The sequence below is a fragment of the Vibrio sp. CDRSL-10 TSBA genome (genome assembly GCA_039696685.1).
Lineage (GTDB): Bacteria > Pseudomonadota > Gammaproteobacteria > Enterobacterales > Vibrionaceae > Vibrio.
On record CP155566.1, the window covers coordinates 1 to 57,671 of the forward strand.

43 protein-coding genes and 9 pseudogenes (1 of these 52 running past the window's edge) are annotated in these 57,671 nt (G+C 49.4%); 32 read left to right on the forward strand and 20 right to left on the reverse strand.

What is annotated here, in order from left to right; translation table 11 throughout:
• The 5 genes and pseudogenes from dnaA to ABDK09_07350 all read left to right on the forward strand — a co-directional run bounded on the left by dnaA (window position 1) and on the right by ABDK09_07350 (window position 6,928).
• Window positions 1-1,407 carry a chromosomal replication initiator protein DnaA gene (dnaA, locus tag ABDK09_07330; protein ID XAW89536.1) on the forward strand — a complete coding sequence of 469 codons (1,407 nt, stop codon included), beginning with the start codon at window positions 1-3 and terminating at the stop codon, window positions 1,405-1,407.
• Between the two features lie 62 nt (window positions 1,408-1,469).
• Complete coding sequence (dnaN, locus tag ABDK09_07335; protein ID XAW89537.1) at window positions 1,470-2,570, forward strand: DNA polymerase III subunit beta; 1,101 nt, start codon at window positions 1,470-1,472, stop codon at window positions 2,568-2,570.
• Between the two features lie 19 nt (window positions 2,571-2,589).
• Window positions 2,590-3,669 (forward strand): DNA replication/repair protein RecF, encoded by a 1,080-nt coding sequence (gene recF, locus ABDK09_07340; protein ID XAW89538.1) that lies wholly within the window; start codon window positions 2,590-2,592, stop codon window positions 3,667-3,669.
• A gap of 18 nt (window positions 3,670-3,687) precedes the next feature.
• Window positions 3,688-6,103 (forward strand): annotated as a pseudogene (gyrB, locus tag ABDK09_07345) (DNA topoisomerase (ATP-hydrolyzing) subunit B).
• A 387-nt stretch (window positions 6,104-6,490) separates the two neighbouring features.
• A complete protein-coding gene (locus ABDK09_07350) occupies window positions 6,491-6,928 on the forward strand; it encodes an Hsp20 family protein (protein XAW89539.1) in 438 nt (145 codons plus the stop codon).
• Between the two features lie 85 nt (window positions 6,929-7,013).
• On the opposite strand, the gene ABDK09_07355 is transcribed toward ABDK09_07350, so the two are convergent.
• The 3 genes from ABDK09_07355 to glyQ all read right to left on the reverse strand — a co-directional run bounded on the left by ABDK09_07355 (window position 7,014) and on the right by glyQ (window position 11,448).
• On the reverse strand, window positions 7,014-8,264 hold the full coding sequence (locus tag ABDK09_07355) for a valine--pyruvate transaminase (GenBank protein ID XAW89540.1): 1,251 nt from the start codon (window positions 8,262-8,264) through the stop codon (window positions 7,014-7,016).
• A gap of 185 nt (window positions 8,265-8,449) precedes the next feature.
• Window positions 8,450-10,516: a glycine--tRNA ligase subunit beta gene (gene glyS, locus ABDK09_07360; GenBank protein XAW89541.1), complete on the reverse strand. Its 2,067-nt coding sequence runs from the start codon at window positions 10,514-10,516 to the stop codon at window positions 8,450-8,452.
• Window positions 10,517-10,530: 14 nt separating this feature from the next.
• Complete coding sequence (gene glyQ / locus ABDK09_07365; protein ID XAW89542.1) at window positions 10,531-11,448, reverse strand: glycine--tRNA ligase subunit alpha; 918 nt, start codon at window positions 11,446-11,448, stop codon at window positions 10,531-10,533.
• A gap of 415 nt (window positions 11,449-11,863) precedes the next feature.
• Between glyQ and ABDK09_07370 the strand changes: the two genes are divergently transcribed.
• Both ABDK09_07370 and ABDK09_07375 read left to right on the forward strand, forming a co-directional pair.
• Entirely contained in the window at window positions 11,864-12,418 is a 555-nt protein-coding gene (locus tag ABDK09_07370; protein ID XAW89543.1) for a TMEM165/GDT1 family protein, read from the forward strand.
• A gap of 97 nt (window positions 12,419-12,515) precedes the next feature.
• Window positions 12,516-12,776, forward strand: a complete 261-nt coding sequence (locus tag ABDK09_07375; protein ID XAW89544.1) for a hypothetical protein — start codon at window positions 12,516-12,518, stop codon at window positions 12,774-12,776.
• 112 nt (window positions 12,777-12,888) lie between these two features.
• Here ABDK09_07375 and tusA read toward each other — a convergent pair whose 3' ends face one another.
• A complete protein-coding gene (tusA, locus tag ABDK09_07380; GenBank protein XAW89545.1) occupies window positions 12,889-13,137 on the reverse strand; it encodes a sulfurtransferase TusA in 249 nt (82 codons plus the stop codon).
• Window positions 13,138-13,274: 137 nt separating this feature from the next.
• Between tusA and ABDK09_07385 the strand changes: the two genes are divergently transcribed.
• Window positions 13,275-13,460 carry a hypothetical protein gene (locus tag ABDK09_07385; protein ID XAW89546.1) on the forward strand — a complete coding sequence of 62 codons (186 nt, stop codon included), beginning with the start codon at window positions 13,275-13,277 and terminating at the stop codon, window positions 13,458-13,460.
• Between the two features lie 137 nt (window positions 13,461-13,597).
• Entirely contained in the window at window positions 13,598-14,551 is a 954-nt protein-coding gene (locus tag ABDK09_07390; protein ID XAW89547.1) for a LysR family transcriptional regulator, read from the forward strand.
• A 20-nt stretch (window positions 14,552-14,571) separates the two neighbouring features.
• On the opposite strand, the pseudogene ABDK09_07395 reads toward ABDK09_07390, so the two are convergent.
• The 5 genes and pseudogenes from ABDK09_07395 to ilvG all read right to left on the reverse strand — a co-directional run bounded on the left by ABDK09_07395 (window position 14,572) and on the right by ilvG (window position 21,115).
• A pseudogene (locus ABDK09_07395) lies at window positions 14,572-15,553 on the reverse strand (MDR family oxidoreductase).
• Between the two features lie 227 nt (window positions 15,554-15,780).
• On the reverse strand, window positions 15,781-17,313 hold the full coding sequence (gene ilvA, locus ABDK09_07400; GenBank protein XAW89548.1) for a threonine ammonia-lyase, biosynthetic: 1,533 nt from the start codon (window positions 17,311-17,313) through the stop codon (window positions 15,781-15,783).
• Between the two features lie 3 nt (window positions 17,314-17,316).
• Window positions 17,317-19,158, reverse strand: coding sequence for a dihydroxy-acid dehydratase (gene ilvD / locus ABDK09_07405; protein ID XAW89549.1), 1,842 nt, complete (start codon window positions 19,156-19,158; stop codon window positions 17,317-17,319).
• Between the two features lie 12 nt (window positions 19,159-19,170).
• The gene (ilvM, locus tag ABDK09_07410) at window positions 19,171-19,455 is read right to left on the reverse strand and encodes an acetolactate synthase 2 small subunit (protein XAW89550.1); all 285 of its coding nucleotides are present in this window, start codon (window positions 19,453-19,455) and stop codon (window positions 19,171-19,173) included.
• A gap of 12 nt (window positions 19,456-19,467) precedes the next feature.
• Window positions 19,468-21,115, reverse strand: a pseudogene (ilvG, locus tag ABDK09_07415) (acetolactate synthase 2 catalytic subunit).
• Between the two features lie 485 nt (window positions 21,116-21,600).
• On the opposite strand from ilvG, the pseudogene ABDK09_07420 reads away from it, so the two are divergent.
• The 7 genes and pseudogenes from ABDK09_07420 to ABDK09_07450 all read left to right on the forward strand — a co-directional run bounded on the left by ABDK09_07420 (window position 21,601) and on the right by ABDK09_07450 (window position 29,325).
• Window positions 21,601-22,512 (forward strand): annotated as a pseudogene (locus ABDK09_07420) (YifB family Mg chelatase-like AAA ATPase).
• Window positions 22,513-22,654: 142 nt separating this feature from the next.
• The gene (locus ABDK09_07425) at window positions 22,655-24,295 is read left to right on the forward strand and encodes a hypothetical protein (GenBank protein XAW89551.1); all 1,641 of its coding nucleotides are present in this window, start codon (window positions 22,655-22,657) and stop codon (window positions 24,293-24,295) included.
• Between the two features lie 193 nt (window positions 24,296-24,488).
• Window positions 24,489-25,061, forward strand: a complete 573-nt coding sequence (locus ABDK09_07430; protein ID XAW89552.1) for a hypothetical protein — start codon at window positions 24,489-24,491, stop codon at window positions 25,059-25,061.
• Window positions 25,055-25,996, forward strand: a complete 942-nt coding sequence (locus ABDK09_07435; protein XAW89553.1) for a hypothetical protein — start codon at window positions 25,055-25,057, stop codon at window positions 25,994-25,996. Before ABDK09_07430 ends, ABDK09_07435 begins: the two co-directional genes overlap by 7 nt.
• A gap of 46 nt (window positions 25,997-26,042) precedes the next feature.
• On the forward strand, window positions 26,043-27,392 hold the full coding sequence (locus tag ABDK09_07440; protein ID XAW89554.1) for a hypothetical protein: 1,350 nt from the start codon (window positions 26,043-26,045) through the stop codon (window positions 27,390-27,392).
• Between the two features lie 11 nt (window positions 27,393-27,403).
• A complete protein-coding gene (locus ABDK09_07445; GenBank protein ID XAW89555.1) occupies window positions 27,404-27,928 on the forward strand; it encodes a hypothetical protein in 525 nt (174 codons plus the stop codon).
• Window positions 27,925-29,325, forward strand: coding sequence for a tyrosine-type recombinase/integrase (locus ABDK09_07450; protein ID XAW89556.1), 1,401 nt, complete (start codon window positions 27,925-27,927; stop codon window positions 29,323-29,325). The genes ABDK09_07445 and ABDK09_07450 overlap by 4 nt, the downstream gene beginning before the upstream one ends.
• A 260-nt stretch (window positions 29,326-29,585) precedes the next feature.
• Here ABDK09_07450 and ABDK09_07455 read toward each other — a convergent pair whose 3' ends face one another.
• Window positions 29,586-29,876 carry a DUF1778 domain-containing protein gene (locus tag ABDK09_07455; protein ID XAW89557.1) on the reverse strand — a complete coding sequence of 97 codons (291 nt, stop codon included), beginning with the start codon at window positions 29,874-29,876 and terminating at the stop codon, window positions 29,586-29,588.
• Between the two features lie 567 nt (window positions 29,877-30,443).
• Here ABDK09_07455 and ABDK09_07460 point away from each other — a divergent pair.
• The 13 genes and pseudogenes from ABDK09_07460 to ABDK09_07520 all read left to right on the forward strand — a co-directional run bounded on the left by ABDK09_07460 (window position 30,444) and on the right by ABDK09_07520 (window position 44,563).
• On the forward strand, window positions 30,444-31,832 hold the full coding sequence (locus ABDK09_07460) for a hypothetical protein (GenBank protein ID XAW89558.1): 1,389 nt from the start codon (window positions 30,444-30,446) through the stop codon (window positions 31,830-31,832).
• The gene (locus ABDK09_07465) at window positions 31,822-32,583 is read left to right on the forward strand and encodes an ATP-binding domain-containing protein (protein XAW89559.1); all 762 of its coding nucleotides are present in this window, start codon (window positions 31,822-31,824) and stop codon (window positions 32,581-32,583) included. Before ABDK09_07460 ends, ABDK09_07465 begins: the two co-directional genes overlap by 11 nt.
• On the forward strand, window positions 32,584-33,321 hold the full coding sequence (locus tag ABDK09_07470) for a DUF2290 domain-containing protein (protein XAW89560.1): 738 nt from the start codon (window positions 32,584-32,586) through the stop codon (window positions 33,319-33,321).
• Window positions 33,322-33,837: 516 nt separating this feature from the next.
• Window positions 33,838-34,380 (forward strand): hypothetical protein, encoded by a 543-nt coding sequence (locus ABDK09_07475; GenBank protein ID XAW89561.1) that lies wholly within the window; start codon window positions 33,838-33,840, stop codon window positions 34,378-34,380.
• A gap of 365 nt (window positions 34,381-34,745) precedes the next feature.
• Entirely contained in the window at window positions 34,746-35,168 is a 423-nt protein-coding gene (locus ABDK09_07480; protein ID XAW89562.1) for a hypothetical protein, read from the forward strand.
• Between the two features lie 13 nt (window positions 35,169-35,181).
• Window positions 35,182-35,967, forward strand: a complete 786-nt coding sequence (locus ABDK09_07485) for an alpha/beta hydrolase (GenBank protein ID XAW89563.1) — start codon at window positions 35,182-35,184, stop codon at window positions 35,965-35,967.
• 116 nt (window positions 35,968-36,083) lie between these two features.
• Complete coding sequence (locus tag ABDK09_07490; GenBank protein XAW89564.1) at window positions 36,084-36,749, forward strand: TetR/AcrR family transcriptional regulator; 666 nt, start codon at window positions 36,084-36,086, stop codon at window positions 36,747-36,749.
• Window positions 36,746-37,330: a hypothetical protein gene (locus ABDK09_07495; GenBank protein XAW89565.1), complete on the forward strand. Its 585-nt coding sequence runs from the start codon at window positions 36,746-36,748 to the stop codon at window positions 37,328-37,330. The genes ABDK09_07490 and ABDK09_07495 overlap by 4 nt, the downstream gene beginning before the upstream one ends.
• The gene (locus tag ABDK09_07500; protein XAW89566.1) at window positions 37,302-38,042 is read left to right on the forward strand and encodes a hypothetical protein; all 741 of its coding nucleotides are present in this window, start codon (window positions 37,302-37,304) and stop codon (window positions 38,040-38,042) included. The genes ABDK09_07495 and ABDK09_07500 overlap by 29 nt, the downstream gene beginning before the upstream one ends.
• Window positions 38,039-41,165 (forward strand): annotated as a pseudogene (locus tag ABDK09_07505) (efflux RND transporter permease subunit). The gene ABDK09_07500 and the pseudogene ABDK09_07505 overlap by 4 nt, the downstream one beginning before the upstream one ends.
• A gap of 30 nt (window positions 41,166-41,195) precedes the next feature.
• Window positions 41,196-42,302 carry an NAD(P)-dependent alcohol dehydrogenase gene (locus tag ABDK09_07510; GenBank protein ID XAW89567.1) on the forward strand — a complete coding sequence of 369 codons (1,107 nt, stop codon included), beginning with the start codon at window positions 41,196-41,198 and terminating at the stop codon, window positions 42,300-42,302.
• A 584-nt stretch (window positions 42,303-42,886) separates the two neighbouring features.
• A pseudogene (locus ABDK09_07515) lies at window positions 42,887-43,510 on the forward strand (ATP-binding protein).
• 113 nt (window positions 43,511-43,623) lie between these two features.
• Window positions 43,624-44,563: pseudogene (locus tag ABDK09_07520) on the forward strand (acyltransferase).
• Window positions 44,564-44,745: 182 nt separating this feature from the next.
• On the opposite strand, the gene ABDK09_07525 reads toward ABDK09_07520, so the two are convergent.
• The 4 genes and pseudogenes from ABDK09_07525 to ABDK09_07540 form a co-directional block, all read right to left on the reverse strand.
• A complete protein-coding gene (locus ABDK09_07525; protein XAW89568.1) occupies window positions 44,746-45,345 on the reverse strand; it encodes a thiol:disulfide interchange protein DsbA/DsbL in 600 nt (199 codons plus the stop codon).
• 32 nt (window positions 45,346-45,377) lie between these two features.
• Complete coding sequence (locus ABDK09_07530; GenBank protein XAW89569.1) at window positions 45,378-46,364, reverse strand: serine/threonine protein kinase; 987 nt, start codon at window positions 46,362-46,364, stop codon at window positions 45,378-45,380.
• 59 nt (window positions 46,365-46,423) lie between these two features.
• Window positions 46,424-47,848 (reverse strand): cytochrome c oxidase accessory protein CcoG, encoded by a 1,425-nt coding sequence (ccoG, locus tag ABDK09_07535; GenBank protein ID XAW89570.1) that lies wholly within the window; start codon window positions 47,846-47,848, stop codon window positions 46,424-46,426.
• Window positions 47,849-48,109: 261 nt separating this feature from the next.
• Window positions 48,110-48,377 (reverse strand): annotated as a pseudogene (locus ABDK09_07540) (YihD family protein).
• A gap of 755 nt (window positions 48,378-49,132) precedes the next feature.
• On the opposite strand from ABDK09_07540, the gene ABDK09_07545 reads away from it, so the two are divergent.
• Window positions 49,133-49,924: a sporulation protein gene (locus ABDK09_07545; GenBank protein ID XAW89571.1), complete on the forward strand. Its 792-nt coding sequence runs from the start codon at window positions 49,133-49,135 to the stop codon at window positions 49,922-49,924.
• A gap of 71 nt (window positions 49,925-49,995) precedes the next feature.
• Complete coding sequence (locus tag ABDK09_07550) at window positions 49,996-50,637, forward strand: hemolysin III family protein (GenBank protein XAW89572.1); 642 nt, start codon at window positions 49,996-49,998, stop codon at window positions 50,635-50,637.
• 150 nt (window positions 50,638-50,787) lie between these two features.
• Here ABDK09_07550 and ABDK09_07555 read toward each other — a convergent pair whose 3' ends face one another.
• The 6 genes and pseudogenes from ABDK09_07555 to def all read right to left on the reverse strand — a co-directional run bounded on the left by ABDK09_07555 (window position 50,788) and on the right by def (window position 57,185).
• Window positions 50,788-51,438, reverse strand: coding sequence for a DUF3157 family protein (locus ABDK09_07555; protein ID XAW90810.1), 651 nt, complete (start codon window positions 51,436-51,438; stop codon window positions 50,788-50,790).
• Window positions 51,439-51,446: 8 nt separating this feature from the next.
• Window positions 51,447-52,892, reverse strand: a complete 1,446-nt coding sequence (locus tag ABDK09_07560) for a TrkH family potassium uptake protein (GenBank protein ID XAW89573.1) — start codon at window positions 52,890-52,892, stop codon at window positions 51,447-51,449.
• 12 nt (window positions 52,893-52,904) lie between these two features.
• Window positions 52,905-54,282 (reverse strand): annotated as a pseudogene (gene trkA, locus ABDK09_07565) (Trk system potassium transporter TrkA).
• Window positions 54,283-54,344: 62 nt separating this feature from the next.
• Window positions 54,345-55,640: a 16S rRNA (cytosine(967)-C(5))-methyltransferase RsmB gene (gene rsmB, locus ABDK09_07570; GenBank protein XAW89574.1), complete on the reverse strand. Its 1,296-nt coding sequence runs from the start codon at window positions 55,638-55,640 to the stop codon at window positions 54,345-54,347.
• Window positions 55,641-55,709: 69 nt separating this feature from the next.
• On the reverse strand, window positions 55,710-56,657 hold the full coding sequence (gene fmt, locus ABDK09_07575) for a methionyl-tRNA formyltransferase (GenBank protein XAW89575.1): 948 nt from the start codon (window positions 56,655-56,657) through the stop codon (window positions 55,710-55,712).
• A gap of 15 nt (window positions 56,658-56,672) precedes the next feature.
• A complete protein-coding gene (def, locus tag ABDK09_07580; protein XAW89576.1) occupies window positions 56,673-57,185 on the reverse strand; it encodes a peptide deformylase in 513 nt (170 codons plus the stop codon).
• 138 nt (window positions 57,186-57,323) lie between these two features.
• On the opposite strand from def, the gene ABDK09_07585 reads away from it, so the two are divergent.
• Window positions 57,324-57,671: the beginning of a hypothetical protein gene (locus ABDK09_07585; protein XAW89577.1), read on the forward strand. It continues 435 nt past the right edge of the window; the window shows 348 of its 783 coding nt (coding positions 1-348); its start codon is at window positions 57,324-57,326; its stop codon lies off the right edge, out of view.

The following is a 57,671-nucleotide window of genomic DNA, read 5'->3' on the forward strand; positions in this document are numbered from 1 at the left end:
GTGTCATCTTCGCTATGGTTGCAGTGTCTGCAACAGCTACAAGAAGAGCTGCCAGCCGCAGAATACAGCATGTGGGTCCGTCCGTTACAAGCGGAGCTCAATGACAATACTCTCACTTTGTTTGCGCCTAACCGCTTCGTACTCGACTGGGTACGCGACAAATACATCAATAACATCAACCGACTGCTGAAAGAGCATTGCGGTCAGGATGTTCCAAGCCTGCGTTTTGAAGTGGGCAGTCGCCGGGTGCAAGCACCAAAACCGGCACCGGTCCGCACTGCGGCTGACGTGGCGGCCGAATCTTCAGCGCCTGCTCAACTGGCTCGTCGTCAGCCGATCAATAAAACCTGGGATGATGATGCAGCGGCAGCGGCCGACATCATGCACCGTTCTAACGTCAATCCGAAACACAAGTTCAATAACTTCGTGGAAGGTAAGTCGAACCAGCTGGGTCTGGCGGCGGCACGTCAGGTGTCGGACAATCCGGGCGCGGCTTATAATCCGTTGTTTCTGTACGGTGGTACCGGCCTGGGTAAAACTCACCTGCTGCATGCGGTGGGCAATGCTATCGTCGATAACAACCCGAACGCCAAAGTGGTGTACATGCACTCAGAGCGTTTCGTGCAGGACATGGTGAAAGCGCTGCAGAACAACGCGATTGAAGAGTTCAAACGCTACTACCGCAGTGTTGATGCACTGCTGATCGATGATATTCAGTTTTTTGCCAACAAAGAGCGTTCGCAGGAAGAGTTCTTCCACACCTTTAACGCGCTGCTGGAAGGCAACCAGCAAATTATCCTCACTTCTGACCGTTATCCTAAAGAGATCAACGGGGTGGAAGACCGCCTCAAATCGCGTTTCGGCTGGGGCCTGACGGTAGCCATTGAGCCGCCGGAGCTGGAAACCCGGGTCGCGATTCTGATGAAAAAGGCGGAGGATCACCAGATTCATCTGCCGGACGAAGTGGCGTTCTTTATCGCCAAGCGTTTGCGCTCCAACGTGCGTGAGCTGGAAGGTGCACTCAACCGGGTGATCGCCAACGCCAACTTTACCGGCCGTCCGATCACGATTGATTTCGTGCGCGAAGCGCTGCGCGATCTGCTCGCACTGCAGGAAAAACTGGTCACTATCGATAATATTCAAAAGACCGTTGCTGAGTACTACAAGATTAAAGTCGCGGATCTGCTGTCAAAACGCCGTTCGCGTTCGGTTGCCCGTCCGCGTCAGCTGGCCATGGCGTTATCGAAAGAACTCACCAACCACAGCCTGCCGGAAATCGGCGATGCGTTTGGTGGCCGTGACCACACCACAGTGCTGCACGCCTGTCGTAAAATCGAACAGCTGCGTGAAGAGAGCCACGATATTAAGGAAGATTATTCCAACCTGATTCGTACGCTTTCTTCCTGATTCGCGTTATGCTTAGCGCTGATTTTTCGCGTCGTTTATCCAATATCGTTTAAGAGCACACTATGAAATTTACGATTGAACGTAGTCACTTCATTAAACCACTGCAACAAGTGTCGGGAACCATTGGCGGCCGGGCCACGTTGCCGATTTTGGGTAACCTGTTGCTAAAAGTGGAAGACAATCAGTTGTCGATGACCGCGACCGATCTGGAAGCGGAGCTGATCAGCCGCGTGACGCTGGAAGGGGACTTTGAAGCGGGCAGTACCACTGTACCGGCGCGTAAGTTCCTCGACATTTGCCGCGGACTGCCGGATGCGGCGGTGATCACTGTGCTGCTGGAAGGTGACCGGGTTCAGGTTCGCTCCGGCCGCAGCCGTTTTTCACTGGCCACCTTACCGGCTAATGATTTCCCTAATATCGAAGACTGGCAGAGTGAGGTCGAGCTGACCTTAAGCCAGGGCGATCTGCGCAGCCTGATTGAGAAAACCCAATTTTCGATGGCTAACCAGGATGTGCGTTACTACCTGAATGGTATGCTGTTTGAAATCGACGGCAGTACCCTGCGCAGTGTGGCCACTGACGGCCACCGTATGGCAGTATCGCAGACCACGCTGGCGGGCGATTTTGCCCACAAGCAGATCATCGTACCGCGCAAAGGTGTCCTGGAGCTGGTCAAGCTGCTCGATGCACCGGAACAGCCGGTGACGATTCAGATTGGTGCCGCTAACCTGCGTGCAGAAGTGAACAACTTTATCTTTACTTCCAAGCTGGTTGACGGACGTTTCCCTGATTATCGCCGCGTATTGCCGCAAAGTACCAATAAAACGCTGACCGCTGGCTGTGATGAGCTGCGTCAGGCATTTTCCCGCGCGGCGATTCTTTCCAATGAAAAATTCCGTGGTGTACGGGTGAACCTGGCCGACAGCGAAATGCGCATTACCGCCAATAACCCGGAGCAGGAAGAAGCGGAAGAGATGCTGGATGTCGGCTTTGAAGGCGATGCGATTGAAATCGGCTTCAACGTCAGCTACGTGCTGGATGTACTTAATACGCTGCGTTGTGACAATGTGCGGGTATCGATGTCCGATGCCAACGCCAGTGCTCTGATTGAAAACGTCGATGATGACAGCGCCATGTACGTGGTAATGCCAATTCGCCTCTAGTGGCCGGCTCACGCACACCATGCCTCTTACTCGTCTGATTGTTCAGCAGTTTCGTAATATTAAAGCCTGTGATATCGATTTATCATCAGGCTTTAACTTTCTTATCGGCCCGAACGGCAGTGGCAAAACCAGCGTACTGGAAGCCATTTATCTGCTGGGGCACGGGCGCTCTTTCAAAAGCTCGCTCACCGGGCGGGTGATTCAGAATGACTGTCCGGAACTGTTTGTCCACGGGCGTTTTTTGACCTCGGATCAATTTGAGCTACCAATTGGCATTAATAAGCAGCGTGATGGCTCGACAGAGGTTAAAATAGGCGGTCAGTCCGGGCAAAAGCTGGCCCAGTTGGCGCAGGTTCTGCCACTGCAACTCATTCATCCGGAAGGGTTTGATTTGCTGACGGACGGGCCGAAAAATCGCCGTGCCTTTATCGACTGGGGCGTCTTTCACAGCGAAAAAGGTTTCTTTGATGCCTGGGGGCGTTTCAAGCGGCTCAACAAGCAGCGCAATGCACTGCTGAAAACCGCGACCCGCTACCGCGAGCTCAGTTACTGGGATCAGGAGCTGGCCCGGTTGGCACACAGTATTGACCAGTGGCGTGCGGCGTACATCGAGCAGATGAAAGGCGTGGCCGAAGAGCTGTGCCGCACCTTTCTGCCTGAATTTGATATCAGTCTCAAGTATTACCGGGGCTGGGACAAAGACACTCCGTATCACGAGATACTGGAGAAAAACTTTGAACGTGACCAGTCGCTGGGCTATACGTTCAGTGGTCCGAACAAAGCCGATTTAAAAATCAAGGTGAACGGGACGCCCGTAGAGGATGTTCTGTCACGTGGTCAGCTGAAATTGATGGTCTGCGCCCTGCGTGTTGCACAAGGGCAGCATCTGACCGAACTGACCGGGAAGCAATGCATCTATCTGATTGATGATTTTGCTTCCGAACTCGATAGCCAACGCCGTAAGCGTCTTGCTGACTGCTTAAAAGCGACGGGGGCACAAGTTTTTGTAAGTTCTATTACTGAAAGCCAGGTTGCCGACATGATCGAGCCAAATAGCAAGATGTTTCATGTGGAACATGGCACAATAGGGCAAGGATAAATAGTGAGAGAGTAACTCATGTCGAATAATTACGATTCATCGAGTATTAAAGTACTGAAGGGTCTCGACGCGGTACGTAAGCGTCCGGGGATGTACATCGGCGACACTGATGATGGCACCGGTCTGCACCACATGGTATTTGAGGTGGTGGATAACTCGATTGATGAAGCGTTAGCGGGTTACTGTAAAGATATCATCGTGACGATTCACGAAGATAACTCAGTATCGGTCAGCGATGATGGTCGTGGTATTCCGACAGAACTGCACCCGGAAGAGAATGTTTCGGCCGCAGAAGTGATCATGACAGTACTGCACGCCGGCGGTAAATTTGACGATAACTCCTACAAAGTATCCGGTGGTCTGCACGGGGTAGGTGTTTCGGTAGTGAATGCGTTGTCAGAGAAAGTTGAACTGACCATTCACCGTGGCGGCCACATCCATACTCAGACTTATCACCACGGTGTACCGCAAAACCCGCTGACAGTGGTGGGCGATACCGATCTGAGCGGTACCAAAGTCCGTTTCTGGCCAAGTGCGGAAACCTTTACCAATATCGAATTCCACTACGATATTCTGGCTAAGCGTCTGCGCGAGCTCTCTTTCCTGAACTCTGGTGTGTCTATCAAGCTGGTGGATGAGCGCGACAGCAAGCAGGACCACTTCATGTATGAAGGTGGAATCCAGGCCTTTGTCAGCCATCTTAACCGCAACAAAACACCAATCCACGAGAAAGTATTCCACTTTGTGCAAGAGCGCGAAGACGGTATCAGTGTGGAAGTGGCAATGCAGTGGAACGATAGCTTCCAGGAAAGCATTTTCTGTTTCACCAACAACATCCCGCAGCGTGATGGTGGTACCCACCTGGCCGGTTTCCGTGCCGCTCTGACCCGTACTTTGAACACCTACATGGATAAAGAGGGTTACAGCAAGAAAGCTAAGACGGCGACCTCGGGTGACGATGCGCGTGAAGGCCTGACTGCTGTGGTTTCGGTTAAAGTTCCGGATCCGAAATTCTCCAGCCAGACCAAAGACAAACTGGTTTCGTCGGAAGTGAAATCGGCGGTGGAATCGGCGATGGGCGAGAAGCTGAACGATTTCCTGGCCGAGCACCCGAACGAAGCGAAAACCGTATGTAGCAAGATCATCGATGCGGCCCGTGCCCGTGAAGCGGCGCGTAAAGCACGTGAGATGACCCGCCGTAAAGGTGCGCTGGATCTGGCTGGCCTGCCGGGTAAACTTGCTGACTGCCAGGAGAAAGATCCTGCGCTGTCCGAAACTCTACATCGTGGAGGGTGACTCTGCGGGCGGTTCCGCCAAGCAGGGCCGTAACCGTAAGAACCAGGCGATTCTGCCGCTGAAGGGGAAAATCCTCAACGTTGAGAAAGCCCGCTTCGACAAAATGCTCTCTTCTCAGGAAGTGGCAACGCTGATCACCGCACTGGGCTGTGGTATCGGCCGTGACGAATACAACCCGGATAAACTGCGTTACCACAACATCATCATCATGACCGATGCGGACGTCGATGGTTCGCACATCCGTACTCTGTTGCTGACCTTCTTCTACCGTCAGATGCCGGAGCTGATTGAGCGTGGTTACATCTACATTGCTCAGCCACCACTGTTTAAAGTGAAAAAAGGCAAGCAAGAGCAGTACATCAAAGATGAAGAAGCGATGAACCAGTACCAGATTGCTCTGGCACTGGATAACGCAGCGCTGCATGTTAACCCTGAAGCACCGGCGATGGCGGGTGCGTCACTGGAAAAACTGGTGCAGGATTACCATGCCGGCATCAAGCTGGTGGAGCGCATGAGCCGCCGTTACCCGTATGCATTGGTGCATGAGTTTATCTACACGCCGCGTCTGACAGCGCAGCAGTGTCAGAACCAGGCTGAGGTTCAGGCCTGGACTGAGCAGCTGATAGCTCAGCTCAATGACAAAGAGTCGGGTGCCAACCAGTACAGCTTTGTGGTCGAGCACAACGAAACCACAGGTGCGTACTCACCAAAAGTGAAAGTGCGTACTCATGGTGTGACTCATGATTATCTGCTGAGTGTTGACCTGCTCAACTCGAAAGAGTACGCCAAACTGGCGGATCTGTCAGAAGCGATGAATGGCCTGATTGAAGAGGGCGCTTACATTCAACGTGGTGAGCGTACTCAACCGGTGAGCAGCTTTGTTGAAGCGCTGGACTGGCTGATTAAAGAGTCACAGCGTGGTCTGAGCCGTCAGCGCTATAAAGGTCTGGGCGAGATGAACCCTGATCAGCTGTGGGAAACCACCATGGATCCGGAAACGCGCCGCATGATGCAGGTGACGATTGAGGATGCGGTTGGTGCTGACGAACTGTTTACCACACTGATGGGCGATCAGGTTGAACCGCGTCGTGCGTTCATTGAAAACAACGCCCTGAAAGTGGCGAACCTGGATGTCTAGTCACCAGGTGGGTTAACCGGCACCGCAAGAGTTAACCGCCCAAGCATAAGAAAGCAGCGCTCTGAGCGCTGCTTTTTTTTGCCGTTTTTGCGCCGGTTCAGCGCGCTGATTTTGGGTCGGACAGCAAACAGTTTGCGCAGCGCAAGGCGCGTACGTGCGGCAGAAAATGCAAAAAATTTTAATCTGCACGCTTGAAAGTGAATTTTACGTCCTTATATCTGTGTTTGTAGGGAGATGCCAGACGGGTCTCCCGCAGCCACCCACCTTTTCGCTCTTGAGAGGAAAAGGCCGGCTGCTCAACCCAACTGGGCATGCTCAGGTCATATGAGTGAGTGATGCCGCTTAACACATAGTGTTAAGACTATTGCTTAAGAAAGAGGATAGGATATGAGAACTGTTGATTTTACTCCGCTGTACCGTAACGCAATTGGTTTTGATCGCCTGCTGAACATGATGGAAGCCAACGGCGCCAAAAACACCCAGGGTGGTTACCCTCCGTACAACATCGAGCAGCAGCAAGAGAATAAATACCGTATCACCATGGCGGTGGCCGGTTTTGCCGAGCAGGAGCTGGATATTACCCAGCACGAAAACACCCTGATTGTACGTGGTGAGCGGGCGCCGGAAGAGAACAAAAACTACATCTACCAGGGCATTGCGGAACGTGACTTTGAGCGTAAGTTCCAACTGGCAGATTATGTCAAAGTGGTTGGCGCGCAGATGGAAAAAGGTCTGCTGCACATCGACCTGGAGCGGGAAATTCCGCAGGCGATGCAGCCACGTAAAATTGCCATCAACGGCAAGCAGCTGCTGACTGACGAATAAGCATCAGCACCCGACACGAGATGTCGCCGGCAAGATAAAACTAAGGCCCGCATACGCGGGCCTTTTGCTGTCCGGAGCTGAGTGTTCAGCCTTGCTGATACGCTTTAGCGACTTCTTCAGCGATGATTGCAATGCCTTGCTGCATCGCGTCATCACTTTGCACGTAGTTCATACGCAGGCACTGATGCGCATGATCCCAGTCTTCTTTCTGGCCGATAAAGAAATACTCACCCGGAACAATCAATACCCCGCGCGCTTTCAGACGGCGGTACAGCTCCATAGTGGTGATCGGCAGTTCATCAAACCACAGCCACAGGAAAATCGCGCCTTCTGGTTTATGAATACGGAAACGCGGATCCGGCATGGCCTGTTGCAACAGTTCAACCGCACGTTGTGATTTCTGGCGGTAGAACGGCTTAATCACATCCTGGCTGACGCGCAGCAAATCGCCTTTTTCTATCATGCGGTGCGCCAGGGCCGGGCCGATACTGCCTGGTGCCAGGCTGATGATGCCATTCATGTTGGCCAGGGCTTTAGTCACTTCCTCGCTGGCAATAATAATCCCGCAGCGAACCCCCGGCAGGCCGAGTTTCGACAGGCTCATGCACAGAATGGTGTTGTCGTTCCAGAACGGTTCCACATCTTCAAAAATGATATTCGGGAACGGCAGGCCGTAAGCATTATCGATAATCAGCGGGATGTTGTTGGCGCGTGCCAGCTGATCCAGTTTATGCACTTCTTCATCGGTCAGGACATTGCCGGTCGGGTTGGTCGGGCGCGAGGCACAGATAGCGGCGACCGACTCATCCACCTTCAGTTGCTCAAAGTCGACGTGATATTTGAACAGGCCGTTATCAAGCAGTTCTATTTCCGGATGGTAGGACACGAAGATGTCTTCATCGATCCCCGCATCGCCATAACCGATGTATTCTGGTGCCAGCGGCAGCAGAATCTTCTTATGGCTGCCATCGGGTTGTTTGCCGGCCAGCAGGTTGAACAGATAGAAAAAGCCGCTCTGACTGCCGTTGGTCAGACTGATGTTTTTCTCGCTGATGTCCCAGCCGTAAGTGTCATGCAGCAGTTTGGCCAGCGCCTTAATGAAGACGTCTTTGCCCTGCGGACCGTCATAGTTGGTCATGGCGGCGATCAGCGAGCCGTCTTCGAGCATTTCCTGGCTGGCGAGTTTGAAGTAATCGAGCATTTCCGGGATGGCAGCCGGGTTACCGCCACCAAGCATGATCGCGCCTGGCGTGCGCAGACCATCGTTTAAATCGTCCATTAACTGGGTAATACCGGAGTACCGGTTAAATTTTTCGCCAAAAGTTGAAAACTGCATTGCTCGACTACCTGATGAGTTGTGTTTGTATATCTTAGTTTAGCGGGAAGAATATCCGCCATTTAGCTTGATTCTTGAACATACCGCAATGCATTTGGCAGGCAAAGTACTATTTTGTTTTAGATCAAAAAACAAGGCCAACTCCGAGGAGTTGGCCTTGTGATAAGGGGATAATAACGCTGAACTTATTTCTGCAGCAGTGAGATGTCCGCCACTTGCAGGAACAGGTTACGCAGGTTATTAAGCAGGGTGAGGCGGTTTTTCTTCAGCGCTTCATCGTCTGCCATTACCATCACGTTATCAAAGAACGCATCGACCGGCTCACGCAGTTCAGCCAGCTGGCTCAGCGCCTGCTGGTAGTTACCGGTCGCAAACGCCGGCTCCAGTGCTTCGGTCATGACTTCAACACTTTGCGCCAGAGTCTTCTCAGCGTCTTCCTGCAGCAGAGCCAGATCAATCTCTTGCGCCAGTTCACCGTCGAACTTAGCCAGAATATTACCTACTCGTTTGTTTGCTGCAGCCAGTGATTCTGCGGCTTCCAGGGCACGGAAGTGCGAGACCGCTTTCACGCGCTGGTCGAAATCAGCCGGTTTGGTCGGGTTACGCGCCAATACTGCCTGGATGATGTCGACACTAAAGCCTTCGTCCTGGTACCAGGCACGGAAACGGCCAAGCATGAATTCAATCACGTCCTGTTCAACGTTGGCGTTGGTCAGGCGGTCAGCGAACAGAGATTTCGCTTTTGCTACCAGGTCAACCAGATCCAGGTTGTAGCCGTATTCAACGATGATACGCAGTACACCCAGAGAAGCACGACGCAGAGCGAACGGGTCGCTGCCTTTAGGTGCCTGACCGATACCGAAGATACCGACAATGGTATCCAGCTTGTCAGCCATGGCCAGCGCAGAAGAGACACCGTTGCCTGGCAGATCATCACCGGCGAAACGCGGCATGTACTGCTCATTCAGGGCAACAGCCACTTCTTCGGCTTCACCGTCGTGACGAGCGTAGTGCATGCCCATGACACCCTGGGTATCGGTAAACTCGAACACCATCGAGGTCATCAGGTCACATTTCGCCAGCAGGCCGGCACGTTTAGATTTTTCCACATCGGCACCAATCTGGTCAGCGATGTAGCCAGCCAGTTCGGTGATGCGATCGGTTTTGTCTTTAATGGTACCCAGCTGCTTCTGGAAAATGGCCTGTTCCAGTTGTGGCAGACGGTCAATCAGCGGACGCTTACGGTCAGTGTTGAAGAAGAACTCGGCATCGGCCAGACGCGGACGAACCACTTTCTCGTTACCTTCAATCACGAAACGTGGTTCTTTTGATTCGATGTTGGAGACGAAGATGAAGTTTGGCAGCAGTTTGCGATTGTCGTCGTAAACCGGGAAGTACTTCTGGTCACCCTTCATGGTGTATACCAGGGCTTCTGCCGGAACTTTCAGGAATTCCTGCTCGAATTTTGCCGTCAGTACCACCGGCCATTCGACCAGTGATGCCACTTCTTCCACCAGGTCATCTTCCAGATCGGCGACACCGCCAACTGCAGCGGCCGCTTTTTGTGCGTCTGCCAGGATGATCGCTTTACGTTCGTCGTAATCGGCCATCACTTTACCGCGCTCTTTCAGGATCTGCGGGTACTGATCAGCGGAGTCGATCGTGAATTCGGCTTCGCCCATGAAACGGTGACCGCGGATAGTGCGGGCCGATTGCACGCCGAGGATTTCGCCTTCGATCAGGTCACTGCCAAACAGCATGGTCAGGGTTTTCACCGGACGGATAAACTGTGTTTCTTTGTCAGCCCAGCGCATTGGCTTGGCAATCGGCAGGTTGTTGAGTGCTTTGTCAGCCAGTTCAGCCAGAATTTCACTGGTGCTCTGACCGATGACTTCCTGTTTGAACAGCAGCCATTCACCTTTGTCGGTCGCCAGACGCTCAGCCTGTTCAACCGTGATACCACAACCGCGTGCCCAGCCCTGAGCTGCTTTGGTCGGGTTGCCGTCAGCATCGAATGCTGCACTGACTGCCGGACCACGTTTTTCCACCACTTTGTCGGCCTGACGCTCGGCCAGGTCAGCCACTTTCAGAGCCAGACGACGTGGTGCTGCGTACCATTTCACACCCTGGTGGGCGATATCGGCTGTTTGCAGCTCGGCTTCGAAGTTGGCTGCAAATGCTTCCGCCAGAGTACGCAGTTGCGTTGGTGGCAGCTCTTCGGTACCCAGCTCAATTAAAAATTCTTTTGCCATGTGACGTCTTCCCCTTACTTCTCGTCGGATGGTTTGCACATCGGGAAGCCCAGAGCTTCACGTGAGGCGTAGTATGCCTCGGCTACCGATTTGGTCAGGTTGCGGATACGCAGAATGTAACGCTGACGCTCGGTGACCGAAATCGCTTTACGCGCATCGAGCAGGTTGAAAGCGTGACCCGCTTTCAGAATGCGCTCGTAAGCCGGCAGAGGAAGTGGTTTTTCCAGCGCGATCAGGTGCTGACACTCTTTTTCACACTGGTCGAAGAAACCGAACAGGAAGTCGACGTCGGCGTGTTCAAAGTTGTAGGTCGACTGTTCCACTTCGTTCTGGTGGAAGATGTCGCCGTAAGTGACTTTGCCCAGCGGGCCGTCAGTCCAGACCAGGTCATACACAGAATCCACGCCCTGAATGTACATCGCCAGACGTTCAATACCGTAGGTGATTTCACCGGTGACTGGTTTACATTCCAGGCCGCCCACTTGCTGGAAGTAAGTAAACTGGGTCACTTCCATACCGTTCAGCCATACTTCCCAGCCCAGACCCCAGGCACCCAGTGTCGGGTTTTCCCAGTTATCTTCCACGAAGCGGATATCGTGGACACGCGGGTCCAGTCCCAGTACTTCCAGTGAGCCCAGGTAAAGTTCCTGCAGATTATCCGGAGAAGGTTTGATCACTACCTGGAATTGGTAGTAGTGCTGCAGGCGGTTCGGGTTCTCACCGTAGCGGCCGTCAGTCGGACGGCGGGATGGTTGAACGTACGCTGTTGCCATCGGCTCAGGACCGATAGCACGCAAGCAAGTCATTGGGTGAGAAGTACCTGCCCCCACTTCCATATCCAGTGGTTGAACGATGGTACAGCCTTGTTGGGCCCAATAATCCTGCAGCGCGAGGATCATACCCTGAAAGGTTTTGATGTCGTATTTTTGCATAGTCAGGTTCGCGCGATTCTTTTGTCTGAAGTGATAAAAAATAACAATCAAGTATACCGAGTTCTGCCCCGACAAAGTAGAGGAAATCTTGCTTAATTAATCGGCAAAAATCTCTTTTAATGGAGTTTTTGTCGTTTAAGCTGCTTAAATTTCCCACTTGTCGCTTTTTTGCCACGCAGGGCTTGTACTCTGCGCCCTGGCTGGATAGAATCCGGTTCGTCTTTGGGGAGTAGCTTATCGAACCTGCAGCCACGCAGTTCGGTTCGTTCGTCAACATAATTGGTGCCAAATCACCATGGCGTTCGAGACACGGCACACACTGTGTTTAGCAAGACCTTAGACAAACAACACGAACCGGGGTGGGGCGTGGCGTTTGTCTATGGTTATATAATTATCCCGCCCCATTGAGCAAGTCGTGAGCGTTTTAGCAATTTCAATTACTACTGTTGCACTGGCAGAAATCGGGGATAAAACCCAGCTGCTGTCTCTGTTATTGGCCAGCCGGTACCGCAAACCTATTCCTATTATTGCTGCTATTTTTGCTGCTACCATCGCCAACCATGCGTTAGCTGCCTGGCTGGGTGTTGTCGTGGCTGATTACCTGTCACCGGAGATTCTTAAATGGGTCGTGGTAGCCAGCTTCCTGGCGATGGCGGGTTGGGTGCTGATCCCGGATAAGCTGGATGATGACGAAGAAATTTCTAACCGTGGCCCCTTCGTTGCCAGCTTTATTGCCTTTTTTGTGGCAGAAATCGGCGACAAGACCCAGATTGCTACATCCATTCTCGGCGCGCAGTATGCGGACGCCTTGTCATGGGTGGTTCTGGGGACCACGATCGGTATGCTGCTGGCCAACGTGCCTGTAGTGCTGATCGGTAAACTGTCGGCGGACAAAATGCCGCTTGGCCTGATCCGTAAAGTGACAGCGGCGCTGTTCCTGGCGCTGGCGGTAGCGGCGGCGTTTTTCTGATCCAGAGCGTGCTGATTCAGATCGTGACAGCGGCCAAATTTGTCTGCAGCAGAGCGTGCTAGGGTAAAGATAACCATCACCGCAAGAGGGAAGGTTTATGCTGACACGTTATATGGGAATGAGCGCCAAGAGTCAGAGTTATCTGTTTAGCTTTGGTTTGGCACTGACGTTACTGGGCATGTCGTTAACCGATATGTGGCTACCCATGGTAGTGGGGGCCATTATCATGACAGGTTTAACCGTCGAGTCCTGGATTCGGGTCGCGCACATCATTCCGCTGCATGAAGAGATGCGTTCAATGCAGCAACAGCTGCATCGGCTGCAGGCCGAAATCCGCACACTGGAACAACAAGATTAAACAAAAGGCTGCCTCAGGCAGCCTTTTTTGATCGCTATCCCGCATCCAGCCACCGTTGTGGTTAGTGCGATGATTCCCGCTACGCTTGTTTAAATCAGCGCCGGAGCGTCCGTCACGCCAGACCTTTTTTTATCAGGAACTGGTACGGCAGTTCATCGGTCTTGGCTGCCAGCAACTGGTGATCCATAAAACGGCAGAAACTCGGGATATCGCGCGTGGTAGACGGATCGTCTGCTTTAATCAGCAGCACGTCGCCGTCTTGCATGGTGCGCATTGTCTTCCTGACCATCATCACTGGCTCGGGGCAGCGTAATCCTTCCGCTTCTAACGTTAACGTGGCTAATTCAGGATTAAAAGTCATGGTCAAACCTAATTGATGTCACAAATCAGACTCAGATGATACTGGTGAGGAAAAAATATTCAATAACCACTTGGCAAAGTGATCTTTTTGTTTTAATTTAGTTAACAAGTTGGTAACAAAATTCGAAGGGGTGCAAGATGTTAACAGCACTAGACAGACTGACCATCTACTCGGTTCTGTGTTTTATTTCGTTCTGCGCCCTCGTTATGCGGTCTCCGGTTGAGACCTCATTAATGCCATTATTTGGTGTAAGTGCTTCGCTTTTTGGAATCTGGCTCGAGATGCGCCGCTGGCAAGGCACATCGGAAGAGCAGGAAAACTAACACACACTTGTCAAACTACGCTCAGATACATTCCGACACTATCCCCAGTTTTCTTGGGCTTCCCCGCTGTGAAAGGCGGGATTTTTTTTGCCTGTTGGTTACACTCTGCAGTATCGCTTGTTAATCCGGAATTAGCCGTGGAACTGGAAGATATTTACCGTCGTGATTTGAATTTGCTGGTGGCGTTGCGGGTCCTGGTGGAAGAGTGCAGTGTCAGCAAGGCGGCTGAGCGCCTCAGCCTGAGTCAGTCGGCGATGAGCCGGGTGCTGGGGCGGCTGCGCAGTCTGCTCGACGACCCCCTGTTTACCCGTCATGGTCAGCACTTAATCCCGACCGAAAAAGCGCTGCGTGTTAATCAGGCACTGGGCGAACCGCTGGAATCGTTACGTCAGTTATTGTCACCGCCGGAATTTGATCCCGCTTGTTGTACCCAGACGTTTACCATTGCGACCACAGATTACGCCATGCAGACTATTTTGCCGTTTGCTCTGCCGCGTATATATCAGCAGGCACCACAGGTGGCCATTGAGTTGCTGCCGCTGCAACACGAACGGCTGAGCGAACAGCTGACTTATGATGGCGCGGATCTGGCGATTTGCCGTCCGACCCGCTCGATTGAACCGCTGCACAGTGAGATTCTCGGCCGGGTCGGGGTGCTGTGTCTGATGTCGCGTCACCATCCGCTGGCCCGGCAAACCATGACGCTGGCGGATTATCAGGCGGCGCCGCATGCCATGATCGCCATCAGTGACGGGGTAAAAGCGCTGCTTGATCAGGCACTGCAAGGGTTGCCGCCACGTCGTATGGTGCTGCGCGCTTACCATCTGGAAGCGGCTCTGGCGATTATCGACACCATGCCGCTGATCATTACTGTCCCGGCTGATCTGGCGTTTTTGGTCGCCGAACGACATGATTTGGTGGCCAAACCGCTGCCGTTTGCCTTTACCCCTTTTGATTACTCAATGATCTGGCATCCGCGCTGCCACCATTCGCCGGCCCAGGAGTGGTTGCGGGCGGTGGTTAAGCAGGAGTGCAGTAAACTGATTGCCACACGGGTGACAGAGATGGGGCTGGAAAGTCCGGAGCCCTGAGCAGGCTCCGGTTGTGAGAATTACAGCTTGATGACCACGCGGCCGGTGACCTGGCCATTGGTGATGTCTTCGGCGAACTGCGGCGCCTGTTCGAGCATAATTTCATGGCACGCCTGGTCGAAATAGCTGCTCGGCAGCAGATCCACCAGCTGTTGCCAGGCGGCGATACGTTTGTCACGCGGGCACTGCACGGAATCGACCCCTTGCAGACGCACGTTACGCAGGATAAACGGCATTACCGTGGTCGGCAGATCAAAGCCACCGGCCAGGCCGCAGGCGGCGACCGCGCTGTTGTAATCCATCTGCGACAGCACTTTGGCCAGTACCTGGCTGCCGACCGTATCAATCGCACCGGCCCACAACTGTTTCTCCAGCGGACGAGCCGGCTGGGCAAATTCATTGCGGTCAATAATGCGCTTGGCACCCAATTGTTGCAGCAGCGGGCCGTTTTGCTCACTGCGTCCGGTCACTGCCGCAACCTGATAGCCGAGTGTGGCCAGCAGAGTAACGGCCACCGAGCCGACGCCACCGCTGGCACCGGTGACCAGCACTTCGCCAGAGCCGGGTTGCACGCCGGCGTCAATCAGGGCCTGCACGCACAGCATGGCGGTCAGACCGGCGGTACCTATCATCATCGCCTGACGAGCGTCCAGCCCGGCCGGCAGCGGCACCAGCCAGTCGGCGTTGAGACGCGCTTTTTGCGCCATCCCGCCCCAGTGGTTTTCACCCACGCCCCAACCGGTCAGTACCACGGCATCACCGGGTTGATAGCGCTCATCAGCAGACTCCAGCACAGTTCCAGCCAGATCGATGCCCGGTACCATGGGGAAACTCACGAATGATTTTGCCTTTGCCGGTGATGGCCAGGCCATCTTTATAGTTCAATGACGAGTAATCGACCGCGATCAGCACTTCGCCGGATGGCAGCTGCGCCTCATCGATCGGCTCGATAGTGGCGATGGTACGTTTGTCTTCCTGGTTGAGAATCAAAGCTTGAAACATGGAGCTCTCCACGGGTGGATAAAAGATACCGCTAAGTGTAGACCTGATAGGTTGATGAATTAAATGAAACTTTAGCATTATATCTATGCATCAAAAGCATAATAAAAGTGTGGTTATGTCTGAGGGCTTTGGGGGCGGGAGGTTTGCGTCTTGGGGGGGGAATAAAGAGCGCAGCACGATAAAAAAACAGCCACCGGCGGGCGGTGGCTGCAGGCAGGACGACCTCGCTATTTGGCGAGGAAGAAACGATAGGCCGGGTTATCGGTTTCGTCTTTATACTGATAGCCCAGTTCGACCAGGTGCGCAGAGAAGCGGCTCAGATCGTCAGCATCGAGTTCAAAACCACACAATACACGGCCGTAATCGGCCCCGTGGTTGCGGTAGTTGAACAGGCTGATGTTCCAGTGGGTACCGAGGGTGCTGAGGAACTTAAGCAGCGCGCCCGGGTATTCCGGAAACTCAAAACTGTACAAGCGCTCTTTGAGTGGCTTGGACGGACGTCCGCCAATCATATAGCGAATGTGCAGCTTGGCCATTTCATCATCGGACAAGTCCTGAACCGGATAACCGGACTGGCGCAGTTCGCCGATTATGGTTTTCAGCTCTTCCGGGCCGCCGAGCAGGCGGATACCGACAAATACGTTGGCCAGTTCGTCATCGCTGTAGCGATAGTTGAACTCGGTTACCGCCCGGCCGCCGATGATCTGGCAGAACTCAAAGAATGCGCCTTTGCGTTCCGGAATGGTGACGGCCAGCAAGCCCTCACGTTTTTCACCCAGTTCGCAGCGCTCTGACACATAACGCAGGCCGTGGAAGTTGGTGTTAGCACCAGACAGCACGGTGGCCAGTTTCTGATCTTTGAGCTCATACTGCTCGGCGTATTTTTTCAGACCAGCCAGGGCCAGTGCGCCCGAAGGTTCAGCAATGGCACGCGTATCTTCGAAAATATCCTTCACTGCGGCGCAGATTTCATCGCTTGAAACGGTAATGTGGCCATCCAGATACTGCTGACACAGACGGAAGGTTTCATCGCCGATGCGTTTTACTGCCACACCGTCGGCAAACATGCTGACCTGATCCAGCACCACAGGCTCGCCGGCATCCAGCGCAGCTTTCAGGCAGGCCGAATCTTCCGGTTCAACCGCAATCACTTTCACTTCCGGCATCAACTGTTTGACCAGCACCGCGACACCAGCCGCCAGACCGCCGCCGCCAACCGGGACAAAAATGTAGTTGAGGTGGCCGTTCTGCTGCAGCATTTCCATGCCGATGGTGCCTTGCCCGGCGATCACCAGCGGGTGATCGAACGGTGGCACAAAGGTGTAACCGAATTCGGCCGACAGGCGCTCCGCTTCCGCTTTGGCTTCGTCGAAGTTACTGCCGTGCAGGACCACGTTACCACCGAAGCCGCGCACGGCCGCCACTTTGATATCGGGTGTGGTGCGTGGCATCACGATCGTGGCCGGTACGCCCAGTTTGGTGCCGGACAGAGCCATGCCCTGGGCATGGTTACCGGCTGAGGCTGCGATCACCCCGGCGTTTCTCTGCTCTTCGGTCAGGTTGGCCAGCATGTTGTAGGCACCACGCAGCTTAAACGAGTGCACCGGCTGACGGTCTTCACGTTTAATTTGTACCTGGTTGCCGATACGCGCGGACAAACGTGGCATATCCTGCAACGGCGTGACGGTGGCCACTTCGTAGACCGGAGCACGCAATACCTGGCGCAGGTAATCTGCGCCAGTTTGTTGGGTGAGCGTCATAAGCTAGCCTCCTAGCTTAGATTTATCTCGCACCGCACCTTTGTCAGCACTGGTTGCCATGCTGGCATAAGCTTTTAGTGCAAATGAAACTTCACGTTGACGGTCAACCGGCTGCCAGCCGATTTGATCCTGCTCCACGCGACGCTGCTCCAGCTCCTGATCTGAGATCAGCAGTGAAATCGAGCGGTTCGGAATGTCGATGGCAATGCGATCGCCCTGTTTCACCAGGCCAATTGCACCGCCGTTGGCGGCTTCCGGAGAAGCGTGACCAATCGACAGGCCAGAGGTACCACCGGAGAAGCGGCCATCAGTCAGCAGCGCACACTCTTTACCCAGCCCCATGGATTTGAGGTAAGTGGTCGGGTAGAGCATTTCCTGCATACCCGGACCGCCTTTTGGTCCTTCGTAGCGGATCACTACCACGTCACCGGCTTTCACTTTACCGCCCAGGATGCCTTCAACCGCATCTTCCTGGCTTTCGAATACCACTGCCGGGCCTTCGAATTTCAGGATGCTCTCATCCACACCAGCGGTCTTAACAATACAGCCGTCCAGGGCGATGTTGCCTTTCAGTACGGCCAGACCGCCATCCTGACTAAAGGCGTGTTCTTTGGTACGGATACAACCTTGCTGACGATCGTCATCCAGCGTGTCCCAGCGACAGTCTTGGGAGAATGCCTGAGTGGTACGGATCCCGGCCGGGCCTGCGCGGAAGAAGGTTTTGATCTCTTCAGCGTCGGTCTGAATTACATCGTACTGCGCCAACTGCTCAGCCAGCGACAGGCCAAGTACAGTGCGGGTGTCATCGTGCAGCAGACCGGCACGTTGCAGTTCACCCAGGATACCCATTACGCCACCGGCGCGGTGCACATCTTCCATATGGTATTTCTGCGTCGACGGCGCCACTTTACACAGGTGCGGAACCAGGCGTGACATGCGGTCTATATCGGTCATGTCGAAGTCCACTTCACCTTCCTGTGCCGCGGCCAGCAGGTGCAGTACCGTGTTGGTTGAACCGCCCATGGCGATATCCAGTGCCATCGCGTTCTCAAACGCATCTTTGGTTGCGATATTACGCGGCAGGGCCGTTTCGTCATCCTGCTGGTAGTAACGCTTGGTCAGTTCAACGATGCGGCGACCAGCGCTCAAAAACAGCTCTTTACGGTCGGCGTGAGTGGCCAGCAGTGAACCGTTACCCGGCTGGGACAGACCCAGAGCTTCGGTCAGACAGTTCATCGAGTTGGCGGTAAACATACCGGAACATGAACCACAGGTCGGACACGCTGAACGTTCAATCTGTTCGCTCTGCTCGTCGGATACTTTCGGGTCGGCGCCCTGAATCATAGCGTCAACCAGGTCGAGCTTGATGATTTGATCAGACAGCTTGGTTTTACCCGCTTCCATCGGACCGCCGGAAACGAAAATGGTCGGAATGTTGAGGCGCATTGACGCCATCAGCATCCCCGGAGTGATTTTGTCACAGTTGGAGATACACACCATGGCATCGGCACAGTGCGCGTTGACCATGTATTCCACCGAGTCGGCAATCAGTTCACGTGATGGCAGTGAGTACAGCATACCGCCGTGACCCATCGCAATGCCGTCATCGACCGCAATGGTGTTGAATTCTTTGGCGATACCGCCGGCCGCTTCGATTTCACGTGCCACCATCTGACCCAGGTCTTTCAGGTGAACGTGGCCGGGTACGAACTGGGTGAACGAGTTCACCACGGCGATGATCGGCTTGCCGAAATCTTCATCTTTTACGCCAGTGGCGCGCCACAGTGCACGGGCACCTGCCATGTTGCGACCGTGAGTGGTGGTCGCCGAACGATACTTAGGCATATTGTCTCTTCCTTAAGCGCAAATTTTTTGCTGTAAATTGTTGTTTGGGAGTTCGTTGCTTTTGATCGGCGTAACGTCGACGCTGCGAATGTCCCATAATTTTTCAATCTGGTTGGTCAGGGTGGTGATTGGTCGATCGCTGTCGACGATGATCTCCACGCTGGCAATTCTGCTTTCATGGTTCTGAGTGGCGGCAACCTGACGAATGATGAACCCGCGGTGACGCACGACACGCAGTACACGCTCCAGCAGCACCGGTTTGTCGTCTGCTTTAATGTCGAGTAGATATCTTTGCATAGTAAGCGTCTCCTAGGTGTTCTCTAACATGTCATTGTTGGACGCGCCCGGCGGTACCAACGGCCAGACGTTTTCTTCTTCGTCGATGGCAACATGCAGCAGGTAAGCGGTTTTACTGGCCAGCATTTCTTGCAGTGCCGGTTCCACTTCTTCTTTACGGGTGATGGTTTTGCCAGGGATATCAAATGCTTTAGCCAGCATGATGAAATCCGGGTTGTCATCGAGAATGGTTTCGCTGTGGCGGCCGTCAAAGAACAGTGACTGCCACTGACGTACCATGCCCAGACGTTGGTTATTGAGCAGTACCATCTTGACCGGGATCTGGCGGCGTTTCAGCGTACCCAGCTCCTGGATGTTCATCATAAATGAACCATCACCAGTCACCAGAAACGGACTGGTCGTCAGGACGGGCTACTGCCGCGCCCATCGCTGCCGGCAGACCGAAGCCCATGGTGCCAAGGCCCGAGGAAGAGATAAAGTTTTGTGGCTGACGCGGCTGAATATGCTGCGCGGCCCACATCTGGTGCTGGCCAACATCGGTCGATACCATCGTGCTGTCCGGCATCATGTCAGACAGCTGCTTGAGCAGCAGCGGAGCGAAAATCAGCTCGCCCGGGTGGTCGTAACGCCACTTGAACCCACTGCGCAGACTTTCACTGTGGTGAACCCAGGATGAAATGTCGTGGCTCAGTTCCAGCTGCGGCAGGATGACATTGATGTCACCACGCAGCGCGGCGTGCGCCTGACGCAGTTTGTTGAATTCGGCCGCATCGATGTCGATGTGAATCACTTTTGCGTGCGGGGCGAACGTATCCAGTTTACCAGTCACGCGGTCATCAAAACGTGCGCCGACCACGATCAGCAGATCGCTCTCCTGAACCACCAGGTTAGCGGCTTTAGTGCCGTGCATGCCCAGCATGCCGAGGTAATGCGGGTCGTGACGTTCGATGGTGCCAAGGCCTTTCAGGGTGCTGACCGAAGGCATCGGGTTTAAGCGCAGGAATTCGCGTACCGTTTCCGTAGCGTGAGCCAGTTGTACCCCGCCGCCGACATACAGCACCGGACGCTTGCTCTGTGCCAGCAGTGCCTGAGCTTCGCTCAGCTGGTCTGCGGTCACTTGTGGCATGGCTGGTGGAGTAAAGGCCGGCAGGACGGTGGTTGGCGCCTGAGCCAGTTGCACATCCTTAGCGATATCAACGATGACCGGACCAGGACGGCCGGTTTTGGCCACTTCGAACGCTTCAGCCAGCGTTGGTGCCAGTTCATTAATATCGGTAACGAGGTAACTGTGTTTGGTACAGGACAGAGACATACCGATCACATCCATTTCCTGGAAGGCGTCGGTGCCGATGTGGGAACTGGCAACCTGACCGGTAATAGCAACGAGAGGGACGGAATCAAGGAAGGCATCGGCCAGGCCGGTGACTAAGTTGGTGGCGCCTGGGCCGGAAGTGGCCATACATACTGCCACGTCCTGTGTGGATCTTGCCATGCCGATAGCGGCCATAGCAGCTCCCTGTTCGTGTCGGCACAGAATGTGCTCAACACCACCATCATACAATGCATCATAGATTGGCATGATGGCGCCGCCGGGGTAACCAAAAACGGTTTTGATTCCCTGCTGTCTTAATGCGGCTACGACTAATTGTGCACCTGTCATCGTAGGCCTCCCTGGCAGCGATCCGACTCGCTGTTTTGTGTTGTTGTGTTGTGCTTGCACGTCATGTGCGGGCTCCCATTCTTCCTATTATACTGAGTAAATTATCATCAGTATGTGCTTTTTTAAGTCTATTCAGTTGCAAAAAAACCCCCGGACTTTTCAGTGCGGGGGTTTTTTGAATCTGGTCTTTATTTTGCGCCCACAAGCCCCCGCGCGGTCATAATCAGGACCACGATAATAAGGCTAATCAGAGAGTTGAAACGGGCGTATAAATTCATCTTACTTATTCTGAATAATTGTCGTACCTGAGTACGAAAGTGTTTGCGTCCTTAGTGGTAACACACATTTCCGTTATCTGACAAGCAAAAACTCATTCTTTTTTCATATTCCGATTTTTGTGCGCCGGGTTATATAACCAGTCAGGCGCGGAGTAAGCAAGCTAATAGCCGGGCTGAATGGTTTTTAATCAATCACTAAGGACAGACATGGGACTTGCGATTATTCACAGCCGGGCTAGTATCGGCGTTCAGGCTCCGGAGGTGACGGTGGAAGTACACATCAGTAACGGTATGCCGGGTTTTACTCTGGTCGGACTGCCAGAGACCACAGTTAAAGAGTCGCGCGACCGGGTACGCAGTGCGATCATCAATTCCAAATTTGAATTTCCGGCCAAGCGGATTACTGTCAATCTGGCCCCGGCGGATCTGCCGAAAGAGGGCGGCCGTTTTGACCTGCCGATTGCGCTCGGTATTCTCGCGGCCTCAGAGCAGATCCCGGACAGCAAGCTGAATGAGCATGAATTTATCGGTGAGCTGGCGCTGTCGGGGGAGATCCGCAGTGTAAAAGGCGTCCTGCCGGCGGCGCTCGCGGCTAATCAGGCCCGGCGTCATCTGGTGGTGCCGCATTATAACGGCGATCAGGCTGCATTAGTCGGCGCGGATCGTCATCGCTCGGCGCAGACTCTGCTGGAGGTGTGCGCGGATTTGTGCGGTCAGCAGAGTTTGTCGCTGTTTCAGAGTGAGGCGACCGGGAGTGCGCCGCAAGCGAGTCGCGACCTGCAGGATATAATTGGTCAGCAACAGGGTAAGCGGGCGCTGGAGATAGCCGCGGCCGGCAATCATAATTTACTGTTCCTCGGCCCGCCCGGCACCGGCAAAACCATGCTTGCTTCGCGCTTGTGCGATCTGCTGCCGCAGATGAGCGATGCTGAAGCGATGGAGACGGCCTCGGTGGCGTCGCTGACTCAGCAGGAGATCAATCAGCACAACTGGAAACTGCGGCCGTTTCGCGCCCCGCATCATTCAAGCTCGATGGCAGCGTTGGTCGGAGGCGGAACGATTCCCCGTCCGGGCGAAATCTCGCTGGCGCATAACGGACTGCTGTTTTTAGATGAAATCATTTTTTTCTCAATTTAATTATATTGTCAATTGTTTATAAGTCTTTGATATTTATGCTTTATGTATTATTATTTATAATATTTTACTATTGACACTTATCAAATGGCTGATAATACTGAGTGTAATTAACTGAATTGATATAATGAAATCATCAAATTTAAAAGATTATCCAAACTTACAGAACATTATTTCTAGCCCTCTGTCAGAGCTCTTCAAGAAAAATTTTTCATCTCCAAACTACACGTCAACTATAAGCAGCGCAGAGAGAGTCTACGCAGCGTTCATCGACATATCGGCGTTAGGAGTCAAAGCTAACGCCTATTGTGCTTTGGATATACTTAACGATGTACATAAGCTTAATCAGCAATACAGATGTTTTGTTGGCTTTCTTTATAGTTGCTTCTCTGATAGCCATTTATCCAAGTATAAGTACATCCTTGTTATAGATAAGTTTTATGCCAACTTAGCTGCTCAGGCTCAAAGTGAATTTTGTCCTGTTGAAGTCTCGAAGAGTGAGGTATCGGTAGATGTAGATGCTTGTATACGTGATTTTCAGATGATGCATAAAAGCGCTGAAAGGCTGAGCTACTACTCTGGATGGGCTGTCAAAAATAAAACAGGCGGTCAACACCAATTATCGCTGATTCAAGTATATGACCAGTATGGTTCAGAGTTTGTTGGGAAGTTGCATTCAGCTATTGACAATTGGTCATTTCGAGAATCGAAAAAAACATTATCTTCACTATTGGTATTACTTCATCGGTTACTTAACTCCTTTGTCTCGTTAATGCCGACGTACAGTGACTTTACGCAAAGGATGTCTTTAGATAACTCATATAGCACAATGGCATTGGTGTACAACTTCCAATTGTTACAGGCAAAGCAGAAAAAACAAAACCTCAAAAGCTTTCACGATAAATGGCGGACTAGCGTTGGTTTGTTTTACGATATATTTGTGCTCGAAAATCTTATAGATGAACCCCTTATACCCATCTTAGTGCCGAAGTTTAAGTCATCTTTAAGCAAGGTTAAGAATACTTCTGGGGAGGGCGCTTTTAGCGAAACTACTACTGTCTCACTAACGCCAATACCTTTGAGTTATTCTGATAGTAAAGCTAAAGAGGCTATCTTCGATAACATTCAACGAGACTTAGACCATGTAGTAATTTGTGCGGAACGGTCTGTTGAACAGACTATGCAATGTCTAAGGAGGGTGCAATTCTTATCATTGTTAGGAAAAGTTAAACTTCCAGAAGAAACATCCCTAACCTTAAATGAAAAAGGAAGAGTTTCTGGTTCGACTAACCCTAACTCCGTTGGGATAGGCAATATCTCCAATGTGGTCGCAACATTTCATCACTTTTTGTTTGATAAACCAGTTGTTCATTACGCTTCTTTCCTTGGTTTTTGTGGCAAAAATTCTCTTTTGACTCGTTTGTTGTGTTTACCAACTCAAGCTGTTTTATACCCATTTTTAGTACTACTCATAAATGAACATCCATTGATTACTCCATCATGGCTAGAAGCATGGCAATTATATGATGAACAAGGTCGCAGGGTTGGCTATAAGCAATCAAAAGATCAATGGGTTGCAGTTTCATATAAGGCTCGAAAAGGAAAAAACAAAGCTCAACAAGTGGTGATTTTGAATAAACGCTCAAAATATCTTGTGGATTGCATCATTGAGCTAACTAGTTTGTGTCGAACATACATGCGACGCAAGAATATGGATGGGCATCGTTATATGTTGATTATTGCTAACTCTGTGGGAAACTGCGCCTAAAAGAGTCAACAAGATAATTAGCCCTCATAACAACGGTAATCAACTAAAAGCTTTCTGTGCCCCCTCATTTAAGCAGGGAAAGCTTCACCTTTCTGAACAAGAGGCGGCTCAAGTATCAAGCAATATAACGTTAAGAAAGGTTCGAGAGTCCAAAAGCCTATGTGTTTATTTTCAAACTCAGTCCGTCCACGCAATGTCTGAGGCTTTGGGCCATGCTAGATATCAACCAGGGTTGTTAGAACGATATTTACCAAAGCCTTTGTGGGAGTATTTTACTAATCGATGGATTAGGCAGTTCCAAAACGCAATAGTTTATGAAGCGATGAAAGGTTCAGATATGGTGTTTGACTGTATCGATGTTAGAGAGGAAGAACTAGCTGATTTTATTGAAAATCATGGGCTAAAGGACTTGCCTTCACATATTAATAATGGCAAAAGAATGGCGCAAGATTTGAGTAACGATGAAGTCTTGAACGATAGGGATGAATCTGTTTATACCGTTTCTGTTGGGCTGTTTCAGGTGTTTTTCGCCATTGTTTCGATAGTAGAAGCTTGTGGCGAAAGTGATTGTTTAACTAGTACTGCTCAAAAATGGCTTGAGTCAGCTTACTTTGTTCTCAACCATATCGAACTGAATTTCTGTGTGGAAAAAAAGGGGTCAGGTATCGGTAAAATGCTTTTGGACTCTGATGTCGTTTATATGTACGAATTAGCAAAAGCTAACCCGTTGAATTTGGAAAGCATTAAGGGGGCCGTTTTATGCTAAAGCTTGTGTTAAAAGACGATGAGTTTGAGTTGGTCTCAAAGATTAATGAAGGCACACTGGATATCAACAACTTGAATGATTATGAACAAGAACAACTGCGATCTGTAATGGTTAACAATGCTCATGTTCACAATGAAATCTTTGCTCTGTCAAAAAAAGCACTAACACCAATAGTTGAGGTCTATCAGCTAGATACCTTGTCTCCCTACTGGTTAGATGAGAGCACCAGATTTGAAAGTGATGTATGGATTATCAAACTGGAAAAAAAGTCCAAGACACTTGATTTTAATGTTCGGCTGGATGATGGGTTAAAACTAACATCGAAAAAGCATGCACCACTATTGAAGTCGTTTAAGTATTGGATCATTTCTCAAGGTAATCCCATGGTTAACGGCGGTAAAGTACTTACACCGAAAAAGACGCTTAACAATATAAACAAAGTATTGCTATTCATAGATTTTCTTCTAATTAACTCTACAGTTCTGAAACTATCAAAGCGGCACCTTGCGGTTTTAAGTGAGAGCGTTATTCTAGATTTATTAGTGAGGATTGCTTCTGGAGGTAGGGAGCAAGGAGTATATGATTTTGGTCATGCTGTAGGCTCATATCTCAAGGAGCACTTAGGAAGTGTTACCAGTGAAGAAATTAAAAAACTTAAAGAACAATACCCATACTTAAATAGTAAGAGGCGGTTGTTGTTTGACTCTACGTTAGGCCTTGACGGTGCAGATTTGGACAAGGCTTGTTGTTATTTGTATAAGCAAGGAGCATACACCTCTGGTGGCTCTATCCTCCCTCATCCTAATAGTGCTTACTTTCGAAAGCTCTATCCCAACACTATATCGATAGGGCCACACAGTTTCTCTAAATTAGAAGGGCTAGCAATAAAAGACACATTGCAGTTTACTGAGCATCAAGCTGTTTCCCGTGCGTAATTGTGACACGGATAATCTGTCACAGTCTGCGATAAGGAATTACTTGGTGATTATTCGCTCAATAATTATGGTAAACAAGTTTACTGACGCTGCTCCTGTTAATAGTAAGGAGTTTAAGAATATAACGTTAGCTAGAATCAATCAGCACATAGAAATTCAAAGCGTTGGAAGGTATAGAACCTTACCAGCTTCTGTAGTGTTCAGCTCTATACGCAGTGCTTTTGAATTTACTCTTAGTTATGCCGATGAAATCCTAGAGGGAGCCTTTAACTGTATTGCCAACAAGCCATCAAAGAAGCGGTGGCGTGGGACTATCATCAGTACGGAATTTAAAGCTGAAGGCTATAAGGAGTTACTTCCTCAAGGGCTTCTCGATCTTGGAATAGACGTTTGGTCGATAAATGACAATGACTCTTTGCGCTTTGTTAAGAGGCGTCAGAACCAAGGTTTTGTTGACATGTTTAATGTTCTAATGGGGTCTCTTCAAGTAATAGTCGGTGCGACAATGGCGAGGCGTCAGGGGGAGCTATTAGATTTATGCCCTACAAATTGTTTGTTGCCATCAGGTATTGATCCAGCACAAAACAGAGACATGGATTTTTCTCTTGTTTTTGAGAATCGTAAATCTGGTATTGGAGGTCAATATGCATCTAGAGAAATTCTTAGTCGACCAATTTTGAACTCAGTTGCTGCTCTAATCTACAAACTGCAAATATTTAACTCCCGATTAATAGACTCTGGTCTATGTAAGTATGAAGATCTAAGCTTATTCAACAACTTAAATTCTTACTATTTTAGTATTGGAAAAGTTTCGGCTCCTACCTTTAATCGTCACTTTGATGCTTTTTGTGATTACTTCGAGACAAGAGTGATTAAGTTAGGACAAGATGAATATTTAAGATACTACCTTAGGCAGCATCAGTTGCGCCGATTTTTTGCGATGGTGTTTTTTTGGTCTAAGTCATACCAAGGTATGGAAGCGTTGAGCTACTTTCTGGCTCATACTGATTTAGAGCATTTGTACCACTATGTAACAGAGGGAGTTTCAGGAGAAGTACTATCAGGAGTTAAAGCGAGAGCCATTCTAGATAGTTATGAGTCTGATCTAATTAAGAACATTGAAAAGTTAGAGCCCATTCTGAAAAAACGATTTGGAGCTAAAGCTGTTCGAATCCAAAGTTTAACTGAGGCTGTTGATAATTATGAGGATGAAGAAGATTTTTCAACTTCAACACCTATAGATAAGCTAGCTCAAGAATCCGAAGCTGAAATGCAGATATTGGAGTTGCTAGAAAATCAGCTGATTGATTTGAAGCCAGAGTTTTTCACGTTGGTAAATAATGATGGTAGTGAAATTAGAGATTTCACCTTGGTTCTTCATGTCACAGATCAATAGGAAGGCTAAATATGAGAAAGAAAGAGCAAAATCAGCGATCTATAATGTCTCTAGTAACACTTTTAAAGCAAGTAGTGGATGACCCTGCTTCGTTCCATAATGATGATGGTTTTATAGATGCTTTGAAGTCGCAAAATTCATTGGCTCAATTTAAACGAACTTCTCAGGGAATACTCGGTTGCTCTCTCAATACACATAAATCTATTGCTGAAACTGTATTGGTAAGAGGGTATGTAGAGCTTGATGAACATAGAAAAAATGCCCAGATTGCGGTAGCAAACTTTCGTGAGCGAAAGTCTGGTTCGAATAAGCAGACTAAAGCTGGGCTTGGGAAGAAAGTTCAAGAGCTTGAGGGAGATGTTGCCATATTGGAACGACAGAACTTTCTTTTGAGCTCTCTTGTTGAGAGCCTAAGGTCAAAGTTACAACATTATGTGATTGCAAGTGAGAAGGAAGAGCTCGTAGTTGATTTCAGTGAGTTCAACAAGGAACTTCAAGCTAAGTTAAGCTACACCCTTTATGGATCTTTAGAATGAAGAAACAACTTACATCATCACTGGGAGACTTTGAAATATGGGATTACTTCAGTCCAATAGATAACAGGCTGCATTTTGTTGAAGCCGTAGATATCCCGTTTATTAGATACCCCAATAGAGTTCCATGCTTTGAGGCCAATTTATATATGCAATCTAAATTGCATCAAGGACTATCGCGTAAAATTAAAGGGGGAACCCTTAGGACTTATGCAATGAACATCGCTCATTTAATCCGATATTGTTATAATAATGGGTTGAGATTTTCACAACTTAATGACTCCAGTTTTACTCTGTTTATCAGAGGTCTTCAAGCTGAGACGAACTTAAAAGGTGAGAGAATTCGAGGGGTGAATCAGGTTCTTAAAATAGGTAGGCAGTGTATAGATTTCCTGTTGTTTATTGGCAATTTACACTCTCTTAAAGGGTTTGTTGGGATCGGCCAAGAGTCAGCAATAAGAATTGTTGAAAAAAAGCATAAGATAAATATTGAGGATTCAAATAAGAAAAAGGAGATATGCTTTTTTGAACATAAAAGTTTCCCTACACCTCAAGCCGTGAAAAGAAGGAGTCCGATTTCTAATGATGCTGCCTCAAAGATAAAGGGTGTAATTGATGAACAGCCAGACAAGCATATTAGACGCCGTGACAGGTGTATTTATCAATCTCTTGAGCAAACAGGAGCTAGACGAACAGAAGTTACTTTGCTAAGAGTTAGTGATGTGATGTCTGCTTTGGATAACGGTACCGAGTGCCCATTACTTCAGTTAAAAACGCTTAAGAGAAAAGACAATACAACATATCGTGCACTCCCTGTTCCACGAGTGTTTTTAGAAAACTTGCATAATTACATAAGAACTACTAGGCGGAAGATTATCAAATCCACTATTGGTATCAGTAATGATCATGGTTTTCTGTTTGTCTCACATACAACAGGTCAGCAGCTTTCTCCTGATACGATTAGCACATATATGATTAAGTGGCGAAAAGCTGCTGGTATTGAGGAAGCCGCATTTGCTCATTTGCTCAGACATGCATTTATTACTGAAAAACTTAAATGCTTGATTTTGGAGTACGACTTTGAGTCAAAAGATGAATTCAGAAAATCGTTATACAATACCAAGCAGTTTAAGATGCAACTGAAAGAATGGACGGGACATACCCAACTATATTCCTTAGATACTTACATCGACATTGCGTTTTCTGATTTGTCAGGAATTAAGAAAACCTACAGCCTAGTTTCGCTACGGTCATCCGTAGACATTATTGAGGATAAGATTGAGGAGCTTGAGCTAGATTTACAGAAAGGTACAAAAACCTTTTTTGAAGTTACTCAGGAGCTTCAAGGGGTATTAACGGCTTTTAGACTCGATATAAATAGAAGCATTGAAGTTACCTGATGTACACTTACTTGGCTTATATGAAGTGACGAACTGGCAGTGTGATGGAGTTTAATCATACAGCATTGCCATCGAATCAGCGCGTAGAGCAATCTTCTTATAGAGATACCGTTTCGGTATAACTTCTAGTATCTTAAATAGCCGCCGACCACCGTATACAGAGGTGGTCTCCTTCTTCATTCTGGTAAATCGAAGCAGTATCAATATGGTGATAACCTGGCTTTAGTGCATAGCTAACCGCAGTTTTTGCTTTCTCTTGACTAGCCTGCCAAACGCCCGGTTATAGTTTCCTTATGCATTCGAGCCGCTTTAAGAAACTTGTCATTCATTTGTACTGGCTTATCTAACGCTTCAACAAAAGCCAAGGCCTCCATTGAGCACAGTGCAATTCGGTGGTTTTGCTCGATCAGTCTTTTTGCCTCTGCAATGGCTGCATGGACAACAAAGCTATTCAGCGAAGAAAAACCGGATAATGACAGGGCTTGCTCTAAGAGTTCGCGGTTTGTTGTATCGACACTTGCAGTAATGCAGTCGTTAGTGGTATTGGCCATTACCAACCTCCTTCGCTTATGGCGATGTTTTATCAATTACTAACAATATCGTCTGCTGCGAAACCTTTGCGTGACCAGAAGTCCCGATATCACCCTGTGAAACGCTGAAGTTACCTTCATAGTGTAATCTACTCCTTCAAAAACATCTTTCAATTAATGTGACAAAATGACACCTCTTTTTTTAATGAGGCCATGATGAACGCCAAAAGGGGGAAGTGGTCAACATTGGTGTTTAGCACTAAAGTATCATACTAAAATGGCAGTGATCTGAGTCGGTACGCCGTCATTTCTAAATCGGAAATGCCCCATTGTGAGTTATGAATGCAAGCTTAAGCATCAATGATTTGGTAACTTTATATATAAATGGTAATGAATGGCAAAAGGAAAGACCTGACCCCATTAGCGTAGGGTGTAAATTTTTGCGCGGTTTGTGTCAACTCTTACATATCACCTTTATATTTCTTCAGTAAGGTGAAACGGGTCTCTAGTTTAGTTAGTTGCAGTAGCCGAGATATTAGCTAGTCTGTATTATTGTCAAAAACCGTACACAACAAGGTCTTAATGGCTATGGAAACAGTAATTACTTCGAAACACTTTGAAAGTGTACCGCTGGCAAAGTTAGTAGTTGATCACCTGAAAGGTAATAGCAAAGCTTTGGGTTTAGAGCAGGCTATTGTTTACTTTGGATTTCCGAAATTTTATGGATACGAATCTGAGGTAATGAAAACATCTGACTTAGTAATACTAAGTCAGCAACATGGCGTGTTAGCTCTGCGTTTTAGTGAGTTTGACGGTACTGTTTCCTCGGAAAAAATAGATGAAGAGTGGGATGAATACAGAAGTCTAATATTTTCAAATCTATACGAAAGTAAACTTCTTCGTACTAAGAAAAAGAGAGCACAAGAACTCAGTATTGGCTTCGACGCCTTTTTTTATACAGAGTCGATAGCAGGCTTAGACTGTGATGAAGACCTTTTTATTACTTCTATTACTGAGCTTACTGATACTCTAGCCATTATGAGAGAAGAGCTTGGTGCTCCTATCTCAGAAGATAAGTTCAATGAGTGCCGAGCTATATTGGAGGGCACTAAAGCACTGTCTTCGGATCAACAAAGGAATGTTGATGAGGGCGACAAAACCACTAAAGCATTCACTTTGATGAAGCTTGAAGAAGAGATTAAAACCTTCGATATTCGTCAAAGAAATAGTGCGGTCACTATTATTGACGGTCCTCAACGGATTCGTGGGTTAGCTGGTTCAGGGAAAACGGTTGTGTTGGCGATGAAAGCTGCTCATATCCACATGGAGTACCCTGAGAAGAAAATTCTTTTTACGTTTTTCACCAAAAGCCTCTATGTACATGTAAAAAACCTAATCACACGTTTTTATAGGCATTATAAAAAGGTTGATCCCAATTGGGATAACTTACAAATTAAGCATGCTTGGGGTGGGAGTGGTATAGATGGAGTTTACTACTCAGCATGTAATGATAATGGCATTCCCATTGTGAGTTTTCCTCAGGCTAAAGCGCAGTTACCGAACAACCCTTTTGAGTATGTTTGTTCGGATGCTTTAGCTAGCAATAAGCTTAGAGCTGTGTATGACTACGTACTAATGGATGAGGCTCAGGATATGACGCTGTCATTTTTCCGTCTTGTCTACCAAATCACTAAAGGGGAGCGAGATACAAAAAATATTATCTGGGGATACGATGAGCTACAAAATATCTTTAAGGTAAAAACCAGATCACCGAAAGAGCTATTTGGTCAAGACAGTGATGGTGAAGATTACATTGATCTTCAAAGAGCTGGGCGTCATTTACCTGAGTATTTAGACAACGATATTGTTCTTACTAAGTGTTACCGCAATCCTCGTGAAGTTCTTATTGCTGCTCATGCATTGGGTTTTGGTTTGTATCGAAAAGATGGATGTCCAGTTCAGAAACTTGGAAGATAAGGCTCACTGGGAGGATGTCGGTTATGATGTTCTTAAAGGAGACTTCGAGATTGGTAGTGAGATAATTCTAGAACGCCCAAGTAAAAATAGTCCGCTGTCGATATCAGCTTATGAGCCAGTAGAAGAGCTCATTAAATATCAATCTTTTCAGAATCTTAACCAAGAATCAGACTGGGTTGTCGATAATATTCGCTCTTTACTAGCCGATGGATTGAAGGCGGAAGATATAATGATCATCGCATTGGATGACCGCAACGCTCGTGGCTATTTTAAAGCAATTCAAAGTCGATTGTTCACACACGGCATTTCGTCGAATAATGTATTACTAAATCCTTATAGTTCGAAGTCGTTTATCGAAAAAGGGCAAGTGACGATGTCGACAATTCATCGTGCTAAGGGAAACGAAGCCCCTGCTGTGCTTGTTATAGGTATCGATTCTCTGTACTGGACCGAAGGTAGTCATTACTCGAGAAATAGAATCTTTACAGCCTTTACCAGAGCAAAAGCTTGGCTAAGAGTCAGCGGCATCGGTACAAGAGCTGAATTGTTTTTTGATGAACTACGAATGTCACTCACGAAGGCACCTCAGTTAGAGTTTGTGCAGCCGGATCCGAAGCGCATCGAGACGCTTCAACGAGATTTATCTGAAAAGAGCCAAAAATTAAAAGAACTCCAACGAAACTATCGTGAACAGCTTGAACTTTTAGGTGTTAGTGACGAAGAAAAAGTAGACTTCCTAAAGGGGATCTAAATGAAGCAGAAAAACTTCGATAGTGGGATTGTTCGTGCTATGGCTATATGCACTAAGCTAGGTTTAGAGCCTAAGATGCTCTCTCCCGTAAGTCTAAAGGTTAGCGATGGCTTCAATAAGGTAGCCTTAATGAGTCGTTCGACGCACGAAGAAATTTATTTCGAAGGACTAAATGAGGGATATTATAATTTTATTCTAAGTGATTTTTCGTACTTTCAGTTTTCATTTCGAGAGCTAAAACCTGATCCGAAGAAGCCTAAGCTATCCTATCCATATGAACTTCGAATGGCTTTTTATCCAAACCCTATGAATTCGAGTACATATTCTGATGAGCCAGACTCTCCGACAGACTTGCTACAAACCTACCATCAATATTACCTAGAGGATGAATGGTCATTCGAAGAATATACTCAAGCCCTTTGTGAGCTGAGAGCGAATATTACAACTCCTATATTACGCTACGACCTTAGTGAGCGGCAGCATAAAAGGGTCAACCATCCTATTGCTCATCTTCATTTAGGAGTTAATAACAGCTCTAGAATTGCAACCAATAAAGTGTTTACTCCAGAACTATTTACTACGTTCGTGTTGAGTAATTTTTATCGAACAAATTGGGAGTTATTGAGTGGTAGCGATTTGAAACTGGATCAAGAGTACAAAAGAGCAAAAGCGGACTGTGTAACTATTAAGTCAGATTTCTATTGTGATGTGCAGCGCGGAGCTTTAAACATTATTTGAGAGGACACTCATGTCACGATACCTTATTGAAGACGCACATTATCGATCTTGCTCTGGGGGCTGTTTTAGCCTTATGCCTATCGGAGTTTGCCATACTTAAGTTAATCTATCTTCTGCTAATTTAGCAACGTCACTGACACACTTCTGTCCATAGATGTGACAGCACGATCGCAGCTAGCACGTTTATGCCCCTTTTCTTGCTAACGCTTTTACTCAGTAGCAGATCGTGCCACTGGAATCGCAATACTTTTACTCATGACTGGCGATTGAGGGATCGCGGCCAAGAAAACTATGGGTTGAAAAATGTTACTTTGCTGAGTGTCCAGTTTTACTTTCAGGATTCAATATGCTTTTAGTCAATTAATTAGCCAAATGCTATGCTACAGTGGCGTATGAGTGCATGTTTAACTGATTAAGCAAAACAACTAGATCATCTGGGAGTGAGTTATTCAATGAAAAGAAACGATATTACCGATTGCAGCCTTACTACTATCAACTGTTGTTCATGCTGAGTGGTTGAACACTGATAATACCGATGAAATCACAGGTAAACGCACAGTGAGCGCATTTTCGTATGTTTACAAGCAAGATGAAAGTATTGGTGTGAGATGTGATGTTTCTGATAACAAGAAAAGCATAATGTTGACCTTTAATGCAGATAACGCATTAGGGACACCGAGAACCAACGTAGATATGTTTGTTAAAGTCGATGATAATCAGCCGATTAGCTTCCGAGGTCAACTATATACAAACTCATATCGTGCAGGATACGTCAACGCCAGCAGTGAGACAGAAGCAAACGTAAGTAAGTTACTTGCTCAGATGATTGCTGGTAATAAAGCATACGTGAAGATTCAAAATGACAGACGTTCAGAAATTGTTGACTTCAATGTCAGTCTTTCTGGTTTTACTGCTAAATCTAAGAAGGCACTATCAGCGTGTAGCTTTAATCCAAAAGCCAGAGAAATTACTCCAGAAGATAAAGCTCGTTTAAGTGAAATCTCATCAGAACTCAAGAAGCTGCAATCTGAGAAGACAGCCATCCTATCTAAATACTAATCTGAATTAGCTTGGACTGAATCTGTTACCTTTAAAGTCAAAGCTTAATTCGGTCTGGACAGATGACTACTCCTCATTTGTCCAGACCGTGCTCAGTGTGTGGCTGACACGGATCTGCCCCATTTCGTGTCGGCATAACAAACTAGACTCATTTCTTTTGTCATTAATTGGCTTACTTTAAGTAATGCTAAAAGTAGCTACGCTACTGGTCACTTTTTATTAAAAATTCATCATTTTCCCTAAATTGGATGAATTATTCCCATCGGAACTTTGAGACTTAGTGAGTAATATGTAATCACTTGATTAATTTTATCTCAGGGTCTATTCAGGCTCCGTATTGAGTACTGGTCAGTAAAGGTTAGGCAATGTCGCAATCAAAAATATCGATGAATAAACGTTTTCGCAGTGGAAGAGTTTTTGGCGTGTTTTCAGCACTAGCATCGGCGTTGATGATATTGCTTGGTCTCCTAGGATGTTCTGGGTTGAATACAACTGAACAAGACATTCATTCTTTAGAATTTAACATTTATCAGCAGCAAACCATTAGCGATGTAAAGACACATCGAGTGTTTCAACAGATGGCACAAGAAGATGAGCTGATTTTCAACTCCCCGAATGAGTGGGCACCCAAAGATATCCCGGAAGCAAGCAAACCAACTAAGGGAATATTGCTAGTACATGGATTAGGTGATTCTCCGTGGTCGTTTAGTGATCTTGCATTGGTATTATCAGAACAAGGTTTTTTAGTAAGGACGGTTTTATTGCCAGGGCATGGAAACGTCCCCTAATGACATGTTGGATGTGAGTGCTGAACAATGGCAGGAAGTTGTACATCAACAAGCGAAGCAGCTAGAGAAGGATGTTTCAGGAAAGGTGTACTTGGGAGGCTTTTCGACAGGAGCAAATCTTATTCTTGACTATGCCTATCAACATCCTTCTATTGCGGGCCTTGCATTATTTTCTCCGGGTTTTAAAAGCAGAGTGCCGTTTCAGTGGATAACGCCAGCATTGTCAAAGGTGAAGCCATGGTTAATGACTCCTGACAGTGATGTTGATGTCCAAACACCAGTGCGTTACATGACAGTCCCTACCAATGGATTTGCACAATATTATCGAACCAGCGTGTTAGCTCAAAAACTCCTTGAAAAACCTTATGACAAACCTGTGCTGATAGTGGCGACTGAGCACGATTCGGTGATAGATACGCCTTATCTTTTACAAGTGTTCCAACACAATTTTACCAATCCTAATAGCCGATTTATTTGGTATGGGAAATTGCCTGTTGAAGCCTCAGATACTTCAAGAATACTAGTTCGAACGGATAGAATCGACGCACAGCGTATCAGTCAGTTTTCACACATGGGAGTGCTGTTTTCACCAGATAACCCACTGTACGGAAGTCAGGGACAATTACGTATTTGTTTGAACAGTATGAACGCTGAAGAAAGAAAGGCGTGTGAAAATGGCTCGCCGTTGTGGTTTTCTGCCTGGGGGTATCATGAAGAAGGAAAAGTACACGCCAGATTAACATATAACCCTTACTTTTCATGGCAAAACGCTGTCATGTTTGATGTGTTAGGCGGCTAAAGTTTTAGATAAATTCATCACTTTCGATGTTTTTAGGGAATTAAATCGCTGCCATTTTAATCGGTACTCTCTAGAATATTAATCATTCGATTAATTAAGTAATGAGAGCCAAACCTATGTCTGATGAACCTTCAGCGCAAAACGTTCCTTTGGAGCAAAAAAAAGTGGGTCGACCTACTGGCGGCGAAAGTGACGCTCGTAAGAGACTGATTGATGCTTCACGTCAGTTGTTCATTCGACTTCCCTACGAAAAAGTCTCGACTCGTTTGGTCGCAGAGCGAGCGGGCGTCAATATCGCACTCATTCGTTATTACTTTAAAAATAAAGCTGGCTTACTCGAAGCCATGTTGCAAGACACCTTTGCACCAATGAGTGAATTTATACGTAAAGAATCTGGCGACTCCTTCAGTTTTCAGACCAAAATGCGTATCTACTATCAGATGATGACCCCACATCCTGGTTTTCCTCGCCTTATTGCTCGATTGATGGATCGTCCTGAAGGGGACGAAGCAAGGGATGTGCTGATAAAGCACATGTCGAGTTTTGTTCTGCCGGTTATTCAGTTGACCAATAGTCAACTTCCAAACTTGAAAGAAGGCGTGGATATTGATCTTGCCCGATTGAGTTGTATCAGCTTGATGATATGTCCTTTTTTACTCCCTGATACGGCATTCAAATTAATGAATATGGAACGTAATGAAGCGAGCCTCATGGCTTTGCTTGAACATAATGTGAAGTTGCTTGAGTTGGGTATTTTAAAGCAGAGTGAGGAAGATTTATGAGCCGCTTTAGTAGACGATGGTTGTTCATTCCAGCGGCTTTAGTGGGGGTCGTTATTTTTGTAATTGCTATCAACAGTAAATCAACGCCCGAATTAAAAGCCGTCCAGGCTAAAGAGAGGTTAGTGGATGTTATTTCCCTAAGCAAGCAAAGTTTAGCACCACTGGTGGTCGGGTATGGTCGTGTTACCCCAAAAACTGAGTGGCAGGGAATTGCAGAAGTGTCGGGGCGTATTATCTACATTGCTCCTGAGTTAGAGCGGGGAAGAATTGTGCCCGCAAACACACTTTTGCTGAGAATTGATCCTTTGGATTATGAGTTAAGTCTCGCGCAGTCTGAAGCACAGTTAAGCTTGTCTCAAGCTCAATTGAATCAGCTTGCATTAAAAGAAGGAAACCTGAAAACCCAACTGAACATCGAAAAACAGCGCCTGGAAATTAGTTCAAAAGAGCTAGAGCGTAAGAAGAAGTTGTTTGAACGTGGTTTGATTTCGCAGTCAGCGTATGACACTGAAGTACAGGTTGTTCTGACGGGCCGAAGAAACGGTCGAAGAGTTGGAAAATCAGTGGGTATCTTTGCCTGATGACCGAAAAGTTATTCAATCTCAAATTAAGGTGAATGAATCGGCGGTTGAAATGGCAAAACGTTCTTTGCAAAGAACCGAGGTTTACTTGCCATTTCGAGCACGTATTGCCGAAGTGAATGTCGTAAAAGATCAAGTTGTTAATAATCAACAAACGATGATAAAGGCGCATAGTCTCGATTCTGTTGAAGTGGACACACAAGTCGCGGTTGATGATTTCTTTTTGCTGGCAAATAAGGGAACCCAAGACAACACCATTGAGGCTTTTCGTAGTGATTATGTCAATGTCAACGCAAGTGTACATTTGCGTAGCAATGACCACCACTATGAGTGGCCTGCCATCGTCTCGCGAGTCAGTGACAGCGTAAATTACAATCAGGCGACCGCCGGTATTATTCTTGATGTCCAGTTAAGTAACAACCTGCCTGCGAATTTGCCGTCATTGATCAGTGGGATGTTTGTTGAAGCCGAGCTTGAAGGCGTTGCTCAGGAGCACTATATCGTGCCGGAATCGGCATTACACGGCAAAACGGTATATTTGATGCGTGACAATGCGCTGGCTATTGCTACGGTCAAAGTACTCTACCGACGTGATGGCGTCGTTGCCGTTGAGGGTGAATTTCAGGACAAAGATCTACTGGTTCTGAATGACTTGCAACCTGCGGTTGTTGGGATGGCGCTTCGTATTGCAAAGCATGAGGCAGAATTATGATCCGCTTTTTTTCGCGGCACCCGACCGCAGCCAACTTGTTGATGTTGGCACTTATCATGGTGGGTTTGACTTCACTATCAAAGATCAAACGCGAAACCTTTCCGGACTTTGTACCACCTTACCTCATTGCATCTATTGTTTACCCTGGAGCGACACCTCTGGAGGTAGAGCAGACGTTGTGTCAGCGTATGGAAGATGCGATAGATGGGTTGGATAATATTGTTGAAGCTCGTTGTGAAGCATTAGAGGGCATGGCATCCATGATCATAAAACTCACCAATGGGGATATTGTTCCTCGAATGTTAGTGGATGTTCAGACTCAGATTAATAGCATTAATGATTTTCCAGCAGAAACTGAGTCCCCTATCGTGCGTGAGTTAGACAAAAACGATCCAGTCGTTGATGTAGCAATCCAGGCAGACATGCCGTTGCCAGAGTTGAAAGCTTATGCTGAGTCGCTAAAAAGGATACTCAAGGTCGACTATGGTGTATCGCTGGTTGAAGTCAGTGATTTCTCAGATCATCAAATAAGGGTCGAACTCGATACGGCTGCGGTACGCCGTTTAGGGATGAGTGTCGCTGATGTTTCTTCAACCTTAGCAAGTCAGAATATCAAACTCCCTGGGGGCAATCTGGAGTTATCTGACCGAAATTATTTAGTTCGCTTTGACGGTCAACAGGTGGACACTGAAGGTTTAGGGAATATCGTGGTTGGCGCAGATAGTGATGGCTCTGTCGTGCAATTGAAAGATATTGCCACCATTACCAATCGTTTTGAACTTGATGAGCAGAAACTCCTGTTTGATGGTATGCCTGCGACCGTCTTAAAAATCAGTAAAAATAAAGCCGATGACTCTTTGCGGGTGAAAGATAAAGTGGCCGCCTTTGTTGATGCCGCAAATGAGACTGCTCCAACCGGTGTGACTTTGACGCTCACCAACGACCAGTCTTCAATGTTGTGGGACCGTTTGACCATGATATTGAATAACGGTTGGCAAGGGGTGTTATTAGTCTTTGCTGTGATGTGGTTATTCTTTACGTTTCGCTATTCATTTTGGGTGGCAGCGGGATTGCCTGTGGCTTTCCTGGGCAGTCTTTATTTAATGGCGTCTATGGGGCTATCCATCAATATCATGACACTGGCTGCGTTATTGATGGCGATTGGTATCATGATGGACGATGCCATCGTGATTTCAGAGTCTATAGCCGCTCATATTGATAGAGGTCAACAGGTCAAAGAAGCGGTTTATAACGGCGTAAGCAAAGTGTTTCCTGGTGTATTGTCTTCTTACTTAACCACGGTATGCATTTTTGGCAGTTTGATGTTTCTTGAAGGCGAGATGGGAGCGGTACTAAAAGTAGTGCCGATGGTACTGTTACTGGTACTGACATTGAGTCTGGTTGAAGCATTTTTAATTCTTCCGAATCATTTAAGCCACAGCCTTGAAAAGTCGGCGTCCGAGTCTGAACCACCACGATGGAAGCAGACGTTTCTTTAACCGATTTGAAAGTTTTCGTAATAATCAATTAATGACGTCTGTGGAATGGACGGTTCGTTGGCGCTATTTGTTTGTCGGTGGTGTGGTTGGACTGCTCATCGCGTCAGTCTCATTGCTTGCCAGTGGTACCCTTAAGTTTGTTGGCTTTCCTCAATTGGATGGGGATATTGCAGAAGCGCGTATCATCCTTCCTCCTGGCTCAACGCTATCACAGACAGAACATATCGTTGAGCAAGTGGTTTTAGCGGCCAAACGGGTCGACAGTCAATACACCAACGAAGTGGAAGGTGGAGAGCCATTAGTTCGTCATATTACTGAGCAATACAATGTGAACGGAGATGCCGACGAATCTGGGCCTCATATTGCTACCGTGCGTCTGGATTTACTCAGTGCTGAAGTGAGAAATAGTTTGATGGCTGACGTGCTCAGCGACTGGGAAAAAGAGACGGGCGAATTAGCGGCACCGGTGTCTCTGGTCTTTAAGCAACCTTCATTGGGGCCTGGTGGTAAAGATGTTGAATTGCGTATTCAACATGATGATTTATCAGTACTTAAAGAGGCATCCATCGATATCCAAGCCTTTTTAGCTCAGTTTCAAGGTGTCAGTGGCGTGATAGACGACATGCGTTTAGGGAAACCAGAGCTAAAGATAAGTTTACGCGCTGGTGCTGAGAATTATGGTGTGAATGGGCAAATGGTCGCCACTCAGTTACGAGCCGCTTACTTTGGTCAGACGGCGGATGAAATCCAGGTTGGCCCCGAGAATATTAAGATTCAGGTCATGTTGGATAAGCAGCAAGCCGGTGATTTATCGGAACTCAAACGATTTCCGGTCACGCTAGCGAATGGTTCGCATGTCCCGCTTTCTATGGTGGCTACGATTGAATATCAGCGTAATTTTGTTCGAATACAGCGTATTGACGGGTTCCGTACGGTCACGGTTTCAGCGGACCTCAATCAGAGTGTGATTAGCTCTAATGAGCTATTAGAGCAATTCAAAAAGGTCGAATTGCCGAAGTTGCGAAAAGATTATCCGGGGTTGCGAGTTAACTTTGAAGGTTCAGCCAGAGATATGGCTGCTGCGAGTAACTCGATGCTGACAGGCTTTTTACTCGGTGTATTTGGCGTTTTCGTTATCCTGAGTTTCCAATTCCGCAGCTACCTCGAACCTGCGGTGGTGTTAGTGACCATTCCTCTTGCGTTTATTGGCGTGTTATGGGGGCATTTATTACTTGGCCATCCAATGAGTTTACCTGGAATGTTAGGGTTTGTTTCATTGGCTGGGGTTGTGGTGAATGATTCAATATTGCTGGTTCAGTATATTCGTCAGCACCTAAATGATGGGGAATCGCTACACGATGCTGTTGTGTTTGCCAGTCGAGAGCGATTCCGAGCTGTATTCTTAACGTCCATAACTACCGCTGCGGGTTTGTTGCCATTGCTGCTTGAAACCAGTTTGCAGGCTGAGATTATTAAACCATTGGTTATCTCAATTGTGTTTGGCATCTTCACATCGACGCTTTTGGTGTTATTCATGATACCCGCAGCTTACGCCATATTGGGAGACTTTGGTTTAGTCAAAGCTCATCACAGGCAAGTTAGTGCAGTGGATGTATCTGCTTAAACAGTATGGATGGCGAAGTAAGAAAAGCCTGTGAAAGCGGAGCCAAATTATGGTTTTCCGTGTGGGGGTATCAACGAGGATGGAAGAGTTCATGCCCGACTTATTCAATCCTTATCTGACATGGCCAACCATAACAATGGAACAAGTTCTAGAAAACTAAAGAAGCAGAAATGTTATGAAAATCAATCAAAAATAGGAGTTGAAACTGTGAAAAGAGTACAGTTTAGCCGCTATGGCGGTCCGGAAGTTATGTCATTTGGTGAGTATGCTCTATCAGAACTTGCTCCTAATCGGGTGCGTGTCCGTGTAAAGACCGCTGCACTAAATCCACTTGATTGGAAGTTACGCCAAGGCGTAATGAAGTTTGTAACTGGGAGAAAGTTTCCGCAGGGTATGGGATCCGATTTTGCGGGTGTTGTCGAAAGCGTAGGCTCTCAAGTGACAGATTTTGAAGTTGGTGATGAAGTATTTGGCACCGTCGAGATTAAAAGACAGGGAGCCTTCGCCGAACTGGTTGATGCTGATGCCAGCTTGTTGGTACACAAACCAACAGCAATATCCTTTAGCGAAGCTGCCTGTATTCCAATCCCAGCGGCAACAGCTTGGGCTGCGGTTATTGATGCAGCAAACGCAAGAGAAGGCGCACATATTTTTATTAATGGCTGTAGTGGCGCAGTAGGTAGCTTCGCTGTCCAATTAGCTCTTGCTTATGGTGCTTGCGTATCTGGCTCTTGTGGTACGTCGTCTGCACAAAGCGTACAAGCAGCCGGAGTTACTCCCGTCTTTGCGTATGAAGACAAAGCTGCAATGGTAACAAACGGTCCTTACGACGCGGTATTTGATACATTGGGAACACTTCCTGTAACAGATGGCTTAGCTATGCTTAAGAAAAGAGGGCGTTTTATTGATATTAATCCCACTCCAGGAAGAATGCTCCGAGGCTTTGTGTCCGGTCGCTATAAGATGGTATTTGCAACATCAGGTTTTAAGAGCCTGCAAAATATCGCAGACGTAGCAATGGACGGGAAACTCCGTTCATCCATTGCTTTAGAAGTACCATTCTCAGAGGCATTGAACGTTATCAAAGACGCTGAATTAGGTAAGCGTCCACCTGGTAGAGTTGTGCTAGTTATGTAAATGAAAGAACTTTGTTATGCTCCAATGGAGCTGGACACTCAATTAAGCGAATTTCATATATCTAAAGTTATCCGCATTTTTCTAATTTAAGTGATTAATCTAACAAACTTTTGTCCAGAAGTGAGTTACAACGAGTATGATACTTTAGTACTTAGTATGAGAACTTTAATACTCTCTTACAATGGTACCGATGAACGGGAAGTACTCGTAATATTACTCTCAAGGCCTTCAGGGTAGCTCCTGGAAGCGATTTCCCCTTGTGTAACTGACCTCGCCAATGCTGGAGGTTACCCAGGTAGAGTCAAAACCTGACGGTACCGCTTTTTGTGTATTTAGCCTTTAGAAACGACTCTATCCCTTTTAGGACACAAATTTTATGTGCCAATAGGGATTGTATGCTTGCTACTGCACCTCAGCCTATTACTTTCCGAGTAAACCATGTTTATGAAAAACTTCGTTGAGCAAGTATATTTTCTTCCAGAGCGAACCATTAACTTTGGTGAAAGTGAGTGACTTACCCCAGGGGTAAGTTTTATATGCTTTTAGTTGTTGTCTGTTGACAATCAATAGCATTAAAAAGACCAATCGAGGAAATGCCGGAGTTTGAACGTAAAGTGCTCGACTCGCTGCGTGAGCCGCTTGAGTCGGGCGAAATCATTATTTCCCGCGCGCAGGGCAAAACCCGCTTTCCGGCCCGCTTTCAGTTAGTCGGGGCGCTCAATCCCAGTCCGACCGGCTATTACGAAGGCAATCAGGCCCGAGCCAATCCGCAGATGATCCTGCGTTATCTGAGCCGTTTGTCCGGTCCGCTGCTGGACCGGTTTGATATGTCGATTGAAATTCCGGCGCTGCCCAAAGGTACGCTGGCCCATGGTGGCGATCGCGGTGAAGCGACCGCCATAGTCAAACAGCGCGTGCAGCAGGCACGTGAAGTGATGCTGGCGCGCAGCGGCAAGGTTAATGCGTTGCTGCAGAGCCGCGAAATCGAGCAATTTTGTCCGCTCAACCAGGCGGATGCGGAATTTCTCGAAAACGCGCTGCATCAGCTCGGACTGTCGATCCGGGCTTACCACCGCATCATCAAGGTGGCGCGTACCATTGCCGATCTGCAGGGCGAAGCGCACATTCAGCGCGTGCATCTGGCGGAAGCGCTCGGTTACCGCGCTATGGATCGGTTACTGAAACAACTCACTGCGCAATCGGTGTAGCTCGTCGGTCAGTACGGCTACTCTGACCATTGGCGCGGATATTTCATTCAATGGGTAAGCGGGTATAATGGCGCGCTGTTTTTTTATTCAAATATCTGACCCCGGTTCCGATTATGCTGGCTTACCCTTTACTGATACTTAATGTTTTGCTGGTGGTGCTGAACACCATTGTTGCGTCTGTGTTGATCTGTGCCATCGCGCTGGTCAAGGTGCTGCTGCCGAGCGCCAGGCTGAAAACGGCGGCGACGCGGATAGCAGATAAAGTCATGTGGCTGTGGGCCAGTTTGAATCTGGTGATTCTGACTGTGTCGAACCGGGTGGAGTGGCAGATTGAAGGCGGAGAGCAACTGCATAAACAGGGCTGGTACCTGATGATGAGTAACCATCTCAGCTGGACCGATATTGTCGTGCTGTGCAGCGTGTTTAAAGATCGCATCCCGATGCCGAAATTTTTCCTTAAGCAGCAACTGCTGTATGTGCCGTTTATCGGCATGGGGTGCTGGGCGCTGGATATGCCGTTTATGCGCCGCTATTCGCGCGAGTATTTGCTGCGTCATCCTGAAAAACGGGGCCAGGATCTGGCCACCACGCGCCGTTCGTGCGAAAAATTCAAACATAACCCAACCACAGTGGTGAACTATGTCGAAGGTACTCGCTTTACCAGTGACAAGCAGCAGCGCAGCCGTTTCGCCTTATCAGCATCTGCTGGCACCGAAATCCGGCGGCATTGCTTATACCCTGGCAGCTATGGGTGAGCAGTTCTCAAATATTATTGATGTGACCCTGGCTTATCCGGACAACAGTGATAAGCCGTTTCGTGACATGCTGATGGGACGCATGAAGCGTATTGTGGTCCGGATTGAAGTGCTGCCGGTCGATGAGCAGGTCCGTGGCGACTACTTTAATGACAAGCCGTACAAGCGTCAGTTTCAGCGTTGGCTGGGTGGTGTATGGCAGGCTAAGGACGAGCGCCTGGCGCAAATTTATGCCGCTCGCCCGGAGCATGACACAGCGCCGCAGGAGCAAGAGCCCAGCGCCTCTGTCGGTCAGTAGGAAGTCCGGGTCACAGGGCAGTACCTTCCCATTCCGGGGGATGAGCTTGGCGTTCAGGGTAGTAACACTAACCTTTAGCCGCAAAGACACAAAAGGGAGCTGCAGCTCCCTTTTGTGTCTTTGTTGTCTCCCGCCTGTGCGGGCCACAATTTATTTCGTCATCAGGTTAATACGTCAGCCGGTTATTTCGCTAGCAGGAAATTGACCAGTTCGATGTACTCATCAACGGTTTTGATGTCCTGAGCCTGAACCAGGTAGTGGTTGTTGACTACAACTGACGGTACGCCGCGCAGACCGCTCGCCTGGAACTGTTTATCAAAACGACGCACCATAGAGTCAACCGCAAAGCCGTTGAATGCCGCGTCAAATTTCTCGCCGCTGATGCCTTCGTCTGTGAAGATCTGGCGCAGCTCAGCGTCGTCTTTTGGTGGTTTACGCAGATTATGGATGCGGTTAAACATCACCGGAATCATTTTGTTTTCCACGCCCAGAGAGACCATGGTCGCGTAAGCTTTACTCATTGACTGGCCCATGTTGCCGCCCATGAACGAGACATGGTTCTTTTGCAGTTTCACACCTTCAGGCAGGCCGGCCTGCAGTTGTTTTACAATCGGTTCGAACGCATTACAGTGCGGGCAGTAAAATGAGAAATATTCGACTACGCTCGGTTTGCTCGAAGGTTCCAGGTCCAGCACTTTGTAATGCATACCTTCTTTGAACTGTGCAGCATGTGCTGACAGGCTTAACATCAGGGTTGCAACCAGTGCAAACAGCTTTTTCATTCGTGACTCCATGATTCTTATTGAATTGCAATTTACCATTGTGGCATCAGAGAGAGCGCCGGCTCTTCTAATGCGGCGAGTTGTTCTTTAAATGCCAGTACCTGACTCTCCCAGTATTTCGGGTCATTGAACCAGGGAAAGGCCAGTGGAAAGGCCGGATCCTGCCAGCGCTTTGCCAACCACGCCATATAGTGCACCATTCGTAGACCACGCAGGGGCTCGATTAGTTTCAACTGACTGTGGTTAAAATCGCAGAACTCCTGGTAGCCTTCAAGCACAATATCCAGTTGCAGCAGTTTTTCCTGCCGTTCGCCACTGAGTAACATCCATAAATCCTGCACTGCCGGACCGTTACGCGCGTCATCCAGATCAACGAACATCGGCCCGTCACGCCACAGAATATTACCCGGATGGCAGTCGCCATGCAGACGAATCGGGTTGTAATCGGGTTGCCAGTGTTGTTCGATACGCGCGATCAGCAAATCGAGATCATTGAAGAAACTGGTTTCGAGGTGAGCCGGAATACATTGTGATTGCAGCAGCAGGGCGCGCGGCTGATAGAGGTATTCGTCCAGGCCGATGGTCGGACGATGGCGGAAGGTCTGGCTGGCCCCCACTTTGTGGATGCGGCCGAGAAAACGCCCGACCCATTCCAGCTGTTCTTCGTTATCGACTTCGAACTGGCGACCGCCGACGCTGTTGAACAGGGCAAAGTGATAACCCTGATAGTGGTGCAAGGTCATGCCGTTAATCACCAGCGGTGCGGCGAGCGGAATTTCGGCTTCAGCCAGCTGCAGGGCAAAATCGTGTTCTTCCTGGATCTGCTCCACGCTCCAGCGTTGCGGACGGTAAAACTTGACCACAAAGCGGCGTCGTTCTTCATCGGTGAATTGGTAGACCCGGTTTTCGTAACTGTTCAGGGCCAGAAAGCCGGACTCAGCGCGTACGCCGATGCTTTCCAGGGCGAACCACATCAGGTCCGGAGTCAGGGCGTCAAAATGGAAGCTTGCTTGTGTCATGGTTATAAAAAGGGCTCATTACTGAGCCCTTTGCCATCTGTTGCGGCGGGAAAATGCAGCTATAACTTTTTGATAAAGCGGCTTTCTACCTGCAGCGTGAATTGGTGACTGTCTTCGGTCAGTATAAACTGAATTGTCGCCACCGGAGAACTGAGATTTTCCGGTTTGACGCCGAGACTCATCGGCAGATTGACCACTTCACCGGGCTGAACCTGCACCGTCTGCTTGCCGTACCAGGTGACATCACTCAGACCGGATACATCGAGACGATAGGTGTGAGCCTGCTGGGTTTTGTTAATCACTTTCAGGGTATAGGTATTTTCCACTTCACCGGCACTGTTGGTGCGAAACAGCTGATTGCGATCGCGAATCACGCTCAGTCCGGCCGGATCAACACTCGCCACCTGAGCAACAAACAGGCCGATCATCAGCAGCATGACGGCACCGTAGCCGAGCAGTTTTGGCCGCATCACCTTGGTATGTTTGCCGGACAGGCGGTGTTCTGTGGTGTAGCTGATCAGTCCTTTCGGATAGCCCATGCGTTCCATGGTGGTGTCACAGGCATCGATGCAGGCGCCGCAGTTAATACATTCATATTGTAGTCCGTCGCGGATATCAATCCCGGTCGGACAAACCTGGACACACAGGTCGCAGTCGATACAGTCTCCCAGGCCGAGCGCTTTGTGATCGGCCTTGCGCGGACGCGGGCCACGTTGCTCACCGCGCTTAGCGTCATAGCCGACAATAAAGGTGTCTTTATCGAACATCGCCGACTGGAAACGGGCATAAGGGCACATGTGGATACACATGATAGATCGCATCCAGCCCGCGTTACCGTAAGTACAGACGGCAAAAAACAGCACCCAGAATACCGGCCAGAAGCTGGCATTGAGGGTGAAGAAGTCGATCACCAGCGCGCGCACCGGGACAAAATAGCCGACAAAGGTAAATCCGGTCAGCAGGGCAATCGCCAGCCAGGCCACGTGCTTGGCGGTTTTGCGCATGGCGAGATTCGCACTCAGTTTGCCGCTGTCCTGCTTACGCCGTTTGTTGGCGCTGCCTTCCAGTTTTTCTTCAAACCAGATGTACATAAAGGTCCACACAGTTTGCGGACACAGATAGCCACACCACACCCGACCTAAAAAGGTGGTAATAAAGAACAGGCCGAAGGCGGCGATCATAAACAGCAGCGCCAGCAGGGTGAGATCCTGCGGGTAAAGGGTGGTACCAAAAAAGTTAAACTGCTGGTTACCGATATCGAGCAAAATCGCCTGGCGTTCACCATAAGAGATCCAGGGCACCAGACCAAACAGCAGTAACAGCAACCAGCCGCCATACCGGCGCAGCTGCTGATAGACGCCTTTACTTTCACGTACGTAAATGCGATTACCCGGGTTGAAGCGGTCTCCTTCCTGACCTTTGTGGGTTTTGGGGTTAAAGACTTTCGGAGTGACGTCTTTGACGTCAATCTTATCCTTACTCATCAAACTATCCTTTTGGGCAGCGGGGTGCGATTTCTGTCGTTCGCACTCTGTTTTGACATTGCAGCGGGCCCATCACTATCCACCCTCGCTCGTTGCTCGGGCAATTAGGCTGGTGAGGCTGTGGCCGGCTCTTTTATGTGTAACCTGGTGATTATAGCGTCAATCCGGCCAGGCTTTTTTTACCGCTATCAACCTTTAACAACAAAGCGGACACAAACAAAAAGAGCGGCCGTGGGCCGCTCCTGAGGATGAGAGAGTCGCTCAGTCGATGATGCCGCGCGCGCGTAAAATAGCGGTTTTAAAATCCTGCTCGTAATCCTTCTTGATGCCCGGTATCACTTCATCTTTGCTGCTGTTGCGCATTTTGAGATGGTAAATCAGCACATCATCGGTCAGATCCTGGAGCTGCCCCTGATAACCCGCTTCTGCCGCCAGTTTGGCGATAAACGCCACCAGGTTAAAATCAGACTCTTTTTGCCATTCCGGCTCAAGCAGTTGCAGCAGTTTCTTCAATACGATGGCATTGCATGGCTTTATCCACATTTTTTGTGTTGGTATATGGCTAAGTTATCAAAACAGGGCGGGAATACAATTGTTATGTACAAATTGTTATGTACAAATAGATGCGCTATGTACAAAGACAATTGTTATCTACAAATCGAAGCGTTACGTGCCAATACAAGCTTTACGCGCTAATACAAGCGTTACGCCCGAACCTCTCGTTATGAGCCGAGCGAAGGACGTAATGGGGAGACGGAAAAGAAAAAAGCGCAGTGGAAACTGCGCTTTTCTATTTAAGCGGCCTTAACCACTTTTGTTTCCGGCGATGCAGAAGCTGCATTTTTCTCGACAAGAGTTGGAGCGGGCGCGACTTTTTTCGCAACCGGTGCAGCAGTAAAACCACTACGACGGCGCATTGCACTGGTATTCGTGTGCGAAAACCTGACGGATGTTGGGCGCATTATTAACCTAACGGTCAGGCATATCCATTGCCGGTCAAATGGCCTGAACAAGGATGAGTTGAGCTTCCGCCGGGGCAGAAGGGTGGCTCTTCTGGCACTCGCCAATCCAAATCTTTGCTCAGGAATAACGATATGCATGCATATCGAAAATAGAGTAGCACCAAGCCAGGATTTGGTCGATAGTTGAGCAGAGATTCTGCACAATTTTTTTGCACCGCTGAGGGGCAGCCTTTCGGTAAGAGTGTGAGCAATAGTATGAAAGTCCCATTGTGATCGGGATCTTTTCCGCTTTACACTGGGAGTTCATCAACAGGAGGTAGGTATGTCGTTTCTGAAGAAAACCCTCGCCAGTTTCGGTATCGGATCCGCGAAAGTCGATTCAGTCCTGCAACAGGAGACGCTGTTTCCCGGCCACAAAGTCAAAGTGACGATTCACGTCTATGGCGGTGCCACCGAGCAGGCGATCGATAATATCGAACTGAAATTATGTTGCCGCTATATCGAAGAGGTGCACAGCGGACAGGGGCAACAAGCGGATAATCAGACCCGCCGCATTGCCCAGACTTATGTTTTGGCCAGTTGGTCGCTGCCGTATGCATTTACCATCGCCAGTGGTGAAACGCGTGATTTTGAAGTCGAGCTGGATGTGCCGTGGCATACACCCGTCACTATTGGGGATGCCAAAGTATGGCTTGAGACCGGGCTCGATATTGCTATGGCGCTCGATCCGGCTGACAAGGATATTCTCACTGTGCGTCCTGACCCCATGATGGACGGTATTTTTACGGCACTGGAAGAGCAGGGGCTGCGCCTGCGTCAGGTAGAGTGCGAAGCGGCGCAAGGCTTCGCGCTGCCGTTTGTGCAGGAGTTTGAATTTGTGCCAACTGATGGCCCGTTTCACGGCCGCTGGCGCGAGCTGGAGATTGTGGCTTACCGTGATGCGGATAAGCTGCAGATGTGGTTCGAAATTGACCGTTTTCAGCGTGGTGCACGCGGCATGCTGGCCAGTCTGCTCGGGCGCGGTGAGCTGAAGCGTCAGCTCACTATTGCGGCTGATACCCCGCCGGAGAAGGCCGGTCAGCAGATTGTCGACTTTCTCGATACCTCTTCCTGACACGATTCTGGCTTACACATGTTCGCTCAATGTGCCATACTGGATGTGAATTCTTTAGTGTGGATTGATATATGTCAGTGAGTGATTACAGTGTCAAAGAGGAAGTGGCCAATGCCATCAGCCATGGCATTGGTCTGATTTTAGGAATTGTTGGTTTAGTGCTGCTGCTCAAAGCGTTTGCTCACAGCGCAGATGCGCTGACCATCACCAGTATGAGTGTATACGGCGGCAGTATGATTGCGCTGTTTCTGGCCTCTACCCTGTACCACGCCATTCCTCATCCGCGCGCCAAACGCTGGCTGAAAACCTTCGATCACTGTGCTATCTACCTGTTGATCGCCGGCAGTTACACCCCATTTCTGCTGGTCAGCCTGCGCACCCCGTTGGCGATCAGCCTGATGATAGTGATCTGGTCGATAGCCCTGATTGGTATCTTATTTAAGGTGGCGTTTATTTATCGCTTTGAAAAGCTGTCGTTGGTGACTTACCTGGCGATGGGCTGGTTGTCGCTGGTGGTGATTTATCAGCTGGCGCTCAATCTCGATATCGGTGGCCTGACGTTGCTGGCACTGGGTGGCGTGGTGTACTCACTGGGGGTGATCTTTTATGTCGCGCAGCGCATTCCGTATAACCATGCCATCTGGCACGGTTTTGTGCTCGGTGGATGTGCCTGCCATTTTATGGCGATTTATCTTTATATTGACCCGGTGTAACTGATATCGACCAGATGGCATGGATATCACTAGGGTAGAGCGGTCAGCGGTACCCAGCACGCTTGGTGATGATCAACAAAAAGCACTCCGTTTGTGGAGTGCTTTTTTGTTTTGGCTGTCCCGTGCGGGAATAGGCTGCCAGGCGCTCGACTAGCGGGTTTCCAGGCTCTCGACGCTTACCCGGATCTGGTAACGCCCGGCCTCGTCCGCTGCCAGTTTGAGCTCTTTACCGGCCACTGACGTTTGCGGGCGCAGGTAGGTTTCGGCCATGCGCTTGATGGACTGCCAGATGGTTGCGCTGTCGTGACTCAGCACCTGGCCCTGTTTGTCCATCAGTTCAACCTTGAGCGCAATGCTGATCACCGACTGCAGGCTTTGGTTGGTAATCGCGGTCGGTATGATCAGGTGTCCGTCTTCGTAACGCGCGCTGCCGAGTACGATATCCACTCCGGACTGGCTCAGTTGCAGCGTCGGTTTAGTGCTGCCCACTTCGACCAGAGTGCCGCGCTGGCGTGGTACCAGCGGCGCGGCGATGAGCGGGGCCGCTGCTGGCGCTGCCGTTGTGACCGGACTGCTTTCGGCATTACTTGCGGCATTGCTTGCGGCATTGGTTTCGGTACGGTTTTCGGCCGCAGGTTGTGGTTTTGCTGGCACGGCCGGCTGCACATAGCGCCAGGTAAAGTCGTCATTCAGTTCGACCTGGCGACCGTCATCCAGAGTCACTATTTGCGCTGCCTGGGCGACTGGCGCCGCAAGCACGGCGACACAAGCGGTCGCTAACAGAGTCTGCAGGTATTTCATCATTATCCTCAACGTTTCCAGAACGCAGGGAAAAACAGCACCAGAATGGTGAGGATTTCCAGGCGTCCCATCAGCATACCAAAACTTAAAATCCACTTCGCACCGTCAGACAGGGAAGCAAAATTACCGGTCGGGCCAATCACACTGCCCATGCCCGGACCGACGTTGGCCACCGCAGTGACTGCGCCGGAAATACTGGTAATGGTATCCAGCCCCATTGCCGATAATGTACCGGCAATCAGGACAATAGTAATCACAAACGTCAGGCCGAACGCCACCACGGAGCGCACGATATCTTCGTTAACCGGACGTTGATTATAGCGCTGCACGAATACACCGGACGGATGAATAAGGCGCATCATCTGGTTATTGAGCAGGGTAAAACAGATTTGAAAACGGAAAATCTTAATTCCGCCGGCGGTTGAACCAGAGCAGGCTCCCGCCATCATCAGGAAGGCAAACAGGGTGCTTGGCAGCGCGCCCCAGGCGGTAAAATCATCCAGGCCAAACCCTGTGGTGGTCACCACGGAAACGATGTTAAACATCGAGACCCGCAGCGCATCAAGAACGCTGTAGCCGTTATGCCAGTGTAACCAGGCCGCGACAATCAGGCTGGCGACGATAAACAGCACAAAGAAGCCACGCACCTGGGCATCCTGCAGCAGTTCCTGTGGCTGACGTTTACGCAGTGCGGTCACAAACAGCAGGAACGGCAAGCCGCCGAGGAACATAAACAGGGTTGCGACCCAGTGTGAACCGTGCGAGAAGTGGTTCATTGAGCCATCGGAAGTGGAGTAGCCGCCAGTCGACAAGGTGGTAAAAGCATGGTTGATAGCGTCAAACATGCCCATCCCGGTCAGCATATAACCAAGAATGCACAAGCCGGTCAGCACCAGATAGACAATCACAATGTTTTTAGCCACGGTTTTGGCGCGCGGACTGCTTTTATCTGACCAGTCGGATGATTCGGTCTGGAACAGGCGCATACCACCGACGTTGAGCATCGGCAGCACTGCTACCGCCATCACGATAAAGCCAACCCCGCCCAGCCACTGCAGAATCGAGCGCCATAACAGAATACTCGGCGCCATGTCATCTAAGCCGCTCAGTACGGTCGAGCCGGTGGTGGTAATGCCGGACATGGTTTCAAAATAGGCGTCGGTGAAGCTGATGTGATTAATGAACACGAACGGCAGGGCGGCAAACGCGCTGGCGATGGTCCACACCAGACTGGTGATCAGGAACATGTCGCGCACACTGAGGCGGAAATCGGCGGTGCGTCCCAGCGTCAGGCACAGGAAGGCGGCCACATGGGTGATGATCACCGCCTGAGCAAAATCGAGAAAGCCGCCGGTACCGGTAAAGAAAGCCACCAGAGTGGGGACGTACATGAACAGGGCCAGTTTGGATAAAACCAGGCCGATCACGAACATTATCGGGCGTAAATTGAGCATGACGCCGTAAACCTACAGGAAAAACGGGCTGGGTTGGAACAGAGCTTCCACGTCGGGCACGTATTTTTTATCAACCAGGAACATCACCACGTGATCATCTTGTTCAATTACAGTGCGGTCGTGGGCAATCAGCACCTCTTCACCACGCACAATCGCGCCGATAGTGGTGCCCGGCGGCAGACGGATGTCACCGACCGCGCGGCCGACCACTTTCGAGGTGGTTTCGTCACCATGGGCAATCGCTTCAATCGCTTCGGCGGCGCCGCGGCGCAGCGAAGATACGTTAACGATATCTGCGCGGCGTACGTGGGTCAGCAGGGCAGATATGGTCGCCTGCTGAGGTGAAATTGCCACGTCAATCACGCCGCCCTGCACCAAGTCGACATAAGCGCCGCGCTGGATAAGCACCATCACTTTTTTGGCGCCCATGCGTTTGGCCAGCATGGCTGACATGATGTTGGTTTCATCTTCGTTGGTCAGGGCGATAAACACATCGACCTGATCGATATTCTCTTCGGTCAGCAGCTCCTGATCGGCGGCATCGCCGCAGAATACAATGCTGTTTTCCAGCTGTTTCCGACAGCTGTTCGGCGCGCTGATAATTGCGTTCGATCAGTTTGACGCTGTAGCTGTGTTCGAGGCGTTTGGCCAGGCTGGCACCGATGTTACCGCCACCGACAATCATGATGCGGCGATAAGGTTTTTCAAGACGCTGCAGCTCACTCATCACCGAGCGGATGTGGTTGCTGGCGGCAACGAAAAACACTTCATCATCGGCTTCGATAATGGTGGTGCCCTGCGGGCGAATCGGCCGGCCCTGACGGAAAATTGCCGCCACCCGGGTATCAATGTGCGGCATATGCTCGCGCAGGGCGGACAAGGCGTTACCCACCAGCGGGCCGCCGTAATAGGCTTTGACCGCGACCAGGCTGACTTTCTCTTCAGCAAAGCTCACCACCTGCAGTGCACCCGGGTATTGTACCAGGCGTTCAATGTAGCTGGTGACCAGCTCTTCCGGTGCAATCAGATGGTCGACCGGCACGGCGCCGGACTGGAACAGCGCTTCTTTTTCGGCCAGATATTCCGGTGAGCGGATGCGGGCGATGCGGTTGGGCGTGTTAAACAGAGTGAAAGCCACCTGGCAGGCGGCCATATTGGTTTCGTCGGTATTGGTTACCGCGACCAGCATGTCGGCATCCTGGGCACCCGCTTCGCGCAGTACGTCCGGGTGACTGGCGTGGCCATTGACCACCCGTAAATCATATTTATCCTGCAGGCCGCGCAAGCGATCACTGCTTTTATCGACGATGGTGATGTCGTTGTTTTCACCAACCAGGTTTTCCGCCAGCGTACCGCCGACCTGACCTGCGCCAAGAATGATGATTTTCATACCTAAATGTCTCTTGTGATTACACGCCAAAGGCAGCCTTGCGGCTGCCCTGGTCTCGTCCTTTATGCCTGAACAGGCGTCACGCTTTTGCGGATCACGGCGTAGTAGAAGCCATCCATGTCCTCTTCACCTGGCAGGATCTGACGTCCTGGTTGCTGAGGATCTGAGCCCTGCAGTTGTGCATCTGCCGTCCGCGCCAGGAAGTCTTTGACTTGCAGCACGTTTTCCTGCGGTGTAATTGAACAGGTTGCGTACACCAAAGTACCACCCGGCTTAAGCTGTTGCCACATCGCATCGAGAATTTCGCGCTGCAGCTCCGCTAATGCGTCGATATCATTGGCGCGGCGTAACCATTTGATGTCCGGATGGCGGCGGATGACTCCGGTTGCCGAACATGGCGCGTCGAGCAGGATACGGTCAAACTGCGCACCCGGCCACCACTGTTGCGGGTAGCGTGCATCACCGCAGATGACATCAGCTCGCAGCTGCAGGCGTTGCAGATTATCATGCACCCGGTTGAGGCGGGTCGGATCGCTGTCCAGTGCCACGACTTCGGTATTCTCGGTATGTTCCAGAATATGCGCGGTTTTACCGCCCGGAGCAGCGCAGCAATCAAGGATCAGTTCATCTTCTTGTGGCGTGAGGTAATCAATCGCCAGCTGCGCAGCGGCATCCTGCACCGACACCCAGCCTTTTTCAAAGCCAGGCAGCAGGGTCACATCACACGGTGAGTCGAGCTTGATCGCATCCGTGGCCTGCGGATGCAGGGTGTATCCGATCTGCGCAGCGTCGAGCAATTGCTGGTATTCAGCACGGGTATGATGCTGGCGGTTGACGCGCAGCCACATCGGCGCCTTGCTGTTGTTGGCTTCAACAATGGCTTCCCATTGCTGCGGGTAGCTTTCCTGCAATAGTTTCAAAATCCAGCTCGGATGACCGTATTTACCGGCATTGTGACTGACTGCCACGGCATCGAGCTCTTCCTGGTTACGCAGATAGCTGCGTAGTACCGCATTGATCAGGCCGCTCAGGTTCGTACCACGCAGGGTTTTGGTCCCTTCGACTGTTTCAGCCACCGCTGCGTGAGAAGGAATGCGCATAAAACTGAGCTGGTAAATACCGACCAGGATCAGATGGTGGAACACGCGCTTTTTACCTTTGAGCGGATTATCCATCAGTTCATTGGCAATCGACTCCAGACGCGGTAAGTAGCGCAGCGCGCCGTAGCAGATTTCCTGCAACAGGGCGTGGTCTCTCGGGCGAATGGTTTTTTGAGCCGCAGGAAGAGCGTGGGAAAGTGATTGACCTTTGTCGACCACCTGGAAAAGGACGTTGGCAGCCGCAGCGCGAACATTCATGGTGAAACCCTTAAAATTCAATGGGGACATCTCTGCCCCCGGTTAATGTACTGTGATGGTAAACAGAGCTTAGCTCAGTTGTGTCCCAACCTGGAACCAGTCGGCTCTGGCATTAAGAATGTCCTGCACCGGCAAGGCTTTTTTGCCCGGGATCTGCAGTTGCTCCAACACCAGCACGCCTGTACCGGTTGCCACATAGATACCGGTTTTGTCCGCCTGAATTATGGTCCCGGCCGGCTGGTCAGTGCTTTGATCCGCAACACAACTTTTCCATACTTTGATGCTGTTGTCCGCGGCGTCAAAGTGGCTCATCGGCCATGGATTGAACGCACGTACGCAGCGCTCGATATGCTCGGCGCTGTCCTGCCAGTTAATGCGAGCTTCTTCTTTACTCAGTTTCTTGGCGTAGTTAGCCAGCTCATCATCTTGTTTGACGGGTACGGCCTGACCGGCCTTGATGTCGGCCAGGCAGTCAATCAGAGCCTGCGGACCAAGATCAGCCAGTTTGTCATACATGGAAGCACTGGTATCGGTCGTTTCAATCGGCAGGGAGGCAATTTTCAGCATATCACCGGTATCCAGACCGACATCCATCTGCATGATGGTCACGCCGGTTTCGGCGTCACCGGCCCAGATCGAGCGCTGGATAGGTGCCGCGCCACGCCAGCGTGGCAGGATGGAACCGTGCACGTTGATACAGCCCAGTTTTGGCGTATCCAGCACAGATTTTGGCAGCAGCAGGCCGTAAGCGACCACCACCATCAGATCGGCATTGAGCTCGGCTAACTGCTGCTTGGCTTGATCCGATTTGAAGTTTTCCGGCTGATAGACCGGAATGTTATGCTCAAGGGCGATATTTTTTACCGGGCTTGCGGTCAGTTTTTTACCGCGTCCGGCCGGGCGATCCGGCTGAGTGTACACCGCGATCACTTCGTGCTCCGAAGACAATAACGCCGCCAGGTGACGGGCGGCGAAATCCGGAGTACCTGCAAACACAATACGTAATGATTGGCTCAAGGTAACCTCACTAAATTATTGATTTTTCTCGTTGAAGCGTTTGATTTTTTCCAGCTTCTCTTTGATGCGCTTACGTTTGAGCGGCGACAGGTAGTCGACAAACAACTTACCTTCCAGATGGTCGAGCTCGTGCTGCACACAAATGGCCAGCAGGTCGTCCGCTTCAAAGGTGTACTCTTCACCATCACGGTTGAGTGCTTTGACCGTCACTTCCGCTGCGCGTGGCACCAGGGCGCGCGCGCCAGGTACAGACAGACAGCCTTCTTCAATGCCGTCTTCACCGCGTTTTTCCAGAATTTCAGGGTTAATCAGCACCATCGGCTGATCGCGGGTGTCAGAAATGTCGATCACGACGATGCGCTGGTGCACATCGACCTGAGTCGCGGCCAGACCGATACCTTCCTCGTCGTACATGGTATCAATCATGTCATCGACGATTTTCTGAATCTCAGGGGTGACTTTCTCAACCGGCTTGGCAACGGTGCGAAGACGATCATCCGGGAATGTTAATACTTGTAATACAGACATATACACTCGAAAAATTGAACTGTGCCGAATCAGCTAAACGCTTGTTGGCTCAATTCTAGACATTTTATGACCTAAATGACAGCATCCTGCGTGATTTCTCCAGATCCTGGTCCCTAGTCTGCTCCGGAAAACACGCTCATGTTGAGACTGCTGTGTCTTTTTAGCTCTGTTTTTGTCCTGTTCTGTTATTGCTTCTTGTACGGCGCGTCAGCCGCTGATCGTGAGCTGAATGAGTCCGGACAGGTTCTGCCTGAGATGCGTCTGCTCGACCAGATAGCGTTAGCAAAGGTCAGCCGTGTCCTGGGTTCTTCGCGGACGCGCGCTTATTTCACGCAGCCGCAGCCGATATACATCAGCGGAGCCCATACCGAACAAAGCTGGGGGATCTACCGCCCGCTGGCTCTGTTCTCGCCACATCAGCAATCTATGCAGGCACTGCGGTTGGTCGCTCGCGCCTCGCTGACGGCCAGCGGTGGCGCGCGCAGC

Coding starts and splice junctions, on each gene's coding strand:
- ABDK09_07385 (XAW89546.1), top strand. CDS start 13,275: ATGTTAACAGCACTAGACAGACTGACCATCTACTCGGTTCTGTGTTTT.
- ABDK09_07545 (XAW89571.1), top strand. CDS start 49,133: ATGTCGTTTCTGAAGAAAACCCTCGCCAGTTTCGGTATCGGATCCGCG.
- def (XAW89576.1), bottom strand. CDS start 57,185: ATGTCTGTATTACAAGTATTAACATTCCCGGATGATCGTCTTCGCACC.
- ABDK09_07375 (XAW89544.1), top strand. CDS start 12,516: ATGCTGACACGTTATATGGGAATGAGCGCCAAGAGTCAGAGTTATCTG.
- ilvM (XAW89550.1), bottom strand. CDS start 19,455: ATGCAAAGATATCTACTCGACATTAAAGCAGACGACAAACCGGTGCTG.
- ilvA (XAW89548.1), bottom strand. CDS start 17,313: ATGACGCTCACCCAACAAACTGGCGCAGATTACCTGCGCCAGGTATTG.
- ABDK09_07560 (XAW89573.1), bottom strand. CDS start 52,892: ATGCTCAATTTACGCCCGATAATGTTCGTGATCGGCCTGGTTTTATCC.
- ccoG (XAW89570.1), bottom strand. CDS start 47,848: ATGAGTAAGGATAAGATTGACGTCAAAGACGTCACTCCGAAAGTCTTT.
- ABDK09_07350 (XAW89539.1), top strand. CDS start 6,491: ATGAGAACTGTTGATTTTACTCCGCTGTACCGTAACGCAATTGGTTTT.
- ABDK09_07555 (XAW90810.1), bottom strand. CDS start 51,438: ATGAAATACCTGCAGACTCTGTTAGCGACCGCTTGTGTCGCCGTGCTT.
- ABDK09_07355 (XAW89540.1), bottom strand. CDS start 8,264: ATGCAGTTTTCAACTTTTGGCGAAAAATTTAACCGGTACTCCGGTATT.
- glyS (XAW89541.1), bottom strand. CDS start 10,516: ATGGCAAAAGAATTTTTAATTGAGCTGGGTACCGAAGAGCTGCCACCA.
- recF (XAW89538.1), top strand. CDS start 2,590: ATGCCTCTTACTCGTCTGATTGTTCAGCAGTTTCGTAATATTAAAGCC.
- ABDK09_07490 (XAW89564.1), top strand. CDS start 36,084: ATGTCTGATGAACCTTCAGCGCAAAACGTTCCTTTGGAGCAAAAAAAA.
- tusA (XAW89545.1), bottom strand. CDS start 13,137: ATGACTTTTAATCCTGAATTAGCCACGTTAACGTTAGAAGCGGAAGGA.
- ABDK09_07525 (XAW89568.1), bottom strand. CDS start 45,345: ATGAAAAAGCTGTTTGCACTGGTTGCAACCCTGATGTTAAGCCTGTCA.
- ABDK09_07530 (XAW89569.1), bottom strand. CDS start 46,364: ATGACACAAGCAAGCTTCCATTTTGACGCCCTGACTCCGGACCTGATG.
- ABDK09_07550 (XAW89572.1), top strand. CDS start 49,996: ATGTCAGTGAGTGATTACAGTGTCAAAGAGGAAGTGGCCAATGCCATC.
- ABDK09_07470 (XAW89560.1), top strand. CDS start 32,584: ATGAAGCAGAAAAACTTCGATAGTGGGATTGTTCGTGCTATGGCTATA.
- ilvD (XAW89549.1), bottom strand. CDS start 19,158: ATGCCTAAGTATCGTTCGGCGACCACCACTCACGGTCGCAACATGGCA.
- ABDK09_07455 (XAW89557.1), bottom strand. CDS start 29,876: ATGGCCAATACCACTAACGACTGCATTACTGCAAGTGTCGATACAACA.
- rsmB (XAW89574.1), bottom strand. CDS start 55,640: ATGAATGTTCGCGCTGCGGCTGCCAACGTCCTTTTCCAGGTGGTCGAC.
- glyQ (XAW89542.1), bottom strand. CDS start 11,448: ATGCAAAAATACGACATCAAAACCTTTCAGGGTATGATCCTCGCGCTG.
- dnaN (XAW89537.1), top strand. CDS start 1,470: ATGAAATTTACGATTGAACGTAGTCACTTCATTAAACCACTGCAACAA.
- ABDK09_07450 (XAW89556.1), top strand. CDS start 27,925: ATGAAGAAACAACTTACATCATCACTGGGAGACTTTGAAATATGGGAT.
- ABDK09_07460 (XAW89558.1), top strand. CDS start 30,444: ATGGAAACAGTAATTACTTCGAAACACTTTGAAAGTGTACCGCTGGCA.
- ABDK09_07480 (XAW89562.1), top strand. CDS start 34,746: ATGTCGCAATCAAAAATATCGATGAATAAACGTTTTCGCAGTGGAAGA.
- ABDK09_07430 (XAW89552.1), top strand. CDS start 24,489: ATGTCTGAGGCTTTGGGCCATGCTAGATATCAACCAGGGTTGTTAGAA.
- ABDK09_07425 (XAW89551.1), top strand. CDS start 22,655: ATGAAATCATCAAATTTAAAAGATTATCCAAACTTACAGAACATTATT.
- ABDK09_07495 (XAW89565.1), top strand. CDS start 36,746: ATGAGCCGCTTTAGTAGACGATGGTTGTTCATTCCAGCGGCTTTAGTG.
- ABDK09_07435 (XAW89553.1), top strand. CDS start 25,055: ATGCTAAAGCTTGTGTTAAAAGACGATGAGTTTGAGTTGGTCTCAAAG.
- ABDK09_07445 (XAW89555.1), top strand. CDS start 27,404: ATGAGAAAGAAAGAGCAAAATCAGCGATCTATAATGTCTCTAGTAACA.